General features: G+C 34.6%; 52 protein-coding genes and 2 tRNA genes (2 of these 54 only partly in view). 30 read left to right on the top strand and 24 right to left on the bottom strand.

The window, feature by feature from the left end:
* The 6 genes from CGC49_RS11060 to CGC49_RS11035 all read left to right on the top strand — a co-directional run.
* A protein-coding gene (locus CGC49_RS11060) for a phospho-sugar mutase (RefSeq protein ID WP_095912634.1) crosses the window boundary here: on the top strand, positions 1 to 1,275 show its 3' portion. The gene continues 441 nt to the left of window position 1, outside the view; only the last 1,275 of its 1,716 coding nucleotides appear in the window; its start codon lies off the left edge, out of view; the stop codon is at positions 1,273 to 1,275.
* A 375-nt stretch (positions 1,276 to 1,650) separates the two neighbouring features.
* Complete coding sequence (locus CGC49_RS11055) at positions 1,651 to 3,069, top strand: SPOR domain-containing protein (protein WP_095912633.1); 1,419 nt, start codon at positions 1,651 to 1,653, stop codon at positions 3,067 to 3,069.
* A gap of 64 nt (positions 3,070 to 3,133) precedes the next feature.
* Positions 3,134 to 3,766, top strand: a complete 633-nt coding sequence (locus CGC49_RS11050; protein WP_042006983.1) for a 7-carboxy-7-deazaguanine synthase QueE — start codon at positions 3,134 to 3,136, stop codon at positions 3,764 to 3,766.
* 20 nt (positions 3,767 to 3,786) lie between these two features.
* Positions 3,787 to 4,296: a hypothetical protein gene (locus tag CGC49_RS11045; protein WP_042006985.1), complete on the top strand. Its 510-nt coding sequence runs from the start codon at positions 3,787 to 3,789 to the stop codon at positions 4,294 to 4,296.
* A gap of 8 nt (positions 4,297 to 4,304) precedes the next feature.
* Positions 4,305 to 4,892, top strand: a complete 588-nt coding sequence (gene nadD / locus CGC49_RS11040) for a nicotinate (nicotinamide) nucleotide adenylyltransferase (protein ID WP_095912632.1) — start codon at positions 4,305 to 4,307, stop codon at positions 4,890 to 4,892.
* Positions 4,893 to 4,945: 53 nt separating this feature from the next.
* Entirely contained in the window at positions 4,946 to 5,416 is a 471-nt protein-coding gene (locus CGC49_RS11035) for a DUF6495 family protein (protein ID WP_042006989.1), read from the top strand.
* A 58-nt stretch (positions 5,417 to 5,474) separates the two neighbouring features.
* Here CGC49_RS11035 and CGC49_RS11030 read toward each other — a convergent pair whose 3' ends face one another.
* The 5 genes from CGC49_RS11030 to CGC49_RS11010 form a co-directional block, all read right to left on the bottom strand.
* Positions 5,475 to 7,319, bottom strand: coding sequence for a hypothetical protein (locus CGC49_RS11030; RefSeq protein WP_232745184.1), 1,845 nt, complete (start codon positions 7,317 to 7,319; stop codon positions 5,475 to 5,477).
* Positions 7,320 to 7,322: 3 nt separating this feature from the next.
* Positions 7,323 to 7,751, bottom strand: a complete 429-nt coding sequence (locus CGC49_RS11025; protein ID WP_095894392.1) for a nucleoside deaminase — start codon at positions 7,749 to 7,751, stop codon at positions 7,323 to 7,325.
* Positions 7,752 to 7,891: 140 nt separating this feature from the next.
* Positions 7,892 to 8,530, bottom strand: a complete 639-nt coding sequence (locus tag CGC49_RS11020) for a DUF937 domain-containing protein (RefSeq protein ID WP_095912765.1) — start codon at positions 8,528 to 8,530, stop codon at positions 7,892 to 7,894.
* A 7-nt stretch (positions 8,531 to 8,537) separates the two neighbouring features.
* On the bottom strand, positions 8,538 to 8,891 hold the full coding sequence (locus CGC49_RS11015; RefSeq protein ID WP_042006996.1) for a hypothetical protein: 354 nt from the start codon (positions 8,889 to 8,891) through the stop codon (positions 8,538 to 8,540).
* 3 nt (positions 8,892 to 8,894) lie between these two features.
* Positions 8,895 to 10,079: an alanine dehydrogenase gene (locus CGC49_RS11010; protein WP_042007019.1), complete on the bottom strand. Its 1,185-nt coding sequence runs from the start codon at positions 10,077 to 10,079 to the stop codon at positions 8,895 to 8,897.
* Between the two features lie 287 nt (positions 10,080 to 10,366).
* Here CGC49_RS11010 and CGC49_RS11005 point away from each other — a divergent pair, with 287 nt between their 5' ends.
* The 12 genes from CGC49_RS11005 to CGC49_RS10950 all read left to right on the top strand — a co-directional run bounded on the left by CGC49_RS11005 (position 10,367) and on the right by CGC49_RS10950 (position 19,381).
* The gene (locus tag CGC49_RS11005) at positions 10,367 to 11,203 is read left to right on the top strand and encodes a phosphatase PAP2 family protein (protein ID WP_095912631.1); all 837 of its coding nucleotides are present in this window, start codon (positions 10,367 to 10,369) and stop codon (positions 11,201 to 11,203) included.
* The gene (eptA, locus tag CGC49_RS11000; RefSeq protein ID WP_095912630.1) at positions 11,181 to 12,716 is read left to right on the top strand and encodes a phosphoethanolamine--lipid A transferase EptA; all 1,536 of its coding nucleotides are present in this window, start codon (positions 11,181 to 11,183) and stop codon (positions 12,714 to 12,716) included. Before CGC49_RS11005 ends, eptA begins: the two co-directional genes overlap by 23 nt.
* A gap of 153 nt (positions 12,717 to 12,869) precedes the next feature.
* Entirely contained in the window at positions 12,870 to 13,100 is a 231-nt protein-coding gene (locus CGC49_RS10995; protein WP_095912629.1) for a hypothetical protein, read from the top strand.
* 37 nt (positions 13,101 to 13,137) lie between these two features.
* Positions 13,138 to 13,719 carry a Uma2 family endonuclease gene (locus CGC49_RS10990; RefSeq protein ID WP_095912628.1) on the top strand — a complete coding sequence of 194 codons (582 nt, stop codon included), beginning with the start codon at positions 13,138 to 13,140 and terminating at the stop codon, positions 13,717 to 13,719.
* An 18-nt stretch (positions 13,720 to 13,737) separates the two neighbouring features.
* Positions 13,738 to 14,322 carry a Uma2 family endonuclease gene (locus tag CGC49_RS10985; protein WP_095912625.1) on the top strand — a complete coding sequence of 195 codons (585 nt, stop codon included), beginning with the start codon at positions 13,738 to 13,740 and terminating at the stop codon, positions 14,320 to 14,322.
* A 17-nt stretch (positions 14,323 to 14,339) separates the two neighbouring features.
* Positions 14,340 to 14,924 carry a Uma2 family endonuclease gene (locus tag CGC49_RS10980; protein ID WP_095912627.1) on the top strand — a complete coding sequence of 195 codons (585 nt, stop codon included), beginning with the start codon at positions 14,340 to 14,342 and terminating at the stop codon, positions 14,922 to 14,924.
* Between the two features lie 17 nt (positions 14,925 to 14,941).
* Positions 14,942 to 15,526, top strand: coding sequence for a Uma2 family endonuclease (locus tag CGC49_RS10975; protein WP_095912626.1), 585 nt, complete (start codon positions 14,942 to 14,944; stop codon positions 15,524 to 15,526).
* 18 nt (positions 15,527 to 15,544) lie between these two features.
* Positions 15,545 to 16,129, top strand: coding sequence for a Uma2 family endonuclease (locus CGC49_RS10970; RefSeq protein ID WP_095912625.1), 585 nt, complete (start codon positions 15,545 to 15,547; stop codon positions 16,127 to 16,129).
* A 17-nt stretch (positions 16,130 to 16,146) separates the two neighbouring features.
* Positions 16,147 to 16,731, top strand: coding sequence for a Uma2 family endonuclease (locus tag CGC49_RS10965; RefSeq protein ID WP_095894387.1), 585 nt, complete (start codon positions 16,147 to 16,149; stop codon positions 16,729 to 16,731).
* Positions 16,732 to 16,797: 66 nt separating this feature from the next.
* Positions 16,798 to 17,361: a phosphatase PAP2 family protein gene (locus tag CGC49_RS10960; protein ID WP_095912624.1), complete on the top strand. Its 564-nt coding sequence runs from the start codon at positions 16,798 to 16,800 to the stop codon at positions 17,359 to 17,361.
* A 126-nt stretch (positions 17,362 to 17,487) separates the two neighbouring features.
* Positions 17,488 to 18,579: a BF3164 family lipoprotein gene (locus tag CGC49_RS10955; RefSeq protein ID WP_095912623.1), complete on the top strand. Its 1,092-nt coding sequence runs from the start codon at positions 17,488 to 17,490 to the stop codon at positions 18,577 to 18,579.
* Between the two features lie 139 nt (positions 18,580 to 18,718).
* On the top strand, positions 18,719 to 19,381 hold the full coding sequence (locus CGC49_RS10950; RefSeq protein WP_042005355.1) for an RNA methyltransferase: 663 nt from the start codon (positions 18,719 to 18,721) through the stop codon (positions 19,379 to 19,381).
* Positions 19,382 to 19,384: 3 nt separating this feature from the next.
* On the opposite strand, the gene xerD is transcribed toward CGC49_RS10950, so the two are convergent.
* From xerD to CGC49_RS10935, 3 genes are read right to left on the bottom strand one after another with little or no spacing between them, the layout of a single operon-like run.
* Positions 19,385 to 20,290 carry a site-specific tyrosine recombinase XerD gene (gene xerD / locus CGC49_RS10945; protein ID WP_095912622.1) on the bottom strand — a complete coding sequence of 302 codons (906 nt, stop codon included), beginning with the start codon at positions 20,288 to 20,290 and terminating at the stop codon, positions 19,385 to 19,387.
* A gap of 2 nt (positions 20,291 to 20,292) precedes the next feature.
* Positions 20,293 to 20,790, bottom strand: a complete 498-nt coding sequence (locus tag CGC49_RS10940) for a YkgJ family cysteine cluster protein (RefSeq protein WP_042005357.1) — start codon at positions 20,788 to 20,790, stop codon at positions 20,293 to 20,295.
* Positions 20,780 to 22,654, bottom strand: coding sequence for an ABC-F family ATP-binding cassette domain-containing protein (locus CGC49_RS10935; RefSeq protein ID WP_095912621.1), 1,875 nt, complete (start codon positions 22,652 to 22,654; stop codon positions 20,780 to 20,782). The genes CGC49_RS10940 and CGC49_RS10935 overlap by 11 nt, the downstream gene beginning before the upstream one ends.
* Before the next feature lie 184 nt (positions 22,655 to 22,838).
* Here CGC49_RS10935 and CGC49_RS10930 point away from each other — a divergent pair, with 184 nt between their 5' ends.
* The gene (locus tag CGC49_RS10930) at positions 22,839 to 24,167 is read left to right on the top strand and encodes an anaerobic C4-dicarboxylate transporter family protein (protein WP_095912764.1); all 1,329 of its coding nucleotides are present in this window, start codon (positions 22,839 to 22,841) and stop codon (positions 24,165 to 24,167) included.
* Positions 24,168 to 24,203: 36 nt separating this feature from the next.
* Positions 24,204 to 25,256, top strand: a complete 1,053-nt coding sequence (ansB, locus tag CGC49_RS10925) for an L-asparaginase 2 (protein ID WP_095912620.1) — start codon at positions 24,204 to 24,206, stop codon at positions 25,254 to 25,256.
* Positions 25,257 to 25,379: 123 nt separating this feature from the next.
* Here ansB and pflB read toward each other — a convergent pair whose 3' ends face one another.
* On the bottom strand, positions 25,380 to 27,620 hold the full coding sequence (pflB, locus tag CGC49_RS10920) for a formate C-acetyltransferase (protein WP_042009039.1): 2,241 nt from the start codon (positions 27,618 to 27,620) through the stop codon (positions 25,380 to 25,382).
* Between the two features lie 927 nt (positions 27,621 to 28,547).
* Between pflB and CGC49_RS10915 the strand changes: the two genes are divergently transcribed.
* The 6 genes from CGC49_RS10915 to CGC49_RS10890 all read left to right on the top strand — a co-directional run bounded on the left by CGC49_RS10915 (position 28,548) and on the right by CGC49_RS10890 (position 35,654).
* Complete coding sequence (locus CGC49_RS10915; protein ID WP_095912619.1) at positions 28,548 to 29,924, top strand: M20/M25/M40 family metallo-hydrolase; 1,377 nt, start codon at positions 28,548 to 28,550, stop codon at positions 29,922 to 29,924.
* A gap of 135 nt (positions 29,925 to 30,059) precedes the next feature.
* Positions 30,060 to 31,847, top strand: a complete 1,788-nt coding sequence (locus CGC49_RS10910) for a DEAD/DEAH box helicase (protein WP_042009037.1) — start codon at positions 30,060 to 30,062, stop codon at positions 31,845 to 31,847.
* Positions 31,848 to 32,293: 446 nt separating this feature from the next.
* The gene (locus CGC49_RS10905) at positions 32,294 to 33,691 is read left to right on the top strand and encodes a hypothetical protein (protein ID WP_095912618.1); all 1,398 of its coding nucleotides are present in this window, start codon (positions 32,294 to 32,296) and stop codon (positions 33,689 to 33,691) included.
* A 69-nt stretch (positions 33,692 to 33,760) separates the two neighbouring features.
* Positions 33,761 to 34,351: a hypothetical protein gene (locus tag CGC49_RS10900; RefSeq protein ID WP_095912617.1), complete on the top strand. Its 591-nt coding sequence runs from the start codon at positions 33,761 to 33,763 to the stop codon at positions 34,349 to 34,351.
* A gap of 108 nt (positions 34,352 to 34,459) precedes the next feature.
* A complete protein-coding gene (locus CGC49_RS10895; RefSeq protein WP_095912616.1) occupies positions 34,460 to 35,053 on the top strand; it encodes a hypothetical protein in 594 nt (197 codons plus the stop codon).
* Between the two features lies 1 nt (position 35,054).
* Positions 35,055 to 35,654 (top strand): hypothetical protein, encoded by a 600-nt coding sequence (locus tag CGC49_RS10890; protein ID WP_095912615.1) that lies wholly within the window; start codon positions 35,055 to 35,057, stop codon positions 35,652 to 35,654.
* Between the two features lie 319 nt (positions 35,655 to 35,973).
* Here CGC49_RS10890 and CGC49_RS10885 read toward each other — a convergent pair whose 3' ends face one another.
* The 7 genes from CGC49_RS10885 to CGC49_RS10855 all read right to left on the bottom strand — a co-directional run bounded on the left by CGC49_RS10885 (position 35,974) and on the right by CGC49_RS10855 (position 44,175).
* Positions 35,974 to 37,767 (bottom strand): long-chain fatty acid--CoA ligase, encoded by a 1,794-nt coding sequence (locus CGC49_RS10885; RefSeq protein WP_042009051.1) that lies wholly within the window; start codon positions 37,765 to 37,767, stop codon positions 35,974 to 35,976.
* Positions 37,768 to 37,831: 64 nt separating this feature from the next.
* Entirely contained in the window at positions 37,832 to 38,386 is a 555-nt protein-coding gene (locus CGC49_RS10880) for an RNA polymerase sigma factor (protein ID WP_095912614.1), read from the bottom strand.
* 81 nt (positions 38,387 to 38,467) lie between these two features.
* Positions 38,468 to 40,360 carry a ribosomal protection-like ABC-F family protein gene (gene abc-f / locus CGC49_RS10875; protein ID WP_095912613.1) on the bottom strand — a complete coding sequence of 631 codons (1,893 nt, stop codon included), beginning with the start codon at positions 40,358 to 40,360 and terminating at the stop codon, positions 38,468 to 38,470.
* A 435-nt stretch (positions 40,361 to 40,795) separates the two neighbouring features.
* Positions 40,796 to 42,922 (bottom strand): Tex family protein, encoded by a 2,127-nt coding sequence (locus CGC49_RS10870; RefSeq protein WP_095912612.1) that lies wholly within the window; start codon positions 42,920 to 42,922, stop codon positions 40,796 to 40,798.
* A 79-nt stretch (positions 42,923 to 43,001) separates the two neighbouring features.
* Positions 43,002 to 43,075 (bottom strand) — tRNA-Thr (locus CGC49_RS10865).
* A gap of 60 nt (positions 43,076 to 43,135) precedes the next feature.
* Complete coding sequence (locus tag CGC49_RS10860; RefSeq protein ID WP_042009014.1) at positions 43,136 to 43,402, bottom strand: hypothetical protein; 267 nt, start codon at positions 43,400 to 43,402, stop codon at positions 43,136 to 43,138.
* Positions 43,403 to 43,503: 101 nt separating this feature from the next.
* Entirely contained in the window at positions 43,504 to 44,175 is a 672-nt protein-coding gene (locus tag CGC49_RS10855) for a GDSL-type esterase/lipase family protein (protein WP_052458234.1), read from the bottom strand.
* A 127-nt stretch (positions 44,176 to 44,302) separates the two neighbouring features.
* Between CGC49_RS10855 and CGC49_RS10850 the strand changes: the two genes are divergently transcribed.
* On the top strand, positions 44,303 to 44,752 hold the full coding sequence (locus tag CGC49_RS10850) for a GatB/YqeY domain-containing protein (protein WP_042009012.1): 450 nt from the start codon (positions 44,303 to 44,305) through the stop codon (positions 44,750 to 44,752).
* Between the two features lie 10 nt (positions 44,753 to 44,762).
* Positions 44,763 to 44,836 (top strand) — tRNA-Arg (locus CGC49_RS10845).
* A gap of 127 nt (positions 44,837 to 44,963) precedes the next feature.
* On the opposite strand, the gene CGC49_RS10840 is transcribed toward CGC49_RS10845, so the two are convergent.
* The 8 genes from CGC49_RS10840 to CGC49_RS10805 all read right to left on the bottom strand — a co-directional run bounded on the left by CGC49_RS10840 (position 44,964) and on the right by CGC49_RS10805 (position 56,166).
* Positions 44,964 to 46,865, bottom strand: coding sequence for an ATP-dependent DNA helicase RecQ (locus tag CGC49_RS10840; protein WP_095912611.1), 1,902 nt, complete (start codon positions 46,863 to 46,865; stop codon positions 44,964 to 44,966).
* 33 nt (positions 46,866 to 46,898) lie between these two features.
* Positions 46,899 to 47,849 (bottom strand): D-2-hydroxyacid dehydrogenase, encoded by a 951-nt coding sequence (locus tag CGC49_RS10835; RefSeq protein WP_042009008.1) that lies wholly within the window; start codon positions 47,847 to 47,849, stop codon positions 46,899 to 46,901.
* A 142-nt stretch (positions 47,850 to 47,991) separates the two neighbouring features.
* Positions 47,992 to 49,635: a sodium/sugar symporter gene (locus CGC49_RS10830; RefSeq protein ID WP_042009006.1), complete on the bottom strand. Its 1,644-nt coding sequence runs from the start codon at positions 49,633 to 49,635 to the stop codon at positions 47,992 to 47,994.
* A gap of 114 nt (positions 49,636 to 49,749) precedes the next feature.
* A complete protein-coding gene (locus CGC49_RS10825; RefSeq protein WP_095912610.1) occupies positions 49,750 to 50,232 on the bottom strand; it encodes an ABC transporter ATPase in 483 nt (160 codons plus the stop codon).
* A 156-nt stretch (positions 50,233 to 50,388) separates the two neighbouring features.
* Positions 50,389 to 51,591, bottom strand: coding sequence for an acetate/propionate family kinase (locus CGC49_RS10820; protein ID WP_042345851.1), 1,203 nt, complete (start codon positions 51,589 to 51,591; stop codon positions 50,389 to 50,391).
* 18 nt (positions 51,592 to 51,609) lie between these two features.
* Positions 51,610 to 53,694 carry a phosphate acetyltransferase gene (gene pta, locus CGC49_RS10815; RefSeq protein ID WP_042344339.1) on the bottom strand — a complete coding sequence of 695 codons (2,085 nt, stop codon included), beginning with the start codon at positions 53,692 to 53,694 and terminating at the stop codon, positions 51,610 to 51,612.
* An 829-nt stretch (positions 53,695 to 54,523) separates the two neighbouring features.
* Positions 54,524 to 54,979 carry an SsrA-binding protein SmpB gene (gene smpB / locus CGC49_RS10810; protein ID WP_042008998.1) on the bottom strand — a complete coding sequence of 152 codons (456 nt, stop codon included), beginning with the start codon at positions 54,977 to 54,979 and terminating at the stop codon, positions 54,524 to 54,526.
* A 5-nt stretch (positions 54,980 to 54,984) separates the two neighbouring features.
* Positions 54,985 to 56,166 (bottom strand): proline dehydrogenase family protein, encoded by a 1,182-nt coding sequence (locus tag CGC49_RS10805; protein WP_095894365.1) that lies wholly within the window; start codon positions 56,164 to 56,166, stop codon positions 54,985 to 54,987.
* Positions 56,167 to 56,386: 220 nt separating this feature from the next.
* Between CGC49_RS10805 and aroB the strand changes: the two genes are divergently transcribed.
* Together aroB and CGC49_RS10795 are read left to right on the top strand one after the other, a co-directional pair.
* The gene (aroB, locus tag CGC49_RS10800) at positions 56,387 to 57,451 is read left to right on the top strand and encodes a 3-dehydroquinate synthase (protein ID WP_095912763.1); all 1,065 of its coding nucleotides are present in this window, start codon (positions 56,387 to 56,389) and stop codon (positions 57,449 to 57,451) included.
* Between the two features lie 26 nt (positions 57,452 to 57,477).
* Positions 57,478 to 57,671, top strand: partial view of a reprolysin-like metallopeptidase gene (locus tag CGC49_RS10795; RefSeq protein WP_369801088.1) — the beginning only. The gene runs 2,365 nt beyond the window's last position; the window shows 194 of its 2,559 coding nt (coding positions 1–194); the start codon lies at positions 57,478 to 57,480; the stop codon falls past the right edge of the window.

The following is a 57,671-nucleotide window of genomic DNA, read 5'->3' as shown; positions in this document are numbered from 1 at the left end:
CACAACCCTCCTGAATACAACGGTTACAAGGTTTATTGGCAAGATGGTGGGCAGTTGGTTCCTCCGCAAGATGGTGAAATTATGAAATCTATCGATACCATTGATTTTAAAGATATTAATTTCAATGCTAATGAAAATTTATTACAATGGATTGATTCTGAATTAGATAACGCTTTTGCCGAAGCTTCTATCAAAAATGGAAGTTTTAATGCTCCGCAGAAAGAAAATCTTAAAGTGGTGTTCACTTCCTTGCATGGAACTTCGATTACTATGGTTCCTGAAGTATTGAAAAGAGCCGGATACACCAATGTGCATATTGTTGAGGAACAAGCTACTCCTGACGGGAATTTCCCTACCGTAAAATCACCCAATCCTGAAGAGCCAGAAGCTTTGACAATGGCTTTGAAAAAGGCTGAAGAATTAGGTGCCGATATCGTTATAGGAACTGATCCTGACTGTGACCGTGTAGGAGTTGCCGTACGTGATTTGGACGGAAAAATGACTCTACTCAACGGAAATCAAACAATGGTTATGATGACTTTGTTCCTACTTCAAAAACATAAAGAAAAAGGATTTAAAGGTAATGAGTTTATAGGCTCAACTATTGTTTCTACACCAATGATGAATGATATTGCTACTGCATTTGGGGTTGAATGCAAAGTTGGTTTGACAGGTTTCAAATGGATTGCTAAGATGATAAAAGACTTTCCAGAACAAACCTTCGTTGGTGGTGGTGAGGAAAGTTTTGGATATATGGTTGGTGATTTTGTACGTGATAAAGATGCAGTAACAGCCACATTATTAGCGTGTGAAATCGCGGCAACAGCCAAAGCCTCAGGAAGTTCATTCTATAAAGAATTGGTACGAGCCTATGTGGATTATGGTTTCTACAAAGAGTATTTAATTTCTTTAGTGAAAAAAGGCATTTCAGGTTCCGAAGAAATTAGCCAGATGATGAAAGATCTGCGTCAAAATCCATTGAAAGAAATTTATAATGAAAAGGTAACAATGGTAGAAGACTATCAGACCTCCAAAGCACATAATCTTTTAACGGGTGAGGTGGAAGATATTGATATTCCAAAATCGAATGTGTTAATATACTACACAGAAAAAGGAACGAAAATAGCTGCACGTCCGAGTGGAACAGAGCCTAAAATTAAGTTCTATTTTAGCGTAAATACACCTTTAGACAGTATTGAAAACTTCAAAAAGGCTGAAAAAACCTTGGATGAGCGAATTAAAAATATCGTAAAAGATATGAAATTAGAAGGATAAACCTTTAATTTTGGTAGAGACGCATCCTATAGCGTCTCTACTTTTTTTAATGATTACTTCTCTCCTACTCTAATTATTTTCGATGGTAAATTCTAATACTAATTAGGATTAATACCTAAAAAATTTTTCTTTCCATATACTTCTGATAATAGAACTTTTATCGAAAATAGAATTAGCATAAGGCTGTATTCTCAAACATTGTTTAAAGTTAAAATGTTCATTTTAAGATATGTACATTTCTTATAAAGACAAAAAATTCTTTTTAACATAAAATTAGTTTACTAAGGATAATATATTCATTTTTTTATTGTATATTTGCTCTACACTGTCTTTTGTTTTTAACACAAAAGACAATTCAAAAACAATTTCAACGAAATGAAACATATTACGTATATAATTTGTATTATATTTTATTTTCTATGCTTCTCAATAAAGGCACAAAGTATAAAGACGGAATTTAAAATCCGTTATGAGGCTTTTGTTAAAGGAGATATTAAAATCATAGGGAACAACATCGTCAATCGAGAAGATCGTCGTAACAATTCTAATATTCCTTTTGATGATCGCAGTCGTGGAGCAAAACTCAATGATGAGTTGAATATGCAATACATTGATGTGGATGATGATCCGACAACATTTTCTTCCAGTAGTGCCAGTTTTTCGTTTGAAGGAAAACAAAAAGCCAAAGTGATTTACGCAGGACTTTATTGGACAGCTACCTATCCTTACACATCAGGAACTCTCAAAGGCACCAACTACGGGATTAAGGATGGTACTCGCGAAAATTCTCAAAGTGTGATGATAAAAACGCCTTCTCGCAAAGATTATGTACATTTGCAAGGAGAGTTGATTTACGACGGTTCTAAAGAACACTCTTTAAAAGGAATTTCCCCTTATGTTTATTATGTGAATATCAGTTATTTATTAACAAATACTGCATCTGAAGGAGAATATACGGTTGCTAATATACGTGCAGCAACTGGGCATATTGCAGGAGGCTCTGCTGCAGGTTGGGCATTGGTTTTAGTCTATGAAAATGAGGATAGCAACATAAAAAAAATAATCACTTATGATGGATTTGAAAGTATCAGTAACGAGCCTAAAACATTTTCTTTCAGTGGATTCACTACTCCATCAAAAGATGCATTTCAAACTCGTATCATGGGAATTACCCTCGAAGGTGACTTCAGTATGGGAGGTGATCAGGTGACAATCTCAGTCCCTGCAAGTGGAAAATCATTGACTTTAGAAAGTAAAATTCGCCCACAACGGAATTTCTTCAACAGTGCTATTACATGGAATGACGAGTTTGTAAGGGAAAGAAATCCTGCAAGCCAAAACACCTTAGGTTTTGACATTTTCAAAATGGACATTCCTAATGTGAATCAAGAATTGATTCCAAATGATGCCTCTTCACTGGATTTGACTTATTCCAAAAGTTTGGACAGGTATTATTTGTTCTTTACTGCCTTGGAAATCGAAAATAATCCAGATGCTATAACGCGTTTACATAGTAGCACACGTGTGACCAAAATCAGTGCTGAAGATGTTAATAAAGGATACTATATTGTGGTAGGAGTATTTTTAAATCAAAAGAACGTGAAAAAACGTATTCAAGAAATGCAAAGTCATGGATACAAAGCCGATACGTTCCACTACAAAGAACAAGTTTTGAACTACGTTTATTTAGAAAAATACGATTCCTATGAACAAGCACTCAAGCGAGTAGAAGAAATTAAGAATGAAGGGAAAATCCCCGATCCTTGGATTTTAGACGTAGAAAATTATTTGTAAAATGAACCTAAGATAATTTCTTTTTCAATTATATTCGTATTTTTGCACCCCAATAATCAGAAGAATGTTAGATAAAGAAACGCAAAAAGCGGTTGATAAAGGAGAAATGCTTCCTCTAATGGAAGCATTTTACACAATTCAAGGAGAAGGATTCTACAAAGGAACGGCGGCTTATTTCATTCGCGTGGGAGGCTGTGACGTAGGGTGTCATTGGTGTGATGTAAAAGAAAGTTGGGATGCAGAAAAACATCCACCAACACACATAGAAGATATCGTAAATCAATCACTTAAGTATTCGAAAACTATTGTAGTTACAGGGGGAGAGCCATTGATGTGGAATATGTTTCCTCTGACCCAAAAGTTAAAAGAAAAAGGAATGAAAACCCATATCGAAACTTCTGGTTCCCACTCATTAACAGGTATTTGGGATTGGATATGCTTATCTCCTAAGAAGTTACGTTTGCCAACTTCTGAAATTTATCAGAAAGCAAATGAACTAAAGATTATTATCTACAATAGTCATGATTTTATTTTCGCTGAAGAAATGGCAAGTAAAGTATCGGATGATTGTATTTTATATCTCCAACCCGAATGGAGTCGTCGCGATAAGGTAATTCCTGAGATTGTTGATTTTGTGATGAAAAATCCAAAATGGAAAGTATCTTTACAAACGCATAAATATTTGAATATCCCATAATTATTAAATTATAGAATAAAATGAGAAAATACGTATACTTGTTTGGAATTGTTTCTTCCTTAATTTTTGCTTGTAACGATGGAGATTTGGAAGTAGAAACTATTTCCTTCGAAAACAATGAAGTGCTATCCTGTACTGCTGACACTACGGCTACGTTTTTGTTTAAGTACAACGGCAAACAAGCTATGATTTTAGAATTACCTCAAGGGGTACTAAAAAACAGTGAGAATAACACTAAAGGGAAAGTAGCGAGTAACTATAAGTTATACTATCGAAGTTTTTCTGAAAACGTTTCAACAAATTATTTCTGTGCCAATTATCCTCCCGCAAACCCTTTGGTTCAGTCTCAGTTTGAAGCGACAGGTGGCTCCATTACCATAGATACGAAGCCTATAGTGAATACAATGACAAATCAAGTAGAACGCTATGATCATCAAATCACGATTAGCGATTTGGTAATTCTCAACGCAGAAGGCAACAAAGTAGTAGATTCTGAATTTATTTTTGGTGTATATCAAACACGAAAGTAGCTATTTTTATGCAAAAAAGACAAATAGGCTTGTTTTTTGGTTCATTCAATCCCATACACATTGGTCATATCATTATTGCTAATCATTTAGTTGAGCATAGTGATTTGAGCGAGGTTTGGTTTGTGGTTACACCTCAAAATCCGTTTAAGCAAAAACGGACATTATTGAATAATTATGACCGACTCGAAATGGTACATCGGGCTGTGGAAAGTTACGAAAAGCTACAACCCTCTGACATTGAATTTCATTTGCCTGTACCAAATTATACTACACACACTCTCAGTTACTTAGAAGAAAAATACCCTACCGTAAATTTCGCTTTGATTATGGGAGAAGACAATCTGAAAAGTTTCCATAAATGGAAAAACTATGAACACATTTTAGCGAATTATCCCATATATGTTTATCCACGTATTTCAGAAGGTGAAGTGCCAAAAGAGATTGAAAATCAAGGTAATATTATTCATGTAGATGCACCCATTATAGAACTATCTGCAACTTTCATTCGTAAGGAAATTAAAGCTCAACGCAATGTACGCCCCCTGTTGGATGCTAAAGTATGGAAATATATTGACGAAATGGGATTTTATAGGTAGCATTTGTATGGAACTACGGAGTTATAATTATTGATGTAAAGAGTTATAAATAAATGAAATACACTCGATTAACTAAAGAACAATTAGAAGCATTGCATCACGATTTCGCTGTGTTTTTGGCTACTCAACAAATTACGGCTGACGAGTGGGAGCAACTTAAAAAAGAGAAAAAACATATTGCTGAAGAAGAAATAGATATTTTTAGTGATTTGGTGTGGGAAAAAAGCTTACAAAAAGTATCTTTTTTAGAACGAATAGATAAAAAATCAATCCATTGTTTTCATTTTCAGGATACTAATGCTAAAATGATTTCAGTTCAAGTGTCGGATGGTAATATTGATTTGACAGAACCTGAAGGTTTCCTATGGTTGAAAAAAAATATGTTATCAGATGATGTTCAACTCTTTACAGGAGAAAAGACATACACCACCGAACGGAACATGGAAATTTTTAACCTTATTCAACAAGGAATGCAAATTTCTGATGGACAGTTATTTATCTCACTTAACGAGATGTTGAATTGAAAAAATATGCTTTTTGAAGTTGATTGTTAACTGATTACTCCTATTCCTGTAAACAATATCATTTGAAAAGTATCGTACTTGGAGCATTATGTCCGAAACTTGGCAGTCTAAAATCATCGTTTCTTGAATTGGTGATTTCGTAGATGTTATTTCCCACTCCGGGTATCTCAGGGAAGTAACATAAGGAAAATTGGAAGTTATGAAAAAGAAGATAATCATTGGAAATGTAAAAACCTATAGCAAATTTTGGGTACATCCCTACGTTGAAAAAAGACGTATGCTCACGACCGATAATCCCTAATTCTACATTTAAAAAAGGACTAATTCGGAAACCATACCAGTGGAAAGGGCTGTACAATTGGGTTTGAGAGACTAACAATAGCTTACGTGTGCCATCATAGATATTACTATCGAAATCCTTCATTCCTTCTTTTTCGTTAATCGTTATCTTATCATTAATATGGGTAGCACGATTGAATCCCATCACAAATTGGGCTTTGGCAAATTCTCGAAAATACCAATTCCCTAAAGTGAACAAATTTGAAAAAAAGCTTAATTCCCCTTTGATTGCCACCCGATGAGCTCTACCATTGGACAGAAATCCACCTGCTTCGGTATCTATAGAGAAATATCCTTTATCCGTATAATTTGCCCACGAAGCTCCTATTCCTAAATACGGATAATAATTGAGATTCTTTTTCGATACCCCCGAAGTACCAAAAAATGAATGACCAATGCTAACATCCTCAATATCACCATGCCTAAAAATGTATCTGTCTTGTACAAAACGGGTGCTATTTAAACTTAACTTACTTAAAAATAACTCTTCGTCAGAATAGAAATTTCCTACATTGAGTGAGTCTACTGGAGTTTCAAGAAATTTAGTTTGCTTGTAACGTGCCGAAATAATAGCTCTATGGATACTTTTATCATCACTGTTTTTCAATGGAATAGCGTAGCCTCCATAAGCATCATATATTCGATACTTTATATAAGGATATAACAAAGAATCATTGACAAACATACGTTCTGCTTGTCGATTTTCGTAAAAAGCTATTCTACCTGTCCACCGAGCGTAAGGCGAAAATAAGGGACGATCTAGTACCAAACGCCCCGAATACTCTTCCAAATCTTGGTAATAGGAAGCGATACCGTCAATGTGTGTGTTTTCGATATTTCGAGCTCGGTAGTAAATACCTTTTCCATTTTCACTAAATTTCTTGAAGTACTGACGATAGGTCAACGATAGTTGGTGTCCTATCCCAAAAAGATTGTATTCACTGACGCGTATCCATCCTCGTTTGTCTGTCCAGTCTGAATCGAAAAACATAGTCCAACTATCCAAAGCAACTACCTGAATATCAATAGAATCTGACACAGGTGTTATTGGTATTGGACGAATCACCACTCTACGAATATAGTTCTGATCTCGTAAAATACGTTCCGACTCCTGTACCAGTAGTGAATCCAATCGATCATTTTTTGAAAACAACAATTGCTTTTTTACTGTTCCTCGCTTAGTTTTATTATGCAAGGCATTACCATAAATTTCTAATTTTTTTCCTGGTTTTTTGGATAAATCTTTTTCGCTATATCCAAAAGGGTCTAAGGTAATGATTTCTATATTTCGAATAATTTTTCCTTGATATGGTTTGAAGTTTATTTCATCAGTTACTTTACCCGTTTGTGGAGTAGTTACCTTAGGCTTTGTGAATAAAAAATCGTAAATTTTCTGTGTAAGTTTTCTTTTTTTGAGATATTCTCCAGCATCTTTGTAGAATTTATCATCTCTTTGTGTTTTTAATGAATCTATTTGTACCATATCCAAAGAGTCAATCACTTGAGAGGTCACATTTTGTAATCCTACAAGCAAAAGAGATAGATATAGACATAATTTTTTCATTTATTATCTTCTTTTTTCAAAAAAATCTACTAATAGTTTTGATGACTCATCGGCTAATACTCCACTAATAATTTGTGTTTTTGGATGTAATTTCACTCCGGTTGTTTGAAAGCCTCGTTTAGGATCGGATGCACCGAAAACAACTTTTGAAATTTGGCTCCAATATAAGGCTCCTGCACACATGGTACATGGTTCTAAGGTCACATAAAGTGTACAATCTTTCAAGTATTTACCTCCTAAGTAATTGGAAGCCATCGTGATAGCTTGCATTTCGGCATGTGCCGTTACGTCTGTGAGTAATTCAGTCAAATTGTGAGCCTGGGCTATAATTTGTCCTTGAATAGTTATGATTGCTCCTACAGGAATTTCATTCTTATCGAAAGCTTTCTCTGCCTGTTCTAAGGCTCTTCGCATAAAATAAAAATCATCCATAATTTAATGTATTGATTCTTAGTAATATTAAATAAATGTATAATTTTTAGGATTGTCCCAAGGACTAAAATAGTTTGATTTTGTTTTCCATTAAGACAAAATCAAACTACTTTTTTATTATTCTAATTTGTTGGATTTTCTTATTTTCCTCCAAAAAATCCACCTAAAACATCGCCTAAGCCTCCGTTTTTTGATGAAGTGGTGGAATTTCCTAACTTTCCTATAACATCATCTAAAATATTTCCATCTCCGTTAGCGTCTAACAATGAGGTTAATAGATTTCCACCACTACTATTTCCTGTTAATGTTGAAAGTAAACCTCCCAATCCACTTGCCGATGAAACGTTGTTTTCTGACATTTTCTTAGCAATAAAACTCATCAGCACAGGAGCTAAAATTTTTAAAATTTGTAACACATTCGATGAAGAAACTCCTGTCTTTGAGCTAATTGCATCGGATAAAGTAGATTCTTTACCACCTAAAAGATGTCCTAAAATACCTGATCCTTCATTGGTTAAGGAATTATCTCCTTTGTTTTCAAACAAACTTCCTAAGTTATTCAATAAATTTCCGTTATGTTTGTCACTGGTTAAAGCACTGAGCAAACCTGTTGCCGCCTGTTCATTATCACTTTTGTTTTGCATTGCTCCCAATAGCAAAGGAGTTGCCATTTCAATCACAGACGAAGCTTTTGAAGGAGAAACACCCGTTTCTTTGCTTACGCCTTTTACAATTTGTTGAAAATTATTTTCGCCTAGAAAGTCTAAAATTCCTGCCATATTTAATTTATTTATCATTTATTTTTTTTATCACCACTTTGTCCGAACAATTTTCCAGAGTTACTTCTATTTCCTTCTCAGCAATTACTCCTTCAATTACGTATATTTTACAGGGAGTCGCTTTGGTGTCGCTTTTAGAAAACAGCACATCTCCATGGGTAAATAATTCCATAAAATCATCCTTTGTTAGAGAAGTTTGGATATCTACTTCTATTGTTTTTGAACGTATGTCTTTTAATACTCTACAATTGGGAAAATAGCAAAAAGGTTCTGTATCTTTTTTCTTGAAGAAGAAAGCTACGAAAACGATACCAATTCCAAGTCCAATAGAATAATATCCGAAGCGTTTTAAAATTGACATATTTTATATGAATAAAAGATTTATGGGTTTATAAGGGATACCAAACCACTGTGAAATCGTGTTATCGGTTAATACTCCATGGTAGAAATAGAGCCCATTTCTCAATCCCTTATCGATATGTAACACGTTTTCAATGCCTCCCTCCTCACCTATTTTCAACAGATAAGGAGTTAAAATATTACTCAACGAAAAGGATGCTGTTCGAGCATATCGTGAAGCGATATTCGGAACACAATAATGTATCACATTATGTTCCATGAATGTAGGTTCTGCAAATGTCGTAATTCGACTGGTTTCTACACATCCTCCGGTGTCGATACTCACATCTACGATTACCGCCCCTCTTTTCATAGTTTTTACCATATCTTCATTCACTACCACAGGAGAGCGATTCTCCCCACGCATCGCACCGATAACCACGTTACATCTCATCAATGCTTTTTTCAACACCTTAGGTTGCAAGGTTGAGGTAAAAACATTTTCATTTACGGCCTGTTTCAGTTTTCGCAAATTAGCCAAAGAATTATCAAAAACTTTCACTTTGGCTCCTAATCCAATGGCAGACTTCACTGCAGCTTGAGTAACTTCATTAGCTCCAAGGAAAACGACTTCAATGGGGGGAACTCCAGTAATATTTCCAAAAAGAATACCTCCTCCTCCATAAGATGTATTTCCGATAAGTTCAGATGCTACTAATACGGATGCCACTCCTATAATTTCACTAATCGACTGAACTACAGGGTGATTATATTCATCATCTTGAATGTATTCAAATGCCAACGCAGTTATTTGTTTCTTAGCTAAAGATGTGAAATAGTCTTTGTCTTGGGTTTTTATCTGTAAGGCAGAAAGAAGTACAGATTTGGGTTTCAAATGCTCAATTTCAGCTTTTGTAGGAGGTTCAACCTTTAAAACAATCGGACATGACAACACCTGTTCAGAGTCATAAACAATCTGAGCTCCTGCTTCGCTATAATCGCGGTCAGAAAAATTTGCCTCCTCCCCTGCTCCCGTTTCTATTAGGATTTGATGACCATTTGCTACCAAAACGGCAACATCGTCAGGAGCCAAACAAATACGTCGCTCTTGAAAGGTATGCTCCTTAGGTAAACCTATTTTTAGCGACACTTGTTGATTTGACACAGCTAAACACTCCTCTTGAGGTAAAAACTTTGAAAATGTGGATATTGAAGACATAATCTTTACTCTTTCGGGGGTACAAATATAAATAGAAAACCGTTAATAACAAAAACTATTTTTTTGGATAGATATGAATTTTGATTTTCATATTTTTATGTATATTTGCAAAAGTCGAAAAATTCACGTCTAAATACGTCATTGGGATGCTTCGTAGAGGGTAGTAATTCAAAGGATTTTACCGTTAACGAATGGAAAATATGACAAAAAAGAGATGTAAATTATTTTTAGATTACCAAAAGAATAACTAAAAAATATTATTTATTTAAAAATTAACAATGAATCAGACTATAACAGCTAATTTTGAAAAAGTGAAACCCTATTTCTTAATTTTTCCATTATTAGTGATGGCGAGTGTTTTCTGCTTTTTGTTTGTAAACAACGCTTTAGAACCTGAAAAATACGTTTTTATTCAACAAGAATGTTTTTTTTATTTGAATGAAAAATTATCGCAATTTCCTTATTTACAATATAATTTAACCCAATTTGGAGATGCTTTCATCGTGTTGTGTATGCTTTCGGTTTTCTTTTTTTATACTCCGAAGATATGGGAAAATCTGCTGTCTGCTTCGTTGCTATCGCTCTTTTTTTCAAGGGGTTTAAAGGAATTTTTTGATGTTCCTCGTCCTGCTACCATACATCCTATAGATTCCTTTACGATTGTTGGAGAAAAAGCAGTCGGATTTTCAAGTTTTCCGTCAGGTCATTCGATAACCGTTTTTACAACGTTATGTGTACTGCTGATTGCTTTTTTACCTAAATCATTGATTAAAAAGGTTTTATATATTGTTATACTTGTTTTTTTGGGACTCATTTTAGCTTTCACTCGTGTAGGCGTGGGGGCTCATCATCCACTGGATGTGATTTCAGGATGTGCAATAGGTTCTATATCAGCTTTTTTGGGAATTCTTATTAACCAAAAATATAACGCATGGACATGGATTTCCAATAAAAAATACTTACCTATTTTTATGGTGCTATTCTTAGGTTCCGTTATATTTTTGATTTACAGAATTTTAGAAGAAAATATTTTTGTATATTACCTTTCTTTATCTAGTTTAATTGTTTCACTATACACTATCATAAAAGCATATGTTAAAAAAATTGATAAATAATATTACTTTATATCGTTTTGTGCTAATTATCAGCATTTTAAACTTTATTTTCTTCCATTACGGATTCTTCAGTTTTGTTTTTCAAAATATTGATTACCATAGTTTTAATGGAATTTTACTTGTTATTAGTTTGTTTATACTGATGGTAGTAGCTAATTTCTTTGCTTTTTACCTGATTTTGTTTTTACTTCGAGCTATAGGTAAGTTTTTGTTAGCTATCACCTTCATTCTAAGTGCAATAGCTGTGTATTTTATCAATACATATAGTATTATTGTTGATGAAAGTATGATTGGTAATCTATTAAATACCAATTACGAAGAATCAAGTAGCTTTTTTTCTGTGAAGTTAATTTTGTATCTACTCGTTTTGGGGATTATTCCAAGTATTTATATTTTAAAAGCAAGAGTTACATATCCTTCTGTAAAAAAATTCTTTAAAAATTTAGGAGCTATTTTATTAGTTATTTTAATTTTAGTAGTCATAAATGCAAAAAATATTCTTTGGATTGACAAAAATTCAAAATATTTGGGAGGATTGGCTATGCCATGGTCATATTCAGTGAATACGATTCTTTACTACGTTCACAAAGCACAAGAAAATAGGCAAGAGATTTTGCTACCCGATGCTACGATAAAAAATAAGGAAAAATCGGTAATGGTGTTGGTCATTGGGGAGTCGGCTCGTAGCGAAAATTTTTCGCTTTATGGTTACAAAAAAAATACGAATCCGTTGCTTTCAAAAACAGAAAATGTTTTCCATTTTAACGCTAATTCGTGTGCAACTTATACCACTGCCGCTGTAAAATGCATTTTAGAGCATCAGGATACAGGAGATTTATATGAAATTTTGCCAAACTATCTAAATCGTAGTGGTGTTGAGGTGGTTTGGAGAACGACCAATTCTGGTGAGCCTCCTGTTCATGTTGATAAATACTTCACAGGAAGTGCATTACGTCAAAATTGTGAAGAGAAAAATTGTGATTATGACGAGGTGCTTTTATCAGGGTTAAAAGAACAGATTTCGAAAAGTGATAAGGATAAAATATTAATTATTTTACATACTTCTACAAGTCATGGACCTACATATAATAAAAAATATCCTGCTGAATTTGAGGTATTTAAACCAGTATGTAATAGCGTGGAGTTAGGGAATTGCTCTCATGAGGAACTCATAAACGCTTATGACAATACGATTGTTTACACGGATTACATGTTGCACAAAATAATCGGAGATTTGAAAGAATTGGAGGATTACAAAACTGCCATGCTCTACGTTTCAGATCATGGCGAATCCTTAGGAGAAAAAAAACTGTATATGCATGGGTTACCGATGAGTATTGCTCCAAAAGAACAATATGAAATCCCTTTTATTGTTTGGAAATCAGCTAATTCTAAGCCTATAAAACCTATCAAAGAAGCAACACAACATCATGTGTTCCACAGCGTTTTGAAGTTTTTGGATATAGAAAGTCCTATTTACAACGAAGAATTAAGTATTTTTGGTGAACAGTGATATGCCAAATATCAAAAAAATTGTATATTTGCTCTAAATAACAAACAATTTTAGGAGGTGATATAAAAGTACGATGCCTCAAAAAAGAAGTTTTTTTGTTAGGCTTTCATCATATTTTATGGCACACCCCAATTTAATTTAAAATACAAAAAAATGAGTAATTTTCCCAAGTTTTTATTAGGTGATAATAGTGATTTTCCTGATGCTATTTTCGTTATCCATACCGAGTACCCTCGCTTTGTCCTAAATTTAGAAACCGATGAGGTGGAATGGTTGGAAGATTTCGATGAAGAAGATACTAAGGAACTTGAAATAGAGACTGAAAATCTTATCCAGCAGTCCTATGAATTTTATGAGCGTGAAATTGACCGATATGAAGGGTAATTCTGTTTGAATTTTGACAATCTAAAAATTCTTAATCATGAAAAATGTAGTAAACATCAATGAATTAGATATAAACGGCGTTTACACCTATGCCGATTATTTGCTTTGGAAATTTGAAGAACGCGTAGAACTCTTAAAAGGAAAAATTTTCAGAATGTCGCCTGCACCGAGTGTCAAGCATCAAAAAATTTCGATGAATTTAAGTATTTCTTTGGGAACAATTTTCAAAGGAAAAAAATGTCAATTATTTTCTGCTCCGTTTGATGTTCGGTTGCCTAAAAAGAACGAAAAAGGTGACCAAATTCACACGGTGGTGCAACCCGATTTGTGCGTGATTTGCGATGAAAACAAATTGGACGAACGCGGTTGCATTGGTGCGCCTGACCTTATTATCGAAATTCTTTCGCCCGGAAATTCTAAAAAGGAAATGAAAAACAAATTTGAATTGTACCAAGAATCGGGCGTGGAAGAATATTGGATTGTAAACCCGACGGACGAAAATATTTTGGTCAATGTTTTGGAAAACGGCAAATACAGAATCTTGAAACCCGTTGTAGATGAATACATTACATCGGTTCGGTTTCCCGAGCTGAAAATCCATACTTCGGATATTTTTTAACGTAAAAAAAGAATTATTATGGCTACAATCACGAATATCAATCAGTTAGACATAGCAAACGGCGTTTATACCTATGCCGATTATTTGCTTTGGAAATTTGAAGAACGCGTAGAACTTCTCAAAGGAAAAATTTTCAGAATGTCGCCTGCACCGAGTGTGAAGCATCAAAAGATCTCGATAAATTTAAGTGGTTTATTATGGCAATTTTTCAAAGGAAAGAAATGTCAATTATTTTCCGCTCCGTTTGATGTTCGATTGCCTAAAAAGAACGAAAAAGGCGACCAAATTCACACAGTGGTGCAACCCGATTTGTGCGTGATTTGCGATGAAAATAAATTGGACGAACGCGGTTGTATCGGTGCGCCCGACCTTATTATCGAAATTCTTTCGCCCGGGAATTCTAAAAAGGAAATGAAAAATAAATTTGAATTGTACCAAGAATCGGGCGTGGAAGAATATTGGATTGTAAACCCAACGGACGAAAATATTTTAGTGAATGTTTTGGAAGATGGAAAATACAGAATTTTGAAACCCGTTGTAGATGAATATATTACATCGGTTAAATTTCCTGAGTTGAAAATCCACACCTCGGATATTTTTTAACATAAAGAATAATCCTTATGGCTACTATTAATAATATCAATCAGTTAGATTTAGTAAACGGTGTATATACATACGCAGACTACCTTCTTTGGAGATTTGAAGAGCGTGTGGAGCTTCTCAAAGGAAAGATTTTCAAGATGTCACCTGCACCCAGTTTGAAACATCAACGAATTTCTCTAAATATAACCTTATTTCTAGGGAATTATTTCAAAAATCAGAAATGTCAACTTTTTGTAGCTCCGTTTGATGTACGCTTGCCTAAAAAGGAAGAAAAAGGTGATAATATTCACACGGTAGTTCAACCTGATTTATGTGTAATTTGTGATGAAAGCAAATTGGATGAACGTGGCTGTATTGGAGCTCCTGACCTTATTATCGAAATTCTTTCGCCAGGAAATTCGAAAAAAGAAATGAAAAACAAGTTTGAGCTTTACCAAGAATCGGGTGTGGAAGAATATTGGATTGTAAACCCAACGGACGAAAATATTTTAGTGAATGTTTTGGAAGATGGAAAGTACAGAATTTTGAAACCCGTTGTAGATGAATATATTACATCGGTTAAATTTCCTGAGTTGAAAATCCACACCTCGGATATTTTTTAACATAAAGAATAATCCTTATGGCTACTATTAATAATATCAATCAGTTAGATTTAGTAAACGGTGTATATACATACGCAGACTACCTTCTTTGGAGATTTGAAGAGCGTGTGGAGCTTCTCAAAGGAAAGATTTTCAAAATGTCACCTGCACCCAGTTTGAAACATCAGAAAGTTTCTTCAGCATTACATGGAGAATTTCATATCTATTTTAAAAATAAAAAATGTCAATTGTTTTCAGCTCCGTTTGATGTACGTTTGCCTAAAAAGGACGAAAAAGGTGATAATATTCACACGGTAGTTCAACCCGATTTGTGCGTGATTTGCGATGAAAACAAATTGGACGAACGCGGTTGCATTGGTGCGCCTGACCTTATTATCGAAATTCTTTCGCCCGGAAATTCTAAAAAGGAAATGAAAAACAAATTTGAATTGTACCAAGAATCGGGCGTGGAAGAATATTGGATTGTAAACCCGACGGACGAAAATATTTTGGTCAATGTTTTGGAAAACGGCAAATACAGAATCTTGAAACCCGTTGTAGATGAATACATTACATCGGTTCGGTTTCCCGAGCTGAAAATCCATACTTCGGATATTTTTTAACGTAAAAAAAGAATTATTATGGCTACAATCACGAATATCAATCAGTTAGACATAGCAAACGGCGTTTATACCTATGCCGATTATTTGCTTTGGAAATTTGAAGAACGCGTAGAACTTCTCAAAGGAAAAATTTTCAGAATGTCGCCTGCACCGAGTGTGAAGCATCAAAAGATCTCGATAAATTTAAGTGGTTTATTATGGCAATTTTTCAAAGGAAAGAAATGTCAATTATTTTCCGCTCCGTTTGATGTTCGATTGCCTAAAAAGAACGAAAAAGGCGACCAAATTCACACAGTGGTGCAACCCGATTTGTGCGTGATTTGCGATGAAAATAAATTGGACGAACGCGGTTGTATCGGTGCGCCCGACCTTATTATCGAAATTCTTTCGCCCGGGAATTCTAAAAAGGAAATGAAAAATAAATTTGAATTGTACCAAGAATCGGGCGTGGAAGAATATTGGATTGTAAACCCAACGGACGAAAATATTTTAGTGAATGTTTTGGAAGATGGAAAATACAGAATTTTGAAACCCGTTGTAGATGAATATATTACATCGGTTAAATTTCCTGAGTTGAAAATCCACACCTCGGATATTTTTTAACATAAAGAATAATCCTTATGGCTACTATTAATAATATCAATCAGTTAGATTTAGTAAACGGTGTATATACATACGCAGACTACCTTCTTTGGAGATTTGAAGAGCGTGTGGAGCTTCTCAAAGGAAAGATTTTCAAAATGTCACCTGCACCCAGTTTGAAACATCAGAAAGTTTCTTCAGCATTACATGGAGAATTTCATATCTATTTTAAAAATAAAAAATGTCAATTGTTTTCAGCTCCGTTTGATGTACGTTTGCCTAAAAAGGACGAAAAAGGTGATAATATTCACACGGTAGTTCAACCTGATTTATGTGTAATTTGTGATGAAAGCAAATTGGATGAACGTGGCTGTATTGGAGCTCCTGACCTTATTATCGAAATTCTTTCGCCGGGAAATTCGAAAAAAGAAATGAAAAACAAGTTTGAGCTTTACCAAGAATCGGGTGTGGAAGAATATTGGATTGTAAACCCAACGGACGAAAATATTTTAGTGAATGTTTTGGAAGATGGAAAGTACAGAATTTTGAAACCCGTTGTAGATGAATATATTACATCGGTTAAATTTCCTGAGTTGAAAATCCACACCTCGGATATTTTTTAATATTTTTTATAGGGAATATATACTAACAGATAAGATCAATATTGAAGCCTAAGATAACAATCCATTATGTTTGAATATATTATAGAAAAAGATAAAGAGTTATTCCTTTACCTTAATGGCTTAGGTTCAGAGCATTGGGATATTTTTTGGCTCTTTATAAGTCATAAATTTTCTGCTTTACCTTTGTATGTTTTGTTGCTTTTTTTCTGTTTCAAGTACTTTAAGTGGAAGAAAACTATCGTAATATTAGTTTGTGTTGCCCTGATGATTGTTGCTACCGACCAATTGGCGAATGTTTTTAAATACGGTTTTGAGCGATTGCGTCCGTGTCATGACGAAAGTCTAATTTCCCAAATGCGTTTGATTATTTGTGGTGGTAAATACGGCTATTTTTCGGCTCATGCAGCTAGTTCAATGGCAGTAGCTGTCTTTTTTGGTAGATTATTCCGTAAGAAAATAAAATGGCTATTTCTTGTGTTGCTTTTGTGGTCATTTTTAGTGGGTTACAGCCGAATTTATTTAGGAGTTCACTTTCCTGGTGATGTGCTTACGGGCTTTATCATAGGCGGATTGTTAGGGTTTGTGTTTTATCTAATTATGGCTGATAGGTATAAACATAAAACAATGTAATATCAAGCTTCTAAAAAGGTTATGTACGAAGGGTTTAAAGAAATAATTAGTCGCGTTGTAAATAACATTATGGATTAATTGATGGTATTCAGCGATTTATAATTAAACACAATAATAGATTTAACCATGAGAAAAATTATATATTTATACTTATGTTTCTTCTCCTTAATTTCTTGTAAAGAGAAAACGCTATCTAATGAATATATGTCATTTGATGAAGTTCAATATGTTGAAAACTTTCCCAAATCACGGTCTCTTATCAAAGAAAAAATGGTTGATTTTGGAGTTTTGGGAATCAATAGATTTCGTATTGTAGATAGCTTATTGTTTTTATCAACCAATGACAGTGATGCCTTATGGAAATTGGTCTCATTGCCTAAACAAAAAGTTTTGGGAGCATTTTTGAAAAAAGGACAAGGACCTAATGATTTTCCTATGGCTCCTAACCTTTGTACGCAGACTTGGATATCAAATCAAAATAATGAATGGATAGCTCACATTTATGATTTTAATAGAGGAAAGCTCTGTAAGTTAAATATTTCTCAGGTATTGGCAAATAAAACGGAAGAATTGATTATTTCCGAATTGGATTTACCCCAATCGCTGTTCAATGTTCAGATGCTTGATGAAACTCATTTCTTTTGTAAAACACTGAATAACGAAGCTACTTCACAAGAGCGATTTATGTTCCGCCAAAACAACAAAAGAATACCTCCTCCATTGGCAAAACTCAATGAAGCTCACGTAAGAAGAGGCGAGGATACGAACATATTATCAACGCTTGTTAAATACGATCATGAAAAAGATATTTTAGTAGAAATGCCCTTAGGACTTAACTACATAAATATGTACTCGCTACAAAATGATACTATAGCAAAAACAATATGTTTGGGTAAAGAGATGAATAGCATTACAAGTATTCAAAATACATTCAGATGGAATCGGATGTATACATTTTGTGATGTTCGCTCATTTAAAAAATTTTTTGGAGTTATGTTCATAAACGAAAAGGAGAAAAACTATCAAACGAATCGTGAAAATTTACCAACCATCTTCTTGTTCGATTGGGAAGGAAATCCTTTGATTGAACTGAAATTAGATCATTTAGCTACTTCTTTTGATATTGATTTCACAAACAACAAATTGTACACGCTTGATTCACTTTCCGATGAAATGTTTGTTTATGACATAACTCATATACTATCTGAAATGAAATAAACAAATTATTTTTTCGTAACTTCGCCCTCTAAAAGAACATGTTCACAGGCATAGTGTTATTTCTTTTGGAGGGCAAATTTATTTTATATATAACACAGAAAATTCAAAAAAATGAAGTTTCTTTAATCCATAAAATGCAATGAATCAGAATACACTTTTGACATATTTAGAAAATTTCATTACGGACTCACGCAAAGAACGCTTTACCGAAATTCTATCGCTAAGGACTAATCATTTTACGGTTGCCGTTGAGGATGTTTTTCAAATGCACAATACCAGTGCCGTGATTCGCAGTTGTGAAGTGTTTGGTGTGCAACAAGCTCATTTGATTGAACAGCGTTTTGGGAAGCGATTGGATGCTAAAATTGCTATGGGAGCTCAAAAATGGGTGGACACATTTCGGTATGAATCTACCCAAGAGTGTATGGATACCCTTCGTGCAAAAGGCTACCAAATTGTGGCTACAACTCCCCATCAAGATGCTTATTTGCTAAACGATTTTGACATCACCCGAAAGAGTGCTTTCTTTTTCGGAACGGAGAAAAGTGGTCTTTCAAAAGAAGTTTTGAATCAAGCGGATACTTACCTAAAAATTCCAATGGTAGGTTTTACTGAAAGTTTAAACATTTCGGTTTGTGTAGCCATTATTTTGCAGCAACTGACTGAAAAACTCAGAAAATCAGATGTTTCATGGCAACTTACAGAAGAAGAAAAAACATGTATTCGCATTGATTGGACAAAAAAATCAATTCGCAGTGTAGAAGCTGTACTACAGCGGTTTAATGAAAAATATGCCGAGTAGTTTTTATAAATCAAACGTACGACGAGGATGAAACTTTACCAACATTTCCCTTAGATGTGAGTTCTCAACATGGACGTAAATCTGTGTAGTTGTGATGCTTTCATGTCCCAACATTGTTTGAATAGCACGTAGATTTGCACCATTTTCGAGTAGATGCGTAGCAAAAGAATGTCGAAAAGTATGTGGACTTATCTTTTTTTGTAATCCAATATTTTCCGCTGTTTGCCGAACAATGGTAAAGATCATTGCTCGAGTGAGTTGTTTTCCTCTTCGGTTTAGAAAAACGTAATCTTCATGCCCTTTGGCAATTTTGATTTTTTTTCGCTGATTATGAATATAATTTGATATTTGTTTTTTTGTAAATTCTCCAATGGGAACAAGTCTTTGTTTGCTTCCTTTGCCCATCACTCGAATAAAATCTTCTTCAAAAAATAAATCAGATAATCGTAGAGAAATTAGCTCTGAAACTCGTAATCCACAACCATAAAGTGTTTCGATAATAGCCTTATTTCGATGTCCTTCGTCTATGCGTAAATCGATGGATTCTAATAATTTATCAATTTCTTCCAGAGTAAGGGTATCGGGTAGTTTCAATCCTATTTTAGGGCTTTCAATCAAATCCATAGGATAATCTTCCCGATTTTTTTCAGACATCATAAACTTAAAAAAACTCTTCAAAGCTGAGATGAGCCGAGCTTGTGAGCGTGAATTCAACTCTTTAGAAGTTTCATATACAAATTGTCGTAAGGTATCCACCGAAATGGTGTTGGGAGTTTCTGCAATATGATAGGTTTCGAGATAGGAAATGAGTTTTTCGATATCCAATCCGTAGGAAGTTATTGAATTCTTAGACATTCCCCGTTGCAGTTGTAAATAAAATTGGTATTCTTCCTTAGTTTTGTGCCACATTTCTATCTTACCTTAATACTTTCTTTCATTTTTTCTACCACTTTGAAAGCTATTGGACAAATTTCCGTATTTTTTACTGTCAAATTACCTATTTGATATATTTTCTTCCTATCAGTATGTGGATATTCACGACAAGCCTTGGGTCGAACCTCATAGATTAAGCAATAATTATCGGATGCTAAAAAAGGACAAGGCATTGACTGAAATACATAATCTTTATCTTCATCCACACGTAAATATTTGGTGATAAAATCCGATGGTTTTACGCGTAAGTGCTTGGAAATTCGATCAATATCTATGTTTGTTAGCAGTGGTCCTGTTGTTTTACAACAATTAGCACATTGTAGACAGTCAACTTCAGCAGAAACCTCATCATGAATTTCCTGCATCATATAATCTAATTTTTTAGGAGGTTTTTTCTTCAATTGTGCAAAAAACTGTAAACTTTCATCCCGTTTTTGCTTGGCAAGTTTGGGTAGTTCTGACAAATTAATTTCCATTTTCTTCCATTTTCATTGAAAGTTCAAACCAACGTTCTGTTTTTTCTTCTAATTCAGTAATAATTTGCTGTAATTCCATTGATTTTTGTTGAATTTCATCTGAATTGAGTTCTCCTTTAGAAAATAAATCTTCAATGCTTGTTTTTTTATCTTCCAGAATAGAAATTTCTTTTTCTAATCGATTAAATTCTTTTTGTTCGTTAAAAGACAATCCTTTTAAACCATCTTTTCGCCATACATTTTTAGTAGTTTCTTTTTTCTCAGAACTTACCTCAACAGGAGGTGTGCTTTCTTCATATACCCTAAAATCCGTATAGTTACCGGGAAAATCCTCCACTACTCCATCACCTCGGAAAACAAATAAATGGTCTACTATTTTGTCCATAAAATAGCGGTCATGAGATACTACCAGCAAACATCCAGGGAAATCCAACAGAAATTCCTCCAAAACATTCAAAGTTACAATGTCTAAGTCATTTGTAGGCTCGTCTAAAATCAAAAAGTTAGGATTTTGAATCAAAACCGTACACAAATAGAGCCTTTTTAATTCACCACCACTCAATTTTTCAACAAAATCATATTGTTTTTTACGATCAAATAGAAATCTTTCTAATAATTGAGCTGCGGAAAGCGTTTTTCCTTTGAGTAAAGGGATATATTCACCATATTTCTGAATTACTTCGATAACTTTTTGTCCTTCTTTTACTTCAATTCCTTCTTGAGTGTAATATCCAAATTTAATTGTATCACCAATAACAATTTTTCCGTTGTCAGGTTCTATTTTTTGTGTTAGGAGATTCAAAAAAGTTGATTTTCCTGTGCCGTTTTTCCCGATAATTCCAACCCGTTCGCCACGTAAGAAGTTGTAGTTGAATTTATTGAGAATAATTCTTTCACCAAATTGTTTGCCAACATTGTGAAATTCAACAATTTTGCTTCCCAAACGTTCCATATTGATTTCAAGTTGCACTACATGATCTTTACGGCGTTTGTGTGCTTGTTCTTTGATGATATAAAAATCATCAATACGTGATTTTGATTTGGTTGTACGAGCTTTTGGTTGACGACGCATCCAGTCTAATTCCTTGACATATAAATTTTTAGCTTTATCGATACTAGCTTGTTCCTGAGCCAGACGTTGCTCTTTTTTTTCAAGAAAATAAGAGTAATTCCCTTTGTAAGTATATAATTCTCCATTATCAAGTTCCACTATTTCATTACAGACACGTTCCAAAAAATAACGGTCGTGTGTAACCAAAAATAGGGTAATATTCTCCTTAGCAAAAAATTGCTCCAACCACTCAATCATCTCTAAATCAAGATGATTGGTAGGTTCGTCAAGTATGAGTAAGTCAGGTTTAGTAATCAGGACGTTTGCTAACGCTAATCGTTTTTTTTGTCCGCCTGAAAGATTTTTAACTTTTAGTTGTAGGTTATCCAATTTAAGCCGTGATAGGATTTGCTTGTACTGAGTTTCAAAGTCCCACGCATTGTGCAGTTCCATCTTTTCAAAGGCTTTTTGGTAATTTTTTTCATCACTTGGATTTTTCAAAGCCTTTTCATAGTCCTGAATGATTCTCAAAATGGGGTTATCCACAGAAAAGATGGTTTCTTCAATAGTAAAATCTTCATTAAATTCCGGATTTTGCGATAAAAAAGCGATGTGAATTCCATTTCTGGACACTACCTGACCACTATCAGGTTGATCTTTTCCTGACAATATGTTTAAAAGTGTCGTTTTTCCAGTTCCATTTTTAGCAACAAAAGCTATTTTTTGGTCTTTATTGATGCCAAAGGAAATGTTTTGAAATAAAACACGTTCACCGAACGATTTGGATATGTTTTCTACGGATAATAAATTCATTTTGCTCAAAAATATATGAGTTAATAGGTTCAAAAACCGCTTCTAAAGTTTAAATCCTAAAAATCTCTATTTCTCAGCAAAGATATATAAAATGCTCCATACCACAAATTATAGTGTTAAAATCGTAGGCTAATAGCGCATTATTTCGTAATTTCGGGGCAAATTTTGAAATACTATGGATTGGCTGATTTTCACGGAATTATTTGTTGTTTTAGTAGCTATTTTTGTAGGAGCTCGTGTGGGAGGAATTGGATTAGGAGTTTTTGGGATGCTAGGACTTGCTGTTCTGGTATTTGGTTTTGGTTTGAAACCAGGAAATGCTCCCATTGATGTGATGCTTATTATCCTTTCGGTTATCACAGCAGCAGCAGCTTTACAAGCAGCTGGAGGATTGGATTACTTGGTAAGGGTAGCTGAACGAATTCTTCGCAAGAATCCTTCAATGATTACGTTTTTAGCTCCAGTGGTATGCTATATTTTTACGTTTCTTTCTGGCACGGGACATATAGCTTATTCGCTTTTGCCTATCATCTCGGAAATTGCTACGGAAAGTAAAGTTCGTCCTGAACGTCCGTTAAGTATTTCAGTAATTGCTTCGCAACAAGCCATTACAGCAAGTCCCATTTCTGCAGCTACGGCAGCTCTTTTAGGAACAACGCTTCTGGGAGGACAAGGCATTGAACTCAGTGATATATTAATGATATGTATCCCTTCTACGCTCATAGGGGTGATTGTTGGTGCTTTTGCCGTACGATTTATTGGGGTAGATTTGGAAAAAGATTCCGAGTATCAACGAAGAGTACGTGACGGAATTTTAAAAAATGAGAAACAAACAACTTATGAAATATCTGCTAAGGAAAACCAAAAAGCACTTATTTCGGTAATTATTTTTCTAATAGGTGTACTTTTAATTGTTATTTTCGGGTCTATTCCTTCTTTACGACCTTCGTTTGTATTAACCGATGGCACTTCCTACCGACTCGGAATGACTGAAATTATCGAAATTGTGATGATGTCCATTGCAGGATTGATGCTTATTTTCACTAAAACGAATGTAGATAAAGCAGTTAAAGGGAGCGTCTTTATAGCAGGAATGCAGGCCGTAATTGCTATCTTTGGCATCGCATGGATGGGAGATACATTTTTTAATGGAAATATTGAATTTTTTAAAACACATATTGAACATATAGTCACTGATTATCCATTTTTGTTTGCTATAGCTCTTTTTGTAATGTCCATTTTGCTGTTTAGCCAAGCCGCTACGGTGCGTACACTTTACCCGTTGGGAATTGCTTTGGGCATTCCTCCATTGGCTCTGGTTGCCATGTTTCCTGCCGTAAATGGGTATTTTTTCATTCCAAACTACCCCACTGTAGTAGCAGCTATTAGTTTTGACCGTACAGGAACTACTCGAATTGGAAAATATGTACTTAATCATTCGTTTCAACTGCCTGGCTTTGTTGCTACCATTGTTTCTATCGCTGTTGGATATTTCCTGATTTTGTTTTTATGATTATATAATAAATTAATATCCAATACAATATATTTTATGAACATTCCAAAAAAAATTATCCTTTTATTAGTTATTTTCATACCTATGGCAGTCTTCGGACAAAAGCCTATGATACGCATTATTGCCACTGGTGGAACTATCGCTGGAGTTAGTAAATCAACCACCGACAGTAATTATAAGGCTGGTGAATTAGGAATTTATGAATTACTACAAGCCGTTCCAGAGGTAAAAAATGTAGCAGAAGTTAGTGGAGAGCAACTTGTAAAAATAGGTTCACAGGATATGAACGATCAAGTATGGCTGAAACTTTCCAAACGAGTCAATGAACTTCTTACAAAAGAAAATTACGATGGTGTTGTGATCACCCATGGAACGGATACTATGGAAGAAACAGCCTATTTTCTTAATCTTACAGTTCATAGCAATAAACCTGTGGTGATGGTTGGAGCCATGCGTCCAGCTACAGGAATGAGTGCCGATGGGCCTTTGAACTTGTACAATGCGATAGTAGTTGCAGCTTCATCAAAGGCTACTAACAAAGGGGTAATGGTAGTGATGAATGATGTTATACACGATGCTAAAGATGTAATCAAAAGCAATACATTGGCTGTGGAAACATTCCAAAGTGCGAATTTTGGCAAATTAGGATATATCCATAATGGAAAAACTTTTTTCAGTAGAATGCCTCAAAATAAACATACCACACAATCTATTTTTGATGTAGATAATCTAAAATTTTTACCAAAAGTAGGTATCGTTTATGGGTATTCTAATATGTCGGAACTTCCAATGAAAGCTTTTATAGATGCTCAATTCGATGGAATTGTCTATGCAGGTGTAGGAAACGGAAATTTTTATCACACACTATTTGATTTAGCTGTACAAGCTCAGAAAAAAGGTATTCAAATCGTACGTTCATCGCGTGTACCCATGGGTGCGACAACTCTTGATGCCGAAGTAGATGATACTAAATACAATTTCGTAGCCGCTCAAACTCTAAATCCGCAAAAAGCACGTATACTACTGATGCTTGCACTTACAAAAACCAAAGACTGGAAACTAATTCAACAATATTTTAACGAATATTGAACTTTTACTTGTGATATATTAATTTTTTATGGATATAACCCAAGTAAGTTATTAGAACAAACGAAATGAAAGCTGTCCGAAGGCGGACAACTTTCATTTTCTAATGTTATGTTCTTTTAATAATTACATCAATTCATGCATTGTACGGCTCAATACGTCACGCTGTTGTTCAGGTGTCAGACTGATAAGCCTTACTGCATATCCCGATACACGAATTGTAAAATTAGGATACTCCTCAGGAGCTGCGATTACTTTTTCTAACATTTCTTTATTAAACACATTTGTATTCAAATGGAAACCTCCCTGTAAGAAGTAACCATCCATCATCGAAGTTAGATTTTTTATTTGGTCACCTTTAGTTTTTCCTAATGACGAAGGTGTGAAAGCCGCCGTAAGACTTATTCCATCTCGACTGTATTCATATGGAATTTTAGCTACCGAACTCAAACAAGCCAACGCACCACTTCTGTCTCTTCCATTCATTGGATTTGCTCCTGGTGAGAAAGGTTCTCCTTCACGTCTTCCATCAGGAGTATTTCCTGTTTTTTTACCGTAAACGACATTCGATGTAATTGTTAGAATGGATGTTGTAGTTTCATCAGCTCTGTACACTTTATGTTTGCGAAGCATTGTCATGAATTTTTTCAATAATTCAACAGCAATAGCATCCGCACGATCATCATTATTTCCGAATGTAGGGAATTCCCCTTCGATTTTATAGTCTATTGCAAGTCCCGTTTCATCAACAATTGGAGTTACTTTAGCATATTTTATTGCAGACAAACTATCCACGGCAACTGAGAAACCTGCGATACCTGTAGCCATAAACCTACGAACATTAGTATCGTGTAGTGCCATTTCCAAACTTTCATAAGAATATTTATCATGCATATAGTGGATTACGTTCAATGTATTGATGTACAATTTGCACAACCATTCCATAAATTGATCGTAACTTTCGATTACCTTATCATAGTTTAATACGCCACGTAAAGGTTCTGTTTTAGGTCCAATTTGTTCGCCTGTCATTTCATCTCGTCCTCCGTTAATAGCGTAAAGTAATGCTTTAGCTAAATTGGCTCTCGCTCCAAAAAATTGCATGTCTTTTCCGGTGGTCATTCCCGATACACAACAAGCTATTGATTTATCACAGGTTTTCAAGAAGTCAGAAAGAAGCTCATCACTCTCATACTGGATTGCTGAATGGTTAATTGAAGATTCAGCACAGAAATCTTTAAATCCTTTTGGAAGTCTTGAAGACCAAAGAACTGTCAAATTAGGTTCAGGAGAGTTCCCCATATTGTCGAGAGTATGAATGAAGCGGAAATCGGTTTTCGTTACCAAAGATCTTTCATTATCAAGCATTTCCCCAACGATAAGTGTTGCCCAAATCGGATCTCCTGAGAACAATTGGTTGTAATCGGGCGTACGAGCAAATTTCACCATTCGAAGTTTCAACACTAAGTTGTCAATGAGTTCTTGAGCTTCCACTTCAGTAAGTGTTCCGTCTTGTAGGTCACGTTCAATGTAAATATCAAGGAAAGTAGCAATATTTCCGATACTCATCGCAGCACCGTTTTGTTGTTTGATAGCTGCCAAATATCCAAAATAAAGCCATTGAACTGCTTCACGAGCATTCGTAGCAGGTTTTGAGATATCGAAACCGTACATTTTTCCAAGTTCTTTTAACTCTTTCAAAGCTCGAATTTGTTCAGCTACTTCCTCTCTGTCACGAATAATATGTTCGGTCATCACACCATCGGATCCAATCTCATTGAAATCCTTTACTTTGAATTGGATAAGCTGATCTACTCCGTACAAAGCTACACGACGATAGTCTCCAATAATGCGACCTCTTCCATAAGCATCAGGAAGTCCAGTAATTACCCCCGATTTACGCACAGCACGCATCTCAGGAGTATACACATCAAAAACCCCTTGATTGTGTGTTTTACGGTAGTCTGTAAAAATTTTAACTACTTCATCTTCAACTTTATATCCATAAGCTTCGCAACTATGTATCGCCATATTAATACCTCCAAAAGGCATTAAAGCTCGTTTTAGAGGCTTATCTGTTTGTAATCCAACTACTTTCTCACGTTCTTTGTCTAGATATCCTACAGAGTGAGAAAGTATGGTTGAAGGAATTTTTGTGTCCATGTCAACAACCCCGCCGTTAAGACGCTCTTGCTTCATCAGTTCATCAAATTTCCTTACAAGCTCAGTCGTATCAGCGGTAGGACCTTCTAAAAAAGAGGCATCTCCACGATACTCAGTGTAATTTTTGGTAATAAAATCGACTAAATCAACTTGATTTTCCCATTTTCCTCCAACGAAAGGTTTTTTAAGTTCTGTTGCTACCATGTTGTCTATTTTTTTGTTATCTCACGTTCATTAAAACCGTAACAAAGATATAAAAAAAGCGTTTAAATACCAAAAGATTTTTTAATCTTTTTCTACCAAAAACTTATTTTTCTATTCCTGCCAAAAGTTTTTAATTTTATGACATTTTTGTTTTTAACTATTTGATTTAAAATAAACTTAGTTGTAAACCTACTGATTATCTCTATTGAAAAGTATTTACGTAGTTTTTTTATTCTTTCACTTTGATTTTCTTTTCATTGTACACATAATTAAGTTTCAAATGTCGTATCATGGTATTATTTACTCTTAAAATTACTAAGTATTGCCTTTATCATAATAAAACCATTTCATCTATTCCAAAAGAAGATAATAATATGGCTGCATAAATCTGAAATTTTACCATTTTTTCGCTCATAAAAAGAAAGTATTTATTTTACTTCATATCGCTGAAAAGCAACACTAGATTCATGCTTTTGCATGAATATAAGCACTGCTTAGTGGAATATTCCAAAACCTAATACAGAGTAGCGTTTAACATTCATTCAGTTGTCCGAATAACACTTCCAATTAGTGATATACCTGATAGGATAATTCAACCTATACCGTTCATAATTAAATATTTATATATTTAAAATTTGTAATGAGACGAAAACTAATTTGTCCAATTACAGGTTTATTTCGTATTTCGTTTCGCTTGAAGTGTCTATATTTTGAAAAAATAGAGCTTGATAAACGTACGAAATTCTCAGGTTCTTCTTTTATTCAAAATTTCGGATAGTTTATGCAGATGTTAAAAAAATATTTTCATGTGACAAAATATTATTTTATATTTGCGAGTAAAACTTGGATATTTTAGTGGTTAAAATTTCAAGTGGAATGGTATTAACTAAATAGAATAGAAAATATTACGAAATCAAAGAAACGTTTATGAAAAATATAATCACTGTAATCTGTTGCGTTGCTTTCTTTACTTCAAACGCACAAACTTTTGAGAAGGATTCAATTATGTTGCGTTCAATCCACACCGAAACTTTAACAAAGGGCAAGGCATACGATTGGTTGCACCATATATGCTATCAGATAGGACATCGTCTGTCGGGGTCACATGGTGAGAAAAAAATGATTGAATTTTTGAAAACCGAACTTGAGGAATTGAACACTGATGTTAAGCTACAACCCGTGATGGTTCCTCATTGGGTACGTGGTTTGCCTGAATATGCCTATATCCAAACTGCTAAAAATAAAATTACTCCGGTTCCCATTTTAGCACTGGGAGGCTCGGTTGCAACACCTGCTTCGGGAATCAAGGGACAAGTCATTGAATTTAAAAGTTTGGAAGACTTAGAAAAAGCAGATATTAACAGTGTTATAGGAAAAATTGTATTCCTAAATGGAGCTTTACCTAATGAATATATTGACGCATTTGATTCGTACAGTGCCTGTGGATCACAGCGTTACTCAGGAGCAAGAGTTGCAGTAAACAAAGGAGCCATCGCTGTGATTGTAAGATCATTATCTCATAAAATTGACGACCATCCTCACACAGGAGTAATGTCATATGAAGACTTGCCAAAAAGCAGACACATTCCTGCCGCAGCAATCAGCACCAAAGGAGCCGATTTATTAAGTACACTGCTTATCTTAAATCCAAAATTGGAATTTTATTTCAAACAGAATTGTAAAACATTCGACGATGTACAATCTTACAACGTAATTGGGGAAATCAAAGGAAGCCTCTATCCCGATGAAATTATTACCTTTGGAGCTCATCTTGATTCATGGGATGTTGGACATGGAGCCCATGATGATGGAGCTGGTGTTGCTCAAAGTTTAGAAGTTATTCGTATCTTTAAATCATTGAATTACAAACCAAAACGCACTATTCGCATTGTTCTTTTCGCTAATGAAGAAAATGGTGCGAGAGGTGGTCAAAAATATGCTGAAGAAAGCAAAAAAAATAGAGAAAATCAAATCTTTGCTTTAGAGACAGATGCGGGTGGATTTTCTCCTCGTGGATTTAATTTGCGTGGTGAAGCCCAAAAAATAGAGAAGATAAAGATGTGGGAAAAATTATTTACTCCATATTATATACACTTATTTAGAAAAGGATATCCAGGATTGGACATCAGCCCTTTACAGACTGAAAATAATGTATTAGCGGGATTAGTCCCTGATTCTCAGCGTTATTTTGACCACCATCACTCCGAAACCGACGTTTTTGATGCCGTTAACAAACGAGAATTGTCATTAGGAGCTGCTGCTATTACCAGTTTGATTTATTTGGTAGACATGTACGGACTTTGATATACTTGGAAAAAGAATAAGCATATACTGAAAATGAAAATATATTGTTAAAAATGGGGACATCAGTAAAAAAATAATAATTCTAAATTGTCAATTCTCAATTAATTACTACCTTTGCCCCGTAGAATAAAACATATGAATTCATTTAAACAGTTAGGACTGAACGAGTCCATCCTCAAAGCCATTACTGATATGGGCTTTGAAAAACCTTCCGAAATTCAAGAAAAAGCCATCCCCACCCTGTTGTCCGAAGATGTTGATATGGTTGCGTTGGCTCAAACCGGAACAGGGAAAACAGCGGCTTTTGGTTTTCCTCTTTTACAAAAAATTGACGCTGAAACTAAAGAAACACAAGCTCTTATCCTTTCTCCTACCAGAGAATTGTGTTTACAAATTACTTCTGAATTGAAATTATATTCCAAGTACATGTCTAATATTCATGTAGTTGCCATTTATGGAGGAGCAAGTATCGAAGAACAAACGAAAAGCATTAGAAAAGGGGCTCAAATTATTGTAGCTACGCCTGGTCGTATGCAGGATATGATTCGAAGAGGTTTTGTAAATATTTCAAATATAGATATTTGCGTTTTAGACGAAGCTGATGAAATGCTTAACATGGGCTTCTATGAGGACATCACCAGTATCCTATCACATACGCCTGACACAAAAAATACGTGGCTTTTTTCAGCAACTATGCCGAACGAAGTAGCTAAAATTGCACGTCAGTTTATGTATAAACCTTTTGAGGTTACCGTAGGTTCTCGGAATCAGGCGTCGAATAATATCCGTCACGAATACTATATGGTCAATGGACGCCATCGCTACCAAGCTTTGAAACGTTTGGCAGATGCAAATCCGGACATATTTTCAGTGGTTTTCTGTCGTACAAAAAAAGATACTCAAGCAGTTGCTGAAAAATTAATCGAAGATGGGTATAATGCAGCTGCATTGCATGGCGATTTAAGTCAAAATCAACGCGATTTGGTTATGAAATCATTCAGAGCCAGACAAATACAAATGTTAGTAGCAACTGACGTTGCTGCTCGAGGGATTGATGTTGACGATATCACACATGTGATTCACTACCAACTTCCTGATGAAACTGAAACCTATACCCACCGAAGTGGACGTACAGGTCGTGCAGGAAAATCGGGAGTTTCTATGGTTATCATCCCTAAAAGTGAGGTCAAAAAGATAAAATCCATAGAGAAAATTATTCAACAACCTTTTGAACAAAAACCACTCCCCAGTGGCATTGAAATTTGTGAAATTCAGCTCTATCATCTGGCAAACAACATCAAAAATAGTACAGTAGAAACTGCCATAGAGGACTATTTACCAGCTATTTACGATGTTTTACAAGGTTTAGATAGAGAAGAAATTATTAAACGAATGGTGGCGGTAGAGTTTAGCCGTTTCTTCAATTACTACAAAAACGCTGAAGATTTGAATGCGTCTAACGGAAAAGAAAAAGGAAGTTCCGATAATGGCGAGGTACGTTATTTCATAAACATAGGTGAAAGAGATGGTTACGATTGGAAAACTTTAAAGGACTTCTTAAAAGCAACCTTAAATTTAGACCGTGACGATGTTTTTAAAGTAGACGTAAAGAACAGCTTCTCTTTCTTTAATACGGATGCTGAATTGGTTGATTTAGTGACCAGTACATTTAATGATTTTCAATTAGATGGACGTTTCGTAAACGTTGAAATTTCTAAAAAAGAAGAGCGAGGTAGCGGTAGAAATGGGCGCGATTCAAGAGGTAAAGGAGAATTTAAAGGCAGAAACCGAGGGGACTCAAAACGAAGAGATCGAGATTCTAAATCCGAAGGTCGTTCTTCATCTCGAAGAAAAGACAGAGGCAGAGGACAAAAAGCAGCACAAGCCTTTGATAATGCCTTTAAAAGAAAAAAAAGAAAATAATCGTTTGGTATCATTGAACATACACTGATTGTAACATACTTATTAATAAACCGTTACAAAAATCTCTATCAAGTAATTTTGATAGGGATTTTTTGTTTACTACAAATATCTTGTTGCCAATTACAGATATTTCAATATGATGTAAATAATATTTACAATTAGATTTACTGTTTAAATCTCCTTTAAAAACAACACTTCGAAAGTAAAAAATAATAAAATATTTCGATTTTATTTGTTTAATTACCTTTTTATTTTATAGATTTGCGACAATAAATTATAAAAAATCAAAATCATGAGAAGAAAAATTTTAATTAGTAGTAGCCTAATTTATGGTGCTTTTTTAATGAGGTTGTCAGCGAGAGGAAATGTAACAAGAACCTTTACAAGAGATTCACAAAAATGAAGTACACTTTCATAGTGAAGACAAGCACGTACACACCTATGACTTGAACAAATTAGCAAAACACAATGGTAGTGTATTCGAATTTATTAGCAAAAAAGGAAGTAAATCGATATTTTCTAAAGGAAACAACAGCGGTGTTTATTTAGATGAAGAACAGATTATGAAAATAAAAAACGGAAAATACACCAGTTATTCGTTTTTAACACACCGTGAGAATTTACCCAAAAATGTGGTTGAAAATTTGGTTGTAGAGCAAGTAAATGACACGCTTCGAGCCTATTTGATACGCTATCAGTATTCGGATCGGTATATGGACAACCTTGCTAAAGGAGTGAAAAACCAACGTTTTGACGGGACTATTATCCGTACAGGTTATCACACTGATTTAGATGCTCTACTAAAAATGGAAGAACCATCTTCCGTACATGAAAATTTAACGCGTATGACATTTAACAGAGTCTGTTATGACATCAATTTGATTATTTCATATTCTTGTAACTCGGGGAAACACTTTGTTGGAGATGACCGATGTGCCTTATCAGGAAGTGCAAGAGCCCATAATGAATATAGAACCGTTACGAAGTGTTATAATGAAATTGATTACGGTTGGACACCTCCAATGGAACAAATAGACCATATTGCTGATGACTATTTGGGAGGAGGAGGGGGAACACCACCTTCTGCTCCTGCCGTTGTGGTTAACATCAAGCGAGAGAGAGCAGATGGCGGAGCCACTGAGATTGAAGATGATGGTTATATCATTGACGAAATCATAGACCAAATAACCAACGAAAAAATTAAATGCCTACACGACAAACTACGCAATGGTAACAACGACTATGTAAAAGAAATTTTTAGTAAATTTGAAGGAAATGGTACCGAATTTGATATTGTGATTTCGTCAGAAAATAAAGTACTTTATGAAGGAAGAGAGGTAAATGCCAAAACAACTTTTACGAGAGGAAGTAAAGCTATTCATATTCGAATAAGTGAATCAAAAGCGGTTGGAAGAAGTGCCTTGGATATAGCAAAAACTATTTTCCACGAGTATATTCACGCAGATATTCACAGAAAAATTCAAACAGGGGATGTCTCAAATCCAAGTGATTTTAAATCGGTGTATGAAAAATATAAATCAGAGAGAGAAGAACAATATCAACACGAAATGATGGGTAAGTTATATGTAGAGACTATGCGTGATGCTCTTAAAAAGTTCCATAAAGAAGTTATGCCGCAAGAATATGCTTATTTTAAAGAATCGTATTTTGACGTATCTATAAACGAAGATGTTTTTTATGAAGTATTAGCGTGGCAAGGTCTCAAAGAACACAACATTGATGCCTATCTAGAAAAGGTAAAGAAAGATTCTAATTTTCCTGATACTGTAAAGCACGTGGAACAAGTTCAAAAATCATTAACTCAAAGATCTCCCTGTGAATGAAACTAGTTATAACATTTCTATGCTTATGTAAGTTTTGCATAGGCATAGAAAAACTAAAATCCAAAAACAATGAAAAACACATTACTCATTACACTATTTTTATTGACTTTTAAGTTATATGCACAAATATCTGATAGAGCATTGTTTGTCATCTTTGATGATACAGATGGTGTTTTACGTACACAAAAAGAGGAAATAAACTCTGATGAAACTTATTGGTTAGATATTACGAAACATTACAAGCATCATAAAGTATTTGAAAGATTTGACAAAAACAATAAACTTTTCTACAAATCAATAGAATACGATTATAAAAATGATAAAGAAGACTGGCTTTTAAATATTTCTCACATTATTAAAGTACAAAATAGTGATAAATACTCCGTTATTAAAAGAGATCATATTTTACTAATTCCAAATGAACATCTGGATTACCTAAAAGATATGAGACAGGTAAAAACAATCACACAGTTAGAAGAAATATGGAATACACTCTCGCAAGAAACTTATGATTTCTTTTTTGACGGTTATGCATATATTTACAAAATACCTCCGTTTGTAAAGCATCATATATTTGTCATTTTTTCATCTGATTTACAAAAAGATTATATACCTTGTTATCAAGTCCGTGTACATCCGTCAAATATACAATATGAATAAAAGTCCAAAGAGGGCGTCATTTTAAAAAATAATTAAAATCTTAATCACACTAATTTTCTGTGCTTGTACAAAACTTGCACGAGCACAGAAAAACTAAAACTACAAATAATGAGAAACAAGTTAATTATAGCACTATTTTTGTTCGCTTTTAAGTCATTTGCCCAAATAGCTACAAACCATCTTTTTATCATCATTGACAATAAAGACGGTGCGCAAAAAACAGAAAGTAGAAAAATCAGATCAAATGATGAAGGCACCAAGTTTCATATTAAGAAAATAACTCATTACAAAGAGCATCAAGAAATAGATTTAATTTATGAGAATGGCGAAGTTAGTAAGATTTACGAATATTTTTACGTAAACGAACCTAAAAATTGGCAAATTTCATTTAGTTTTAATCATTATGCAAACGGAGGCACAATCAATAATTTTATTTTAATGCTTCCAAAGGAACGGTTTGAAGAAATCGCAAGAGAGAGATATTATGCAAACTATTTGGAAACATTATGGTCAAAAATAGACCTTAATACCATCGGACCATTTTACAGAAAATATGAGTATTATGACAAGAGCGCTTCGTATGCGAAAGGAGTATATCGAAGCAATGTGTTTATAGTGTTTACCTCTGATTTAGAAAAAGATTACATTCCTTGCTATGAGGTTGATGTTTTAATAAGTAGTATTGTAGAATATTGTGATTAAAATGAAAACAATAGTAACATTAATTTTTTGTGTTTGTGCAAACTTTGTGACGGCACAAATTAACCCAAGCTCCTTATTTTTGGTAATTGACGATAAAGATGGTATCCAAAAAACAGAAACTCGCAATATCAAGGGAGAAGAAAATTACACATTAAAAACCAGTTATTATAAAGAACATCAGAATGTAGAGCTTCTTTTTGATAACGGGAAAAATGCTAATTATTACATCGCTTATTATATAAACCAAAGTGAAAATTGGCAAGTATCTTTTCGTTTTGATTATTATAAAGGGGAAAAAAATGAAACTTATGGAGGTTACATTTTACTTCTTTCCAATCCGATGTTTGAAAGTTTTAAAAGAAAGGGAAATGTAGTACTCTTTCAAGATGCACAAAAACAGTGGAAAATATACAATCGAAAGGAATTTATCAACAAAATAAGAACAAATCATTCGCAATACATCTATCGACATTTAAGTGGTGGAAAATACAGAGATACAACACGTAATAATATCTTTATCGTTTTCTCCTCTGATTTAGAAAAAGATTATATTCCTTGCTACGAAGCTGATGTTTTAATAAGTACAATTGAAGAAGAATGAAAACACTAATCACACTAATTTTCTGTGCTTGTGTAAGTTTTGCACAAGCACAGTTAAATCCTAATAATTTATTTTTTTAATTCGTGGCATAAAAATTTGCACTTGATGGTTGAATCTAAGCTGTGCAGGTATGAGATCTAAAATTTGTCTGATTACGGGTTTATTTGTAAAAAAAAAAACGCCAACTATTTTTCAGACATTACCCAATTATCGGAAAAATATTTTTACTGTCTTCTTTTTCGGCGAAAAATATAAAGGAAAAACAAACAAAGGCTGTCTGAAACTTATCGGACAGCCTTTATTTTATATGAATAAAATATTATTTATACATAGCTTCAATCTCACGTTGGTAATTCACATAAATTACTTTGCGTTTGAGTTTCAACGTAGGTGTAATTTCATTTTTTTCAATCGAAAAAGAGTTTGGAAGCAATGTAAACTTCTTTATTTGTTCATAATCAGGTAAATCTTTTTGAAAACGCTGGATTTGTCTATTTATAAAATCAAGTACTTGTACATTTTTAATTAATTCAGAAGTATTTTTATACTTAACATTCAGATCTTCAATCATCTGCGTAAGTATCTCAAAATTAGGTACAATCAATGCAGAAACGAATTTTTTACCGTCTGCAATGATAGCAATTTGGTCAATAAGATTGTACTTACCGATTTTTCCTTCAATATGTTGGGGAGCAATATATTTCCCATTAGAAGTTTTCATCAATTCCTTGATGCGATCAGTGATGAAAACATTATTTTCAGCATCCAAATTTCCTGCATCGCCCGTTTTTAAAAATCCATCTGAGGTAAAGGCTTTTTCAGTTTCTTCTGGATTTTTATAGTAACCACGCATCACCATGCCTCCTTTAACCAAAATTTCGTTGTTTTCTCCGATTTTCACCTCAGTATTTGGCATTAAACTTCCTACCGATTTGAAATTGAAACTGGAGTCATCCCAACACGAAACCGTAGCTAAGGTTTCCGTCATTCCGTAACCCAACTTGACATTAATGCCGATAGAATGGAAAAACCGACCGATGCTAGGTTCTAAGTTTGCTCCACCGCAAGGCATGAAACGGATACGTCCTCCTAAGGATTTTTTAAATTTAGCAAAAACTAACTTTTCTGATAGTTGCACCGATTTTTGTAGAATCCACGAAGGTTTTTGATTGCGTTGTTTGGTTTCGAACATTTTCCGACCACTTTTCACTGCAAAGGCGAAAATTCCACGTTTGATGAACGATGATTTTGCTACCATATCGTGAACTGTGGCAAATATTTTTTCATAAAACCTTGGAACAGCACACATTACAGTAGGTTTAACCTCTATGAGGGCAGTTTTAATGTTATTGGTATTTTCTAAATAATAAACTGTCGCACCTTTATACAAACAATAGTATGTCCACGCTCTTTCAAACACATGAGACAGAGGCAAAAAAGCCAACGATTCATCATTGTTGGAGAGTTTTAATTTGTTATCATGTCCAATTAATTGATAAGCCAAATTTTCGTAGTCAAGCATTACTCCTTTGGGTTCTCCAGTTGTTCCAGAAGTGTATATAATTGTAAATAAATCACTTAATTTTTTATCATCAATACGTTTTTGAAGCTCTTCCTGATATTTTTTCTCTGCTCCTAAAGCTAAAAAATCTTGCCATGACATTGAAAATTTCGATTCTTTCAACGCAACATTTTCTTTGAAAACTACAATTTTTTGCAATGAAGGACACTTATCGGCAACCTGTAGGACTTTGTCGTATTGTTCCTGATCTCCTACGAAGAGTATCTTTATTTCAGCGTGATTTATAACATAAAGAGCTTGTTCTGAAGTATTTGTAGCATAAATAGGAACGGGGACAGCTCTGACAAACAAAGCTCCAATATCTGTAATTGTCCATTGAGGCATATTTTGTGCAAAAATCCCAATGGTTTCTTGTGGTTTTATTTGGAAAGAAAGCAAAGCATTTGCCACTTTTTCGGTTAATTCTCCAAAATTTTGCCATGAAATGGTTGTCCAATTTTGATCAGGTTTGCTTCCTAAAGCTTTTTTTGAACCGTATTTTTTAACATTCTCTTGAAATACGGAAACATAGTGATACGGTAATAAATTCATTTCCATTTTTGATCTGTGAAAAGCAAATATATGTATTTCATAGCAAATACACAACGGTGAAACACTATGAAAAGTTATTTTTTAATAATTCTGCAAGTATCTTTTTGGCTCTCAGCAAAGTAACTTTTACATTGCTCAATGAAATATTCATTATTTTAGCTATTTCTTTATAAGATTTTTCATTCAAATATCGCAGTTGAATCACTGTTCTATAAGGTTCTTTTAATTGCTTTATGGTTGTTAGTAAATGGTTGAGACTTTGTTCTGTGATTAGTTGGTCTTCAATGGTTGGTGATTCGTCTGCGATAGTTTTGGCCTCATTATCCTCCGAAGAAGTCGTATTTCGAGTACTATTTTGGCGACTACGAATCATATCCACATGTATGTTCTTTGAAATAGCAATCAACCAGGTTTTGAATGAAAGGTTTTCATCATAAGTTTCAATGCGATCGAATGCCTTTGAAAATGCTTGTATGGTAATGTCTTCGGCATCGTTTTCATTATCGGTTCGTTTCAACTGAAATGCATAGACCTCAGACCAGAAAATATCCAGTAAGTAACTGAACGCCTTTTGATTACCAGTTTTGGCTTCTTTTATTTTTTGTTCCAATAATGCCATTTCAATTTTTATTTATGATTTTAAAAACATTCAACAGTTATTTGCTTCTTAATAAATCTGTCAATTTGGATTTGCATTCCCCTACCCTAACTGCTCCTGTAAAACCTCCCAATCAAACATCAATTGATCCAAATCGGCTCTTTTTGATTCGTAAAGAGCATAAAATTCTTGACTCTGCAAGGATTCTCCCATTTGATTTGTCATTGCTTTTAGCTCATTTTCAAGTTCAGTAATTGCATTTTCGATTTTGTTGAGTTTATTTTGTAGTGTTTTCTGCTGTTTTTGTTGCTCGAATGATATTTTGACTTGAGCATTCGGTTTTTCAATTGGTGTATTCTCCTTACTTTGTTCAATCTCTCGAAAATTACTAACAGCCCGTTGTTCTAAGTAAAAATCAATATCTCCTAAATATTCTTTTATTTTTTTATTCTTAAATTCATACACTTTGTCGGTCAATCCTTGCAAAAAGTCACGGTCGTGTGAAACTATGATGAGCGTCCCTTCAAAGTTTTGCAGGGCTTGTTTTAGTACATTTTTTGATTTGATATCCAAATGGTTAGTTGGTTCATCCATTACCAGTACATTAAAATCTGAAAGTAACATTTTCGCCAATGCCAATCGGTTGCGTTCACCTCCTGAAAGTACTTTTACTTTTTTTTCTACATCATCACCGCGAAATAAAAATGACCCTAATATATCTCTGATTTTCATCCTATTAGAATCATTAGCCGCATGAAACATTGTATCGAGAATGGTCATCTCACCATCTAAATAAGAAGACTGATTCTGAGCAAAATACCCTAACTGTACATTATGTCCCAATTTGATATTTCCTTCAAAAGGTATTTCGCTGACAATCATCTTTGCTAAGGTTGTTTTTCCTTGCCCATTTTGCCCTACAAATGCAATTTTACTTCCTCTTTCTATCAGTAAATCAATATGTTGTAACACTTGTTTGTCACCATAGCTTTTGGATACATCCTGAACTTCCAGAACTACTTTACCTGGGGTTACGGACATTGGAAACCGAATGTTCATCACGGAATTATCTTCCTGATCAACTTCGATGCGTTCAATTTTGTCTAATTTTTTTATAAGTGACTGAGCCATAGAGGCCTTAGTAGCTTTTGCTCGAAATTTTTCAATCAGTTTTTCAGTCTGTTGTATTTTCTTTTCTTGATTTTTTTGTGATGCAAGTTGCTGTTCTCTGATTTCTTGGCGAAGTTCTAAAAATTGAGAATAAGGCTTCGGATAATCGTAAATCTTTCCAACAGAAATCTCTATGGTTCTGTTCGTTACGTTATCAAGAAACATTTTATCGTGCGAGACAATGACTACTGCTCCTGTGTATGAGGTCAGGAATTGCTCCAACCAAATAATCGATTCTATGTCCAAGTGGTTGGTAGGCTCATCAAGTAGTAAAATATCATTATTTTGAAGTAATAGCTTTGCGAGTTCGATACGCATACGCCATCCTCCTGAAAAAGTGTCTGTTTTCTTCTGAAAATCAGCTCGTTGAAATCCTAATCCAATGAGTACTTTTTCCGTTTCTCCTTGGTAATTATATCCTCCAATGATGTCATAGCGGTGCGTTATTTCGCTGAGCGTATCCACCAAATCGTGGTAACTTTGGCTTTCATAATCTGTCCTGCTTCCCATTTCGCGATGAATTTCATCCATTCGCAGTTCAAGTTCCTTGATTTCATCAAAGGCTTGGTAGGCTTCTTCTAAAATCGTCCTACCTTCTTCAAAATCAATATCTTGTTTTAGAAAACCAATATTAACATCTCTGTCTGTTGCAATAATCCCCGAATCAGGCTTCATCTCTTTGGCTAATAATTTCAATAGAGTAGATTTTCCTGCACCGTTCTTGCCTATAAGCCCTACGCGGTCACCTGCATTGAGCATAAAAGCTACCTCTTCAAATAAATATTCTCCTTGAAATGAGACAGATAAATCATGGACATTCAACATAGTAGTTTTTGTTAAATAGTTATCTTTCAGTGAATGCAAAGATAAAAAAAATTGACGTATAAAAAAGCTCTTAAAAATTAATTAGAAAGAATCGTCTCAGGTTTTTAAATAATAAAAAAAACGATACGTTATGAAACATTTTTGTACCTAAAAATCCCTAAATGTCATTTAGTTACAAAATAAGTTTGGATTTTACCCGTGTAACAAAAGTATTTTGAGAACAAATTTACTGATCATTAATCAAACTCAAAATAAGCTCTACCTGGACAATGACAGTATTTTTCGGATAGACATCCTGTTATAGTCCTTTCTGTATCTTGCACTTTAACTTTATTGTGATTGACTATTTCTGGTAGTATGGATTACTTTCTCAAACGGGGTGAATTTTGAGTTTTATATTAATTATCAATAATTTAAATGGAGTAAATTGAAAATCTAAAAAATTAAACTCAACCCTATGCGTTTACGCTGTTCATCTACCTCAACTACTTTTACCGAAAGATGCTGATGCATTTTAACCACCTCGTTTACATCTGAAACGTACCCATCCTTAAGTTGGGAAATATGAATCAATCCACTTTCCTTAATACCTATATCTACAAAGCAACCGAATGCAGTAATATTGTTGACTATCCCTGGGAGAATCATTCCTACCTTAACATCATTAAAAAACTTTACATTCGGGTCGAATTCAAATATTTTTGCTGATTTTCGAGGATCTATACCAGGTTTTTCCAGTTCTTTGAGTATATCTTTCAAATAAATAACTCCAATTTCTTCGGTAATGTATTTTTGTATATCAATCTTGGCAATAGCTTCCTTATTTCCGATTAATTTTTCGGAGGAAAGTCCTAAGTCTGTCGCCATTTTTTCTACTATGGGATAGGCTTCAGGATGAACGGCAGAATTATCCAACGGATTTTTACCTTCATGGATTCGTAAAAAAGCTACTGCTTGTTGATAAACCTTTTCCCCTAATCGAGGGACTTTCAATAAATCTTTACGCTGAGTAAAGGTTCCATTTTCAGAACGATAGGTAACTATGTTTTCTGCCATCTTCTCTCCTACTCCAGAAATATAAGACAACAACGCCTTTCCTGCTGTATTGAGGTTTACACCTACAGAGTTCACACAACGAACAACCACATTGTCCAATTCTTCTTTAAGCTTACTTTGGTTAACATCGTGTTGATACTGCCCTACTCCGATTGCCTTGGGTTCAATTTTCACTAATTCCGCCAAAGGGTCGGCTAAACGTCTTCCGATAGAAACCGCTCCTCGTACTGTAACATCATAATTCGGGAATTCTTCTCGTGCAATTTTAGATGCGGAATATACCGATGCTCCTGCTTCATTCACAACAAACACTTGTACAGGTCGGTCGAACCCTATTTGTTTGATGAACAATTCTGTTTCGCGAGAAGCCGTTCCGTTACCGATGGCAATAGCTTCTATTTTATAAGAATTAACTAATGACTTAATTTTCTTACTTGCAATGTGTAACTCCTTTTGAGGCGGATGCGGGAAAATAGTTTCGTTATAAAGCAAATCACCTTTCTCGTCTAAACAAACAACTTTACATCCGGTTCTAAATCCTGGATCTATGGCTAAAATACGTTTTTCACCCAAAGGAGAAGCTAATAACAATTGCTTTAAATTTTCAGCAAAAATACTGATTGCTTTTGCATCCGCCTGTTCTTTAGCCTCTTGTAATGTTTCATTGGCAATGGAAGGAGCTAATAATCTTTTGTAACTGTCAGTGATAGTATCTTTGAGAAAATCAGCCACTTCTCCCTTGGAATTAATAATTGTTTTTTCTATAAATTCGAGAGCTTCTTCAGTATCTATTTCTACTTTCAATCGTATGATTCCCTCGTTTTCAGCCCGAAGTATTGCCAACAATCGGTGCGAAGGTGCTTTCATCAAATTCTCTTGCCAGTCGAAATACATATTGAACTTTTGAGCCTCTTGCTCGTGCTCCTTAGTTTTAATGACTTGTGAAACGATGGTAGATTTACGTTGGAACATACGCCGTAAAGTCTTTCGAATAAAAATATGTTCGCTAATCCACTCGGCTATAATATCAGATGCTCCTTGTAAAGCCTCTTTTTCATCGGAAACATCTTTGGTAATATATTTTGAAGCCGCATGTTGTAAATCACTCACCCGTTGAGACATAATAATTTTAGCCAAGGGTTCTAATCCTTTCTCTTTTGCTAAATCAGCTCGTGTTTTCTTCCGTTTCTTATAAGGTAAGTACAAATCTTCTAATTCGGTGATAACAAAACAACTAGCTATTTTATTTTTGAGTTCATCCGTAAGTCTGCCTTGTTGCTCAATGGCACTAAGGATAGTTTCCTTTCGTTTGATAATATTCTCATAATCAGTTTGTGATTTAGCAATTTGCTCAATACTCAGTTCATCCAAATTCTGAGTTTTATCCTTTCGATAACGAGCAATAAAAGGAATGGTACACCCTTCCGCAAGTAGTTGCAAAGTATTTTGAATTTGGTTAGCTTGTAAAGTTGCATTTTGATTTTGAATGTACTGAATGTTTGTCATCGTGATAAAATATGTTTAATGAACTGAAGTATATCATAAAAACGAAAAAGGCTACCCTTTTATGGATAGCCTCGTTCTGAGCCGATAGAGGGATTCGAACCCACGACCCCGAGATTACAAATCACGTGCTCTGGCCAACTGAGCTATATCGGCGATTTTGCGGTTGCAAAGGTAAAACTTTTTTTTAAATCTGCAAATCTTTTCGAAAAAAAATTACAATTGATTTAACTTTACAATAAACTCACCCGCTTTTTGTTCAAACTCTTTTCTAACTTGCTTTAAGTGAACTGCTCTATTCTCCACTTTCTTATCAGAAATTTTATCCATTACTCCGTCATAAGTACTTATAATTTCTTTGATGAGCTCTGAACCTTTTTGTGATTCGGTATTATCTGTTGCATATTCCCAATGCAAAACTGCATCTATGATATCACCAAAAACATAGTTGACATCCTTCTTTAAATTTCTAATACTTGCCATATCTAATTATATTTGGGGCAAAGATACGATAATATGCCGTAATTACAAAATTCTTTTTCCGTTTATCAAAAGATGGCTAAAACTGCCCATTACATAACTAATTATTTCAAATAATTTTTTAAAATATCTGTCCACAACCAATAACCTCGGGTATTGATATGTAAGTTATCACTTTCAAAACAATCATCCTTAATATTCCCGTTTTCGTCAAAAAGAATCTGAGCAACATCCACAAACTGTACGATACGTTTAGTTTGTGCAAATTGATAAAGAAGTGCATTAGCTTTATCAAACTCTATGGAAAAATGACTACGTGCTTTAGATTTTTTAATTGATAAAATTATGATAGGAGTACCGGGTAAATGTATTTCCACCAAACGGACAAAGGTTTTGATATCATCCAAAAATTGCTCTGCCGTTTGTCCAAAAGTAATGTCGTTATCTCCTTCATAAAGAACAATTTGTGATGGACGATAAGGAGTTACTATCCGATTGAAATAGAAAATTACATCTCGCAATTCAGAGCCTCCAAAACCACGATTCAGTACATTTTTATCGGGAAAATAAATGTGTAGGTTCTTCCAGTTAGTAATAGATGAGCTACCAATAAATAAGATGGGATTGGAACGAGGAGGTTTTCGTTGGTCTTCTTTTTCAAAACTGCGAATAGTTTCTCGCCATATCGCGTCACGATGATAGATACTATCTTTGTACTGTGCATAAAATTGGAAGACAACAAAAAATAAAATAAAGGTAATAATACTTTCTTTCATACAACTAATAACATTCTAAAGATTAGTCCGCAAAGCTACAAAATAAAAAACATACCGAATAACTTTATTAAAATATTTTGTAGTTCAGAAAAAAGATGTACCTTTGCAACTCTAAAAAACGGTCTTTATGAGTTTACAAACAAAAGTAATGGAGGCGTTGAAAGACGCTATGAAATCTAAGGACAGCGTAGCTTTGGAATCGTTACGAGCAATCAAGTCTGCTATTTTATTAGCTAAGACGGAATCGGGAGCTTCTGAGGAGCTATCTGAAAGTCAGGAGCTTGTTTTGCTTCAAAAATTGATAAAACAGCGTAGAGACAGTGCTACTCTGTACGCTTCTCAAGGACGTAACGATTTAGCCGAACCTGAATTAGCTCAAATTAAGGTAATTGAACGTTTTTTACCAGAACTTCCTTCTGAAGAAGAGATTGAGGCTATCATTAAAAAAATAATCTCAGAAACAGGAGCTTCGGGCATGAAAGATATGGGCAAAGTGATGGGAGTTGCCTCGACAGAGTTGGCAGGAAAAGCTGATAACAGGGTCGTATCAACAATTGTGAAGAAATTATTATCATAAAAAATAAAAAGGCTGCGTAGTTCAACTGGATAGAATATCAGATTTCGGCTCTGAGGGTTGGGGGTTCGAATCCCTCCGCGGTCACAAGAAACATATTTTTAACTCAATAAATTGGTAATTACTAGTTTATTGAGTTTTTTTGTAAGGAATATGTAGGATTTTTTTCAAAAAAACATACAAAATTAATTTTTTATCATTGATATCATATTTGTTACTGACGCAATGCATACTGATTATAGTCATTAAACCTTATTTTATTCATATCAAGCATTGAAAAAAGCACCTTTTGGATTTCTTTTTCTTCAAATGGAAGAAGTAAAAGTAAGTCATTAAGATTTCGGCTCCCTTGGTGGAGTACTTTTATTATTTGCTCCTCAACTTGCTTATAATCAATTGATTTTTGATTATTCTGTGTTTTGCAAACTGAACAAATCCCACAAGTGGCAGTATCTTTTTCTCCAAAATAACGCAACAACTGTACGCTTTTACATTCACCGTTATTTATAATATACTCAAAAACAGACTTTTGTAAATTTATTTTTGTTTGGTTGTATTCCTTTATATTTTTTGCAACGAAAGCAATGGTTCGATTATCTTCACGAGGCATATTGAAAGTGATTTCTATATCACTTGTATCATCTTGGTAAGTAATGATACCATCTTCTTGTAGGACAGATAATTGCTGTCTAATATCCTCTGTATTCTTATGAATTTTGTTTGCAATTTTTTCTATTCTGACGGAAATTGCCTGTGTGTGAATCCCTGGATAATTACGCAATAGATAAAACACTATATCCTTAAACATCTGTTTATGTTGTAAATATTGAATAATCTCATAATTCGATGCGACAAAAAATATAGTTGCTTTTTTTTGAAAATTTTGACTAAGAGAAATGACAGAAAGTCGGTCTAAAAGTTGCAGACCATTGTAAGTTTTTTGTATTTGTAAATTGTATTTTTTACAAAAATCAGCCAGCTGAAAACTCCGAGTAATCCCTACTCCTTCTCCATAAGCTATTAAGAAATAAGAATTTAGCTTCGCATATAGCAACTTAAGATCTTCAGAGGTTACTAAATTAGAAATAAATTGTTTTTTGGTAGTTTCTATATCCAAATCATTAAACAATAAAAGAGCAAGTGATTTTTGACCATCTCGACCCGCTCTCCCTGCTTCTTGAAAGTAGTCTTCCAGCGTAGGGGGAATTTCCCAGTGTATAACAGTCCGCACGTCAGGTTTATCAATCCCCATACCGAAAGCATTGGTAGCTACCATCACCTGAACATCATCCATTAACCACATACTCAGTTTTTTATTTTTCTCTTCGGAAGATAATCCTCCATGAAAAAAAGTAGCTGAAATACCAATATCTTGCAAATATTCAGCCATTCGGACAGTTCCATTACGACTGCGAATATAAACAATTGAAGTACCCGTATTTTTTTTCAAAACACGTTCCAATTGTAACCATTTATTGTCTGTTTTATGGGTAATATAGGCAATATTCGGACGTTTCAATGAAGTAGCTATAATTTCTGCCTTTGGGATACCTAATTGCTGTAAAATATCCTGTTGTACATTTGGAGTCGCCGATGCGGTCAAAGCTAAAATTGGCACTTGGGAAAAATTCTCTTTCAGCCATTTACACTCCAAGTAGGCAGGACGAAAATCTTTCCCCCAATGCGATACACAATGAGCTTCATCAATAGCTATTAAATTAATTTTCATTAACTTAATAAAATAACGAACCGTTTCTTGCTGCAATCGTTCGGGAGACAAATACAGAAATTTATAATCTCCCAAAACAGCATTGTTCAGTAATCGTTCTAAATCATCCTGAACCATACTTCCCGCTAAGGAAATTGCTCTAATACCTCGATTTTTAAGGTTCTCAACTTGGTCTGAAATTAACGCAATAAGGGGAGACACTACCAGACAAATACCCTCATTAACCAATGCGGGTACTTGAAAAGTGATTGATTTTCCACCTCCTGTAGGCATCAGTGCCAACACATCATTCCCTTGCAGAACGGACTCAATAATAGCATCTTGCGGATGACGAAATGAATCATATCCCCAATGTTTTTTTAGTATGTGAAAAACCGATGCATCCATTAGTTGTAGGAACTAAAAAGGAAGTATATTATCTTATTTCATTTTTTCAATAATCAGCGAAGCTAACTCCAAACTGATTCTATCTTGTGCCTCTTGGGTTGCAGCTCCAATATGGGGAGTTAAAGAAATATCAGGATGCATCAAAATTTGGATAGATGGAGTTGGTTCATTCTCAAATACATCCAAACCTGCAAAACTCACTTTTCCTGATTCCAATGCGTTAAACAAAGCAACTTCACTGATAACACCTCCTCGTGCTAAATTTAAAATAGCAACACCTTCTTTCATCATCTCAATTTCCTTTTCATCGATGATATATTCCTTCTGAGCTGGTGTATGTACCGTAATAAAGTCCGAGTTTTTCAATACTTCTTCTTTGCTTACCATATCAATTTGGAAAGAAACCGACGTACCGTCGAAGAAGGAAAGTTCAATATTAGTATTCTTAACAAATAAATCACAAGCTAAAACTCGCATTCCCAGAGCAATCCCCATTTTTGCCACTGCTTTACCGATGCGACCAAAACCTATAATTCCTAAGGTTTTACCTCTCAATTCAGAGCCTTTCGCATAGTTCTTTTTCAGTTGATTGAACTGAGTATCACCATCTAAAGGCATGTTTCTGTTGGCATCATGTAAAAACCGTATTCCTGAAAGTAGGTGAGCAAATACCAACTCCGCCACCGCATTTGAAGAGGCTTCAGGTGTGTTTATGACGTGAATATTACGTTTTTCTGCTTCTTCTACGTCAATGTTGTCCATCCCTACACCACCTCGCCCAATGAGTTTCAATGACGGACACGCTTCAATTAATTCTTTACGTACCTCAGTGGATGAACGCACCAAAAGTATCGGAATCTGATGCTCATTAATATAGTTGACAAGCTGATTCTGAGCTACTTTTATTGTAAGTACCTCAAAACCATGAGCCTCTAATTGACGTTTTCCTAACTCGGAAATACCATCATTTGCAAGTATTTTCATTCGTTTTAAGTATATCTTAATTTCCCGACAAAGATACAAAAAACCTTGATTTTATACTCCTATCTCAACATTTTATAACAAAAAAAACTTTGATAAAGCACTTTACACCTTATCAAAGTTTTTATATCAGAAGTTGAAAATCCTACCAGAACACTACGTACAAAGTAGCCGTAATCAATAAAATAGCATATGCTGCTGTATTAAACGTTGCATTAGTTGCAAAGGTTTCCTGCGTAAGAGGAATACCTTTCTCGTCATCGTCACCTTTTCCTGTTACTAATGACACTCCCATAATCACTACAATAGTGACTAATAAGGTGTAAAGCATTTGATCCATAAAAGGTAATTCCACACCAGGCAAAAACTTAAGCCCCAAAGCTACTGGAATTGAAAGCAAAACACCAACTACAGCTCCTGTCGGATTGGTTTTTTTCCAAAATAATCCCATTAAAAATACTGCCAAAATTCCTGGGCTTACCAAGCCTGTCCACTCTTGAATGTATTGGAACATCTGTGGCAAAGCTCCCAAAAATTGAGCAAAATAAGTCGCTACAGCTAAAGCCACTAATACAGTAATACGCCCCACTGTAACTAATTTAGAATCTGACGCTTTTGGATTAATAAACGGTTTATAAATATCCATCGTAAAGATTGTTGAAGTAGAGTTCAGCATGGAAGCTAATGAAGAAACAATCGCAGCAGATAGGGCGGCAATCACCAATCCTTTCAATCCTGCTGGGACAAACTGGTTAATCAGCCAAGGGTAAGAACGATCAAAATCGATACTACCATCTGCTTTAGTAAATGCCTCTTTTACTCCTTCAATAGCTACCGTTCCTGCAGGTTCGTAGTACATCACGTAAGCGATAATTCCAGGTATTACAACAATCAAAGGCACTATCAATTTCAAAAATCCTGCAAAAGCAATCCCTTTTTGAGCTTCAGCTAATGATTTTGCAGCCAAAGCACGTTGAATAATATACTGATTGAATCCCCAATAGTACAAGTTTGCTACCCAAAGTCCACCAATAAGTACAGCAATGCCCGGTAAATTATTAAATTGAGGATTATCCTTATCAAGAATCATCTTAAACTTATCTCCTGCTACGTCATAGATATGCTGTAATCCATGGAGAGCTCCTCCTTGTGGAGTTACATTGTCCAACGCTATATAGGTTGTAATTAACCCTCCAACAACAAGCAATACCACCTGAATCACATCCGTCCAAGCAACCGCTGAAAGTCCTCCCCAAACAGAATAAGCCGCTGAAAACAAAGCTAATCCAATCATAAACAACATCAGATTTTCACCCGTAGCACCACCCAAAACAGTATCTAATGCTTTAGCTCCTAAAAACAAAACTGATGTTAGGTTTACGAAAACAAACAAAGCTATCCAGAAAACAGCCAAAATGGTCTTCAAAGAAGTGTTGAACCGTTTTTCAATGAATTGAGGAATGGTATAAAGACCTTGTTTAATGAAAACAGGCAAGAAAAATTTACCAACGATTATAAGAGTAATAGCGGCCATCCATTCGTAGGAAGCTATGGCAAGTCCAATAGCAAAGCCGGAACCTGACATCCCGATAAATTGTTCCGCAGAAATGTTTGCTGCAATTAGCGATGAACCTATTGCCCACCAAGGTAAAGTTTTTCCAGCCAAAAAATAATCTTCGGCAGTTTTTTGAGTGTCTTTCTTGCCTCTGGAAACAAAAAGACCTACCGACAAAATGACAACCGCGTATATCACAAATACGACGATGTCCAGCGTTGTAAATGAATTCATATTGTTTTATTTTTTATAAAATCGGTTAGTTTATTTTTGAATAAATTAAGATTTTGAGGTGCTAAGATACGAAATAAAACATTACGAATACGTTTTTTTAAGATATTTTTTTGATTACAAAAAGCGATTATGCCAACTTTCTTCCATAGGAATTTCCCAATCGGTTTCATATTCAGATTTTGTATTTACTAAATTATTGAAAACGATTGTTTTAGCAGATACAGCCTTTTCTTTTACCATTTTTTTGAAATCGGCTAATTTTTTATAAGCTATATGTTCTCCTTGACGATAACTTACGTTCATCCGATCGAATAAATCTACTTGATAATTCCTTTCCAATTCTTGAATAAAACGTGCTAAATCATCCAACGAACAGCCTGAAACAGGGTGAATTTCTTGATTTACACCTATAACAATGAAACGGTTGTAACGAATTTCAAACGAGGTAGTTAGTCCAATTCCGTGAGCTGACCACTGATCTAAATAGACTTTAATTTTTTGTTCTAAATCTACTAATTCCTCTGGAGCGAAACTACGGTTACTTTGGTATATCCAAATCCGAGAGGTTTCTGGCAATTCGTTAAAAGGTATGTACATTATTGTTTATTATTTTGTAATTATTTTTAAAAATCAAATTTTGTGAGACTACCTCACTTTGTAAATCTATTGTAAATACATAGATCTGCAAACTGAGGTAGGCTAATGAAACGAATTTTATGAATTCATTCCTAAAAATATAACAACGAAATTGAACTACAACAACGATTTAATTTCGTTTACGATTTGTAGCTCTTCATTGGTTGGAATGACCAATATTTTTACTTTACTACTATCTTTCTGTATTTCAACAGTTTGTTTGGGTCTATTTCGAGTTTTGTTTTTCTCTTCGTCTATTTCAATACCCAAAAACTCTAAATTTTGACATACTAACAAACGAATTAAATCGTCATTTTCGCCCAAACCTGCTGTGAAAGTAATACTGTCAAGTCCATTGAGGACTGCGGCATAAGCACCTATAAATTTCTTGATACGATAGGCGTATAATTCGTAGCACAAAACGGCATTAGGGTCGTTTGCGAAATATTTATCGGATACGTCACGAGCGTCTGAACTTCCCGTAAGTCCCAACATCCCGCTTTTTTTATTCAAGACGGTATTGATTTCATCAGTAGTCATTTGCAGTTGATTCGCTAAATAAAAAATGACTCCTGCATCAATTGTTCCACAACGGGTTCCCATCACTAATCCATCAAGTGGCGTAAGTCCCATCGTAGTATCCATACATCGACCTTCCTCATTTACTGCTGCCATACTGGAACCATTACCCAAGTGAATCGTTATATTCTTTATATTGTTATTTTTCAAATAATTACGAGCTTGAGAGTCTACATATTTATGACTTGTCCCATGGAAGCCATACACACGAACTCCATGTTTCTCATAGTACTCATTTGGAATGGCATAACGGAACGCCTTAGCAGGTAGTGTTTGATGAAAAGCAGTATCGAAAATAGCAACATGTTTTGCTTTTTTAAACATTTTCTCAGCACTGCGAATACCTTCCAAACATGCTGGGTTATGAAGAGGTGAAAGGGGAATTAATTTCTCTATTTGCTGCTTCACTTCTTCGGTTACAATGGTTGGCTGTACAAATTTTTCACCTCCATGTACCACACGATGCCCAATCACTTGAATAGCATCCGCATCAGAAATAACACCAATTTCGGCATCTGAAAGCACATCTGTTACCTGTTTCATTGCCTCCTCATGGTTGCGAATTGGCACTTGTTTCTTAGTTTCGTATTCTTTCCCGTCTTTAAATGCTACATATTTTATTAAACTGCCTTCGATCCCAATACGGTCAACAAGTCCTTTGGCAATTGAATCACCTGTTTCTGAATTTATCAGTTGATATTTTAACGATGAACTTCCTGAGTTAATTATTAATATTTCCATTTTTGTATATTGATAAAATTATTCTTCCATAACGGATTGAATAGCTGTAATTAGCACTGTGTTGTAAATATCTGGAATCGTAGCTCCACGACTTAAATCATTTACGGGCTTTTTCAATCCTTGCAACATCGGGCCAATAGCTAAAGCTCCTGTTTCGCGTTGCACCGCTTTGTAAGTATTGTTTCCTGTATTCAAATCTGGGAAAATCAACACATTTGCCTGACCTGCTACCTTTGAATTTGGCATTTTACTTTTTCCAACCTTTGGATCAACAGCTGCATCGTACTGAATAGGGCCTTCGACCAAAAGGTCTGGACATTGGGATTTGACGATTTCTGTAGCAGTACGAACCTTATCCACATCGGCACCTGTACCTGAACTTCCTGAAGAATAGGACAACAACGCTACTCTCGGTTCAATACCAAAGGCCTTAGCCGATTCTGCTGAGGAAATTGCTATCTCTGCCAATTGCTCTGCGGTTGGATTAGGAACAATTGCACAATCTCCATAAACTAAAACTCTGTCATTCAACAACATAAAAAACACAGATGAAACTGTATTGACATTAGGTTTGGTTTTCACGAACTGCAATGACGGACGAATAGTGTGTGCCGTAGTGTTCACCGCTCCTGAAACCATTCCGTCAGCATCTCCCACAAAAACCATCATCGTTCCGAAGTAGGATACGTCCAGCATCAAATCTCTGGCCTGTGAAAGCTCCAACCCTTTTGACTTTCGAATGTCGTAAAGTTTCTGCACATATTCCTCGTACTTAGGGCTTTCAACGGGGTTTACGATAAAAATACGCCGTTCATCCCATTTTAAACCTAATTCATTAACACGTGACATGATTTTTTCAGCATCACCCAAAACAGTCAGATACACCAATTCATCAACTGCTAATTGAGAAGCTGCTGTTAGAATTCTATCGTCTGTTCCTTCAGGTAAAACAATATGTCTCTGTGCTTTACGTGCTTTCTGAACCATATTGTATTGGAACATACGTGGTGTAATAGCATCCGATTTGAATGATGAAATACGAGCATTCAAACTACTCACATCAGCATATTTTTCAAATAATTGAATTGATAATTTTATTTTCTCTGCACTTTCAGGATATATCTTAGATTTGATATTTCCAATACGAGTAGCCGTTTCAAAAGTACCTGATTTTGAAAGCATTATTGGAATAATCTTTTGTGTTCCATCCAAAATTTTGATTATTGAACGCTCAGGAACAATGCCTCCAGAAAGTACCAAACCAGCAATGCGAGGGTAGTTGGACGATATGTGAGCTGTTAAACTACCAACAATCAAATCCGATCTATCGGCTGGGATTACCGCCAAACAACTTTCTGAAACGTGATTCAAGAAATTATGCAATTGCATTGCTCCGATGATTGTTTTTTTAGTAATCATGTTGACATCGTCCCCTTTGTAAAGGAATTTAGCTCCCAACTCATCAGCAATTTCTTTCAACGTAGGACGACTCAAATCTTCCTCTCGTGGAATAAACGTAAAATGAATGTCTTTAAATTCCTTTTCGAGTCTTTGTTTTACGCTGTCATTATAATTCTTAACTTTGTTAACAAACACTCCCAAAATTTGTACCTCTTGTTCCAAAAGGGTGTTTACCTCAATCTGAATTTGATTTACAAGTTCATCCTCTGACAAAAAGCTGTCTTTTAAAACTACCAATGCAGGAATATTTAAGTTTTGAGCCAACGAAGCATTAAACTTAATATCGAAAACATTACTGTCTTCTAATAAATCTGTCCCCTCAACTAACACAAAATCAAACTTATTTTCCAATGCTTTGTAACGCTTGATGATCGTATCGTACACCTCTCCGATTTTTCCTTTATTTTGGAGATTTGTCACCTCGCTACGTGTATAGACATAAGCATCTTCATAGTCCATATCTAACTGAAAATGAGAAAGTACAGTTGTAATATGATTATCTTTTTGAGTTTTGCTCTCCAAAATAGGTTTAAAGTATCCCACTTTGGCCGTATTTCGCATAATCATCTGCATCACTCCTAAGGTTACCAACGATTTACCACTGTAGGCATCAGAAGTGATGATATAAACCGATTTGTTCATAAATTGTTATTTTGTTGTTTGGAATTATTTTTTGTCTTTTGGGTATAAATCTAACCATTCATCATGAATATGTCCCAATCCTTGAAGGTGATGAACATACTGCTGAAAAAGTTATGCAAAGGTACGGATTTTCATGGAAAGAACAATACTTAAATTTTCGATATTTTTTCCGTTCTCTTTTCATTTTAAGCTTCGGTACGATTTCTTGAACGCTCTGCCCTCTTATTTTTGTTTTGAAAATAAAACTAAACGGCAAAATTAAGCAAAAAGCTGTAATATACACATTATAAGGGGCTTTATTTTTTATCAGAGAAATGTTGGAAAGTAAGGCATAGGGTAATTTGACGGGTAAAAACAAAGATAGATTTCTAATCGTTACCTAATGGTAGCTTCAAATATTTTAAATAAAAGACTATATTTCAGTATTTTGCACTTGTTTTCATAGCGTGTGGTAACTCAATAGAAATTAATTTTGGGTCATGTTTTCCAAAAATGATGATTAAATATGTCCGAAATTGATGTAAAAAAGGCAATTTCAAAGGCTTTAAAATGATTTTCAAGTTTCTTTGAAATCAAAACATTTTGGTAAATCATTGATAAACAAGCTTTACAGGTCAAATTATGGTCGCCGATGAATTGGTGATGACAATCTTTGCAAAATATTTTTGCTTTCCATAAGATTTTTCCCGTTTTTCACTATCTTCGTGCTTTGACAATCAGGGCGATACAGTATAATTCTTATTTGCATTCAACAAAATAACTACATTTCCCTGATTATCATTTTTTATATCATCATACTTTTTACAATACGACCAAAAGGAAATGTGTCTTACCGTATTTTTTTGATTCTATCCAGATTACGCTTATTGTCACGCTCTTTAATTGTTTCGCGTTTATCATATAGCTTTTTACCGCGAACCAAAGCAATCTCCACCTTTGCTAATCCTTTGTCATTGATAAACATACGCAAAGGAACAATGGTAAGACCTGTATTTCGAACTTCTTTGTTTAGTTTTTTTAATTCACGTTTTTGAAGAAGTAATTTGCGTTCACTCTTTGGTTTGTGGTTGTAATGTGTTCCGTAGGCATATTCTTCAATATTCATGTTGATGACAAAAAGTTCATTTTTGTCGTTAAATTCACAAAAACTTTCAGCAATGGACGCCTTGCCCAAACGAATAGATTTAATTTCGGTACCTACAAGCACTATTCCTGCTAGATATTTATCCAATATCTCGTATTCAAATTTGGCTCTTTTGTTAAGTATGTTGATGACTTTCTGCACAATTTCTATTTCTTTTGTTTTTTTCTTCGGTCGTATTCACGCTTAAGGAGCGTCAATTCGCGTCCTGTTTGTCCTGCGACTGAAGTATTTTCTTGAGCACGACGAATCAGATAAGGCATTACCTCACGTACAGGGCCAAATGGTAGGTATTTTGCTACGTTATATCCCATTTTAGCTGCATTGAAACTGATATGGTCGCTCATTCCGTAAAGTTGAGCCAACCAAATGCGTTTGTCATTATGTTTTAAGCCTTTTTCCTCTACCAAATCCATTACTAATCCCGTACTTTTCTCATTATGAGTTCCTGCAAACAGAGAAATTCGGTCAATATGCTCTAAAATGTAGACAATTGCAGAGTTGTAATTGTCGTCTGTTGCTTGTTTTGAAATACAGATGGGTGAAATATATCCTTTTTCTTGAGCTCTTGCATTTTCCTTTTCCATATAAGCACCACGAACCACTTTCACTCCGATGTAAAAACCGTTTTCAATTGCACGTTGGTGTAGCCCTTTCAGGTAATCCAATCGGTCATGTCTGTACATTTGCAGAGTGTTGTAAACGACAGCCTCCTCCTTATTGTATTTTTGCATCATTTGTTCAATGAGCTGATCGGCAGCATCTTGCATCCAACTTTCTTCAGCATCAATCATTATTGGTAGTTTGTAGCTGGCTGCTTTTCCACAGGCTTGGTCAAAACGCTCTACGATACGCTCCCATGCTTGTTGCTCTTCATCTGTAAGTTGTTGTTTTTCGGATATTTTTTGATATATATCAATTTTTCCAAATCCTGTTGGTTTGAATACAGCGAATGGAGTTCCTTGTTTTCTGTTTTCGTGTACAAAATCGATGATTTCCATTGTTTTCTTAAATGTAGCTTCGAACGAAGCCTCGTCTTCTTTACCTTCAACAGAATAGTCCAAGATGGAACTAACTCCCTTTTCATACATTTTTTGAATAACTGGTTTGCAATTTTCTTCAGAAACACCTCCACAGAATTGGTTAAAGACTGTTTTTCGGATGAGCCACTCCACTGGAAGACGTAATTTTAAAGACAAATTAGTCATAGTTGTACCGATACCAATAAGGCTATTATTCCCAATAAAACGAAAAAGCCAATAAGCTCTTCCTAATTCAAAATTATCTTTCAGTGCGAATGCAGTTTGAGTGTCGCTAAAACGTGTAGCCATTTTTTCTTTAAAGTATTTTAAATAGTTGATTTTTAATAAATAGATGAAAGGTTTAATGATTTTAGATCATTTTTTCCACTGAGGGCAAAGGTATGATTTTTTTTTTGTCTTTTACTCATTTTTAGTCGTGTTTTTTTTATTTATAGTAAAGTTTGTTTTACTTAAATTTTAAGAGTATATTTGTCCTCTTCATACAAAGTTAATGTATCAAAAACGAGAAATGAATATACAATCACAAGGTTATTCTGTTTATTTTAGCGAAAGTAGTTTTTATTTTCTGAATAAACTTTTGCAAGAGAAAAAATATTCTAAAATTTTTATTTTAGTAGATAGTAATACCAACACTTATTGTTTGCCGTTGTTTTTAGCGGATATGGCAACAGAAACACCGATTGAAATCATTGAGATTGAGGCGGGTGAGGAGTTTAAAAATATAGATACTTGTTCTCAAGTGTGGTTTGCACTGTCGGAATTGGAAGCTGATCGCAAAAGTTTACTCATCAATTTAGGCGGAGGTGTTGTTACGGATTTAGGCGGTTTTGTAGCATCGACCTATATGAGGGGAATTGATTTTGTGAATGTTCCAACGAGTTTATTAGCGATGGTAGATGCTTCCGTAGGCGGAAAAACAGGCGTGGATTTGGGAGTTTTGAAAAATCAAGTGGGAGTGATTAACAATCCAATCGGGGTGATGATTGACACTCGATTTTTGGCAACACTTCCTGCCGAACAGTTGCGTAGTGGCATGGCTGAAATGTTTAAACACGGACTTATTCAATCGGAAATGTATTGGTATAAAATGCTTAAACTCCATGAGCTAACCATGGAAGATTTAGGGCAGCTCATCTACGAATCAGTCGAAATTAAAAATAATATTGTCAAGCAAGATCCAACTGAAAAAGGTTTGCGAAAAACTCTCAATTTTGGACATACATTAGGACATGCTATCGAATCGTATTGTTTGCAAAATTCGTCTCGACAAACACTTTTGCATGGAGAAGCAATTGCTATTGGTATGATTTTAGCCACATATCTATCCTCCGAGTTGTTGTATTTTCCAAAGGAAAAGGCTCTAGAAATCAAAAATGTATTCAATCAATATTTTGAAAAACATACGTTTAAAAAAGAAGAAATAGATCAAATAATAGATTTGTTAAAATTTGATAAAAAGAATTCATATGGCAATATTAATTTCGTGCTGTTAGAACAAATTTCACAACCAAAATTGGATTGTAAGGTAAGTAATGAATTGATTTACAAAGCATTTGAATACTATCGTTCATGAAAATTGCGGTGAGAAATATAATCTATATGTTCTTTATCTTGTTCTTTGGTAGTCTTAATGCACAAAGCTATTGGCAACCCAATAATACCACAGGAAAACAGGAACAAAAAGAAGGGAAATTTTATTATAGTCTTGATAAAGAGGCTTTTGCAAAAGCTCTTTTAAAAAATGTAAGACAAACCAGTAAATCAATAGCGGAGGTTTATATACCCAATGGAGA

This window comes from Capnocytophaga sp. H4358, assembly GCF_002302515.1.
Taxonomy (GTDB): Bacteria; Bacteroidota; Bacteroidia; order Flavobacteriales; family Flavobacteriaceae; genus Capnocytophaga; species Capnocytophaga canis.
This window is presented reverse-complemented; position numbering and strand designations above follow the sequence as displayed.

Excerpts from the sequence above, each read along its gene's own strand:
- CGC49_RS10910 (WP_042009037.1), top strand. The coding sequence starts at position 30,060 with ATGAATTCATTTAAACAGTTAGGACTGAACGAGTCCATCCTCAAAGCC.
- aroB (WP_095912763.1), top strand. The coding sequence starts at position 56,387 with ATGAATATACAATCACAAGGTTATTCTGTTTATTTTAGCGAAAGTAGT.
- abc-f (WP_095912613.1), bottom strand. The coding sequence starts at position 40,360 with ATGTTGAATGTCCATGATTTATCTGTCTCATTTCAAGGAGAATATTTA.
- CGC49_RS10870 (WP_095912612.1), bottom strand. The coding sequence starts at position 42,922 with ATGACAAACATTCAGTACATTCAAAATCAAAATGCAACTTTACAAGCT.
- xerD (WP_095912622.1), bottom strand. The coding sequence starts at position 20,290 with ATGTGGCACAAAACTAAGGAAGAATACCAATTTTATTTACAACTGCAA.
- CGC49_RS10825 (WP_095912610.1), bottom strand. The coding sequence starts at position 50,232 with ATGTACATACCTTTTAACGAATTGCCAGAAACCTCTCGGATTTGGATA.
- CGC49_RS10960 (WP_095912624.1), top strand. The coding sequence starts at position 16,798 with ATGTTTGAATATATTATAGAAAAAGATAAAGAGTTATTCCTTTACCTT.
- CGC49_RS10975 (WP_095912626.1), top strand. The coding sequence starts at position 14,942 with ATGGCTACTATTAATAATATCAATCAGTTAGATTTAGTAAACGGTGTA.
- CGC49_RS10850 (WP_042009012.1), top strand. The coding sequence starts at position 44,303 with ATGAGTTTACAAACAAAAGTAATGGAGGCGTTGAAAGACGCTATGAAA.
- CGC49_RS10820 (WP_042345851.1), bottom strand. The coding sequence starts at position 51,591 with ATGGAAATATTAATAATTAACTCAGGAAGTTCATCGTTAAAATATCAA.
- CGC49_RS11050 (WP_042006983.1), top strand. The coding sequence starts at position 3,134 with ATGTTAGATAAAGAAACGCAAAAAGCGGTTGATAAAGGAGAAATGCTT.
- CGC49_RS10935 (WP_095912621.1), bottom strand. The coding sequence starts at position 22,654 with ATGAATTTATTATCCGTAGAAAACATATCCAAATCGTTCGGTGAACGT.
- CGC49_RS11020 (WP_095912765.1), bottom strand. The coding sequence starts at position 8,530 with ATGGCAGGAATTTTAGACTTTCTAGGCGAAAATAATTTTCAACAAATT.
- CGC49_RS11005 (WP_095912631.1), top strand. The coding sequence starts at position 10,367 with ATGAATCAGACTATAACAGCTAATTTTGAAAAAGTGAAACCCTATTTC.
- CGC49_RS10955 (WP_095912623.1), top strand. The coding sequence starts at position 17,488 with ATGAGAAAAATTATATATTTATACTTATGTTTCTTCTCCTTAATTTCT.
- CGC49_RS10855 (WP_052458234.1), bottom strand. The coding sequence starts at position 44,175 with ATGAAAGAAAGTATTATTACCTTTATTTTATTTTTTGTTGTCTTCCAA.
- ansB (WP_095912620.1), top strand. The coding sequence starts at position 24,204 with ATGAACATTCCAAAAAAAATTATCCTTTTATTAGTTATTTTCATACCT.
- CGC49_RS10970 (WP_095912625.1), top strand. The coding sequence starts at position 15,545 with ATGGCTACAATCACGAATATCAATCAGTTAGACATAGCAAACGGCGTT.
- pta (WP_042344339.1), bottom strand. The coding sequence starts at position 53,694 with ATGAACAAATCGGTTTATATCATCACTTCTGATGCCTACAGTGGTAAA.
- CGC49_RS10890 (WP_095912615.1), top strand. The coding sequence starts at position 35,055 with ATGAAAACAATAGTAACATTAATTTTTTGTGTTTGTGCAAACTTTGTG.
- CGC49_RS10915 (WP_095912619.1), top strand. The coding sequence starts at position 28,548 with ATGAAAAATATAATCACTGTAATCTGTTGCGTTGCTTTCTTTACTTCA.
- CGC49_RS10990 (WP_095912628.1), top strand. The coding sequence starts at position 13,138 with ATGAAAAATGTAGTAAACATCAATGAATTAGATATAAACGGCGTTTAC.
- CGC49_RS10805 (WP_095894365.1), bottom strand. The coding sequence starts at position 56,166 with ATGGCTACACGTTTTAGCGACACTCAAACTGCATTCGCACTGAAAGAT.
- CGC49_RS10985 (WP_095912625.1), top strand. The coding sequence starts at position 13,738 with ATGGCTACAATCACGAATATCAATCAGTTAGACATAGCAAACGGCGTT.
- CGC49_RS10895 (WP_095912616.1), top strand. The coding sequence starts at position 34,460 with ATGAGAAACAAGTTAATTATAGCACTATTTTTGTTCGCTTTTAAGTCA.
- CGC49_RS11015 (WP_042006996.1), bottom strand. The coding sequence starts at position 8,891 with ATGTCAATTTTAAAACGCTTCGGATATTATTCTATTGGACTTGGAATT.
- CGC49_RS10835 (WP_042009008.1), bottom strand. The coding sequence starts at position 47,849 with ATGAAAATACTTGCAAATGATGGTATTTCCGAGTTAGGAAAACGTCAA.
- pflB (WP_042009039.1), bottom strand. The coding sequence starts at position 27,620 with ATGGTAGCAACAGAACTTAAAAAACCTTTCGTTGGAGGAAAATGGGAA.
- CGC49_RS10830 (WP_042009006.1), bottom strand. The coding sequence starts at position 49,635 with ATGAATTCATTTACAACGCTGGACATCGTCGTATTTGTGATATACGCG.
- CGC49_RS10900 (WP_095912617.1), top strand. The coding sequence starts at position 33,761 with ATGAAAAACACATTACTCATTACACTATTTTTATTGACTTTTAAGTTA.
- CGC49_RS10965 (WP_095894387.1), top strand. The coding sequence starts at position 16,147 with ATGGCTACTATTAATAATATCAATCAGTTAGATTTAGTAAACGGTGTA.
- eptA (WP_095912630.1), top strand. The coding sequence starts at position 11,181 with ATGTTAAAAAAATTGATAAATAATATTACTTTATATCGTTTTGTGCTA.
- CGC49_RS10940 (WP_042005357.1), bottom strand. The coding sequence starts at position 20,790 with ATGGAAATTAATTTGTCAGAACTACCCAAACTTGCCAAGCAAAAACGG.
- CGC49_RS11055 (WP_095912633.1), top strand. The coding sequence starts at position 1,651 with ATGAAACATATTACGTATATAATTTGTATTATATTTTATTTTCTATGC.
- CGC49_RS10995 (WP_095912629.1), top strand. The coding sequence starts at position 12,870 with ATGAGTAATTTTCCCAAGTTTTTATTAGGTGATAATAGTGATTTTCCT.
- CGC49_RS10885 (WP_042009051.1), bottom strand. The coding sequence starts at position 37,767 with ATGAATTTATTACCGTATCACTATGTTTCCGTATTTCAAGAGAATGTT.
- CGC49_RS11045 (WP_042006985.1), top strand. The coding sequence starts at position 3,787 with ATGAGAAAATACGTATACTTGTTTGGAATTGTTTCTTCCTTAATTTTT.
- CGC49_RS11025 (WP_095894392.1), bottom strand. The coding sequence starts at position 7,751 with ATGGATGATTTTTATTTTATGCGAAGAGCCTTAGAACAGGCAGAGAAA.
- CGC49_RS10950 (WP_042005355.1), top strand. The coding sequence starts at position 18,719 with ATGAATCAGAATACACTTTTGACATATTTAGAAAATTTCATTACGGAC.
- CGC49_RS11030 (WP_232745184.1), bottom strand. The coding sequence starts at position 7,319 with ATGAAAAAATTATGTCTATATCTATCTCTTTTGCTTGTAGGATTACAA.
- CGC49_RS11035 (WP_042006989.1), top strand. The coding sequence starts at position 4,946 with ATGAAATACACTCGATTAACTAAAGAACAATTAGAAGCATTGCATCAC.
- CGC49_RS10860 (WP_042009014.1), bottom strand. The coding sequence starts at position 43,402 with ATGGCAAGTATTAGAAATTTAAAGAAGGATGTCAACTATGTTTTTGGT.
- CGC49_RS10880 (WP_095912614.1), bottom strand. The coding sequence starts at position 38,386 with ATGGCATTATTGGAACAAAAAATAAAAGAAGCCAAAACTGGTAATCAA.
- CGC49_RS10980 (WP_095912627.1), top strand. The coding sequence starts at position 14,340 with ATGGCTACTATTAATAATATCAATCAGTTAGATTTAGTAAACGGTGTA.
- CGC49_RS10840 (WP_095912611.1), bottom strand. The coding sequence starts at position 46,865 with ATGGATGCATCGGTTTTTCACATACTAAAAAAACATTGGGGATATGAT.
- nadD (WP_095912632.1), top strand. The coding sequence starts at position 4,305 with ATGCAAAAAAGACAAATAGGCTTGTTTTTTGGTTCATTCAATCCCATA.